Here is a 57,671-nt window from a genome sequence, read left to right as displayed (position 1 = left end):
GACGGATCGGCTAGTCACGCAGGATGATGTCCATGGCGAGCATCAGGTTGCGCTCGTCGATGGCAAACGGGGCGGCTTCGCGCGTCTTAGGCTTGGCGCAAAACGCGATGCCCGTGCCCGCGGCCTGGATCATGGGGATGTCGTTTGCCCCGTCGCCAATAGCGACCGTGTGGGCCATGTCGACGCCGCACTCAACTGCCCAGTCCAGCAGCTGGATGAGCTTGGACTCCTTGGTCACAATGTCGGCAGCCAACTTACCGGTGAGCTTGCCGTCCACGACCTCCAGGCGGTTGGCCAGGCAAAAATCGATGCCCGCGGCGGCCGCGATTTTGTCGGCGACCTCGTGGAAGCCGCCGCTCACCACGCCGACCTTCCAGCCCTTGCTGTGTGCCGAGCGCACAAGCTCCAGCGCGCCGGGGGTAAACGTCACGCGCTCAAAGGTGCGCTCGAACACGCTGTCGTCCAAGCCGGCGAGCAGCCCCACGCGCTCTTCGAGCGCCTGCTTAAAGTCCAGCTCGCCGCGCATGGCGCGTTCGGTGATCTGTGCCACCTGTTCGCCTACGCCGGCCTCTTCGCCCAACAGGTCGATGACCTCCTGGTTGATGAGCGTGGAGTCGATATCCATAACGATGAGGCGTGCAGTCATGACGGGCCTTTCCAAGTGCTGTTTTATTGGGGCATATTGTCGCACGTGACGAGCGCGGGCGGGTGCCGCGGTGCGTCAATTGTTTCGTCTCCGTCAAGTCTTTGGGCAAGAGCTACTTTTTCGCGGCACATCGACGCGGGTGCGATAAGATAGAACGCCATGTCTGGCTGCGCGGTTTACGCAGGCTGGGCAAATCTGTACGACGCCGCCCGGAACGACACGGGGCGGCACAGATCCATAAAGGAGGATCACTGGTATGAGCCAGACCCGTCCCATCGATGAGCATTCCATGCACACCCGTACCTGCGGCGAGCTTCGCTTCGAGAACGTGGGCGAAGAGGTCACCCTCACCGGTTGGGTGAGCCGTCGCCGCGACCACGGCGGCCTTATCTTCTGCGACCTTCGCGACCGCGAGGGCATCACGCAGCTCACCTTCGACCCCGAGCACTCCGACGGTGACGCCTTTAAGATCGCCGAGACCATGCGTCCCGAGTGGCCCATCAAGATCCACGGCGTCGTGCGCGCCCGTGGCGAGGAGACCACCAACACCAAGCTCGCGACCGGCGAGATCGAGGTCCTGACCGACCACGCCGAGGTGCTCAACACATCCGTCACCCCGCCGTTCCAGATCGAGGACGGCATCGAGACCAGCGAGGACACCCGTCTGCGCTATCGCTATCTGGACCTCCGTCGTCCCGAGATGATGGCCAACCTCAAGCTGCGCTCCGACTTTACCTTTGCCATTCGCGAGGCGCTGCACAACCGTGAGTTCATGGAGGTCGAGACGCCCTCCCTGTTTAAGTCCACGCCCGAGGGCGCCCGCGACTTCATCGTTCCCAGCCGTATTCAGCCGGGTAACTTCTACGCCCTGCCGCAGTCCCCGCAGCTCCTGAAGCAGCTGCTCATGGTCGGTGGCGTCGAGCGCTACTACCAGGTTGCCAAGTGCTTCCGCGACGAGGACCTGCGTGCCGACCGTCAGCCCGAGTTCACCCAGGTCGATATCGAGATGTCCTTCGTGGACCAGAACGACGTTATGAGCGCGCTCGAAGAGGTCCTGGCCGATGCCTTCGGCCGCATGGGCGTCGAGATGCCCACGCCGCTACGTCGCATGAACTACTGGGAGGCCATGGACACCTATGGCTCCGACAAGCCCGATACCCGCTATGGCATGCACCTGGTCGACCTGACCGACATCTTTGCCAACTCCAAGTTCAAGGTCTTTGCGACTGCCGCGAACGAGGAGGGCTCTGTCGTCAAGGCCATTAACGCCAAGGGCGCCGGTGCCTGGGCACGTGCCAAGATCGATAAGCTCGCCGGCGTGGCTTCCACGTTTGGCGCCAAGGGCCTGGCATGGATCGCTTTCCGCGAGGACGGCTCCATCAACAGCCCCATCGTCAAGTTCTTCTCGGACGAGGAGATGGCCGCTCTGCGCGAGCGCATGGACGTCGAGCCCGGCGACCTTGTGATGTTCGCCGCCGGCCCGCGTCTGCTCTCTGACGAGATCCTGGGCGGCATGCGTTCCCACATGGCCAACGCACTCGAGATCAAGCGCGAGGGCCACGACTTCCTGTGGGTCGTCAACTTCCCGCTGTTCCATTGGGACGAGGATCGCAAGGCCTATGCCGCCGAGCACCAGCCCTTTACCCTGCCGACCGAGACCGACATCGCCAAGATCGAGGCCGATCCGCTGGCAGCCGGTTCGTGCACCTACGACTTTGTCATGGACGGCTTTGAGGCCGGCGGCGGCGGTATGCGTATCCACAACGCCGAGATGCAGATGTCCATGCTCAAGCTCCTGGGCTTTACCGAGGAGCGCGCCGAGTCTCAGTTTGGCTTCCTCATGGAGGCCCTCAAGTTTGGTGCGCCCCCGATGGGCGGTTTCGCTCTGGGCCTGGACCGCGTGTGCATGCTGCTCACCGGTTCCGACTCCATCCGCGACGTCATGGCGTTCCCCAAGACGGCCAGCGGCTCCGACCTTATGTCGGGCGCCCCGAGTGCCGTTAGCGGCGCCCAGCTCAAGGACGTCAGCCTGCGCCTGATGTAGGCGAGCGGCTACATATTGCCCGCAACGAGGGAAGGACGTGTGCCTTCCCTCGTTTTTTATACGCCGAGATTGTGAGGGCATGGGGTGACCGGGCGTCGCGGAAAGTGCGTCCCGGAATCTGCGTCCAGAACGGGTCGCGCTTTCCCAAAGGGGACCCTCTGGGAAAGCGCGACCCAGAATTCGGCAAAATAATGGGGCACAGTTTCCGGTTGAGCTGTCTAACGGAAACTGTGCCCCAGAATGAGCGCTCAAAACGGGACAGGCTTTCCGCAACAACTGTCTGGCGGAAAGCCTGTCCCAGTTTCTTATAGCGAGTCTCTCTGGACCAGCTGCATGTGCATGACGGTGGTGGTTGGCTCGGCGCCCTTGATCATGTCGAGCGCAATGTTGGCGGCCATGTGGCCTTCTTCGCGCAGGGGCTGGCGGACGGTTGTGAGCGCGGGGACGCAGCGCGTCGCAATCTCGTGATCGTCGAAGCCGACGACAGAAACGTCAGCCGGAACGGATAGGCCTGCCTCGTTGAGTGCGGTGATGACGCCAGCCGCGATACGGTCCGACCCGCAGAGCACGCCATCGAAAGCAATCTCGCGCGCGAGGATCTGGTGCATGGCCTGATAGCCGTCTCCGCTGTTCCAGCCGGTATAGATAACGTTTGCGTCTGGGAGGTCTTCGCCCAAGACGGCGCGGTAGCCGCGCAGGCGGTCGACAACAGCGGGGTTGTCTTGCGGTCCCAACACGGCGACGATATCTTTGCGCCCGCGATCCTTCATGGCGAGTGCCGCAAAATGTCCGCCCTCTTCGTCGTCGGAGTAGACCGTCGAGAACACATCGCGATAGGGGTGGCCCTCAAGCTGGCCGCACAACACGGTGGGTACGCCCAGCTCGCGCAGCACCTCGAGCAGCTCGCTGCCCTTGTAGGGGGAGACGTCGATCACGGCGTCGAACGAGCGGCGCTCAAAGTGCTCGCGTGCGCGGTTGCGCTCATGCGTAGAAGACGCCTGCAAGATAACGGGCAGATAGGACGACTCCGACAGTTCCTCGGTAATGCCGCTCAAAAACTCGCTATAGGTGGGGTCGCTGAAGAGTTCACTCAGGGGCTCGGTCACGAGCACGGCGATGATTTCCGTGCGCCCGACAGCGAGCGCTCGGCCACGAGCGTTGGGGACAAAATTGACTTCCTTGGCCGCCGCGCGGACGCGCTTTTTGGTTTCCTCGCTAATGCGGGGCGAATCGTTGAGAGCGCGCGATGCCGTGGAGCGCGACACGCCGGCAGCTGCGGCAACCTCGGCAAGCGTAGGTGCGGTGCGAACTGGTTGGGTCATGGCGTCTCCTGGAAAATGCGGTCGATGTTGTCACTGATACGGGCTGGTGCGGATACAGCTTACTATAGTGCGTCTGAACAGCGTTCATGATATCCGGTGACCGGCGTCGTTTTGCAACCAAGCCGCAATCGAATACACCTCGTATGGGGGGAGATATCTGCGGGCGTGGCGGTTGCCTACGAGCTTAAGAACGATGTCTTGTGCTGTGTTTCGATACTCAGGGTGACATAAGTGTCGCGGTTGTACAACCGGTTGCACCGTTAACCCGGTCAAATCGACCGTTCAGCGGACAACCGGTTGCACAGCTTTTTGCATCGCCCGTAAGATAAGGACAACCGGTTGCACAAGAATCACTACGATGACGAAGGAGCATCACCATGGACGCCATTAACGATTGGGAAAACCAAGCGCTCACCCACAGGAACCGCCTGGCACCCCATGCGTACTTTATGGGCTACGAGACCGCCGATCTCGCTGCAACGTACAGCCGTGAGCTGTCGCGCGGGTTTGTCCAGCTGTCCGGCTCGTGGCAGTTCCGCCTCTTTGAGGGCCCCGCTGCCGTCTCCAACGAGGAACTCTCCACGTACAAGCCCGAGTGGGATCACGTGGAGGTTCCGCACCTGTGGCAGGTGGACGGCTATGGCAACCTTGCCTACACCGACGAGGGTTTCCCGTTCCCGGTGGACCAGCCGTTCGTTCCCTCCGACGACCCCACGGGCGTCTACCAGCGCATCGTCAACCTTCCCGCCGTTCCTGCCGGCGCTCGCGAGATCATTCGCTTTGACGGCATCGAGAGCTATGGCGAGCTGTACGTCAACGGCCAGTTTATCGGCATGACCAAGGGCTCGCGCCTGTCCGCCGAGTTCGACGTGACCGACGCGCTCGTCGAGGGTGACAACCTGTTTGCGGTCAAGGTTCTGCAGTACAGCGATGGTAGCTACATCGAGGACCAGGATATGTGGTGGGCCTCGGGCATCTTCCGCGACGTGTACCTTATGCAGCGTCCCGCCGCGCATCTGGTAGACTTTAGGTTCCGCACGCACCGCGAGGGCGATACCGCTCTGATCACGCTCGATACGGTGGCCGAGGGCGCTTCCCGCATCGTGTTTACGCTCAGCGATGGCGAGAACGTGGTGGCTACGGGTGAGTGCGTCGACGGCCATGCCGAATGCAACGTGACCGATGCCCACTTCTGGAACCCCGAGGACCCCTTCCTCTATGACCTTACGTTTGAGGTCTACGACGGCGACGAGGTCAGCGAGTACGTTCCGCATCGCCAGGGTCTTGCCGAGGTGACGGTCGAGGGCAATCATATCTACCTCAACGGCACTTACTTTAAGATGCATGGCGTCAACCGCCACGATCACGACGATCACAAGGGCCGCGCCGTGGGCCTCGATCGCATGCGCCGCGACCTGGAGCTCATGAAGCAGCACAACATCAACGCGGTGCGCACGTCCCACTACGCCAACGACCCGCGCTTCTACGAGCTGTGCGATGAGTATGGCATCATGCTGGTCGCCGAGACCGATATGGAGAGCCACGGCTTCGAGAATATCGGCAATATCGCCCTGGTCACCGACGACCCGGCATGGGAGCCGGCCTACGTCGACCGTATTGAGCGCCTGGTGATGCAGGAGCGCAACCACGCCTGCATCATTATGTGGTCGATGGGCAACGAGAGCGGCTATGGCTGCAACATCCGTGCAATGTATGCCAAGGCTCACGAGCTCGATGGTCGTCCGGTCCATTACGAGGAGGACCGCAACGCCGATACCGTTGATGTCATTTCCACGATGTACTCCCGTGTTTCGCAGATGAACGACTTTGGCGAGCATCCGTTCCCCAAGCCGCGCATCAACTGCGAGTACGGTCACTCCATGGGCAACGGTCCCGGGGGCCTGTCCGAGTACCAGGAGGTCTTCGATCGCTGGGATTGCATCCAGGGCCAGTTTATTTGGGAATGGTGCGACCACGGTCTGGCTGCTGTGACCGAGGACGGCGTTGCCTACGATATGTATGGTGGCGACAACGGCGATTACCCCAACAACAGCAACTTCTGCATCGATGGCATGGTGTTCCCTTGGCAGCAGCCGAGCCCGGGCCTCACTGAGTATGGCCAGGTCATCTGCCCGGTTCGCATGGCCTACGATGCCGAGGCAGGCGAGCTGACCGTCACCAACAAGCGTTGGTTCACCACCCTCGAGGATGTCTGCCTGTCGGCGGAGACCCTGGTGGACGGCGATGTAGTGTGCCGCAAGACGCTCGTGCCCGGTGCGGTTGCCCCCGGTGAGTCCGTCCAGCTTCCGCTGGTGATTCACGAGGCCGCGGTAGGCGAGACCCTGCTGACCGTGCACGCCTACACCATGGCGGCTCACGCCTGGTGCGAGCCGATGTTCCAGCTGGGCGCAAGCCAGTTTTCCATCGCAAACCATCCGGCGCCGGCCATCGCGCCCCCCACTCGTCCTGAGCTTACGGTCGAGGAGACCGAGCAGGAGATTCGCATTCACTCCCTCAACGGCGAGCTGACCTTCAGCAAGGTAAGCGGCACCGTGAGCGAGTGGAAGGCATCCGGCCGCGACGTCATGGCCTCCGGTCCCCAGGTTGGTTTTTGGCATCCGCTCGTCGACAACCACGCCCAGGAGTACGACTCCCTGTGGAAGGACAACTTCATCGATGTAATGCAGACGTCCACCCGCAAGGTTTCTTGGAAGCAGGACGGCAATGCGGTCGTCGTTACCGTGAGCCAGCGCATTGCTCCTCCCGTCCGTGCGTTCGGCATGCGCGTCGAGCTTGTCTACACCGTGCTTCCGAGCGGTCGCGTCGACCTCAAGGTTTCCGGCGAGCCTTACGGCGACTATTCGGACATTATCCCGCGCATCGGCATCTCCTTCGAGGTCCCCGGTTGCGATCGTGCCGTCGAGTGGTATGGCCACGGCCCGGGCGAGAACTATCCGGACTCGCTGCGCGCCAACCCGGTCGGCCATTACCGCACTACGGTCGACGACATGTTCACGCCGTATGTCATGCCCCAGGATTGCGCTAACCGCGAGGGCACCCGTTGGGTCGCCCTGCGCTCCAGCCACGGTGACGGCGTGTTGGTGACTCGTCCGACCGACGCCGCTTCCAACCCGTTCTCGTTCTCGGCATGGCCCTATAGCTGCGAGGCCATCGATAACGCCAAGCATGTCTACGATCTCGTCCCAGGCGACACGGTTACGGTCAACATCAACGACCAGCTGCTCGGCCTTGGCTCGAACTCTTGGGGTTCCGAGGTGCTCGATTCCTATCGCACCCGTTTTGAGAGCTTCAGCTTTGAGGTGTCCCTGCGACCGCTGACGTCTGCCGATCTGGCTCAGGCGCTGGCACCCATTAAGGAGGCATAAGCCATGCATGTCTTTAACTCGCGCGCCGATTTCGACGCTCAGATGAAGTCCGTCAAGAAGTGGATGCGCACCGGCCAGGCGCTCGATGGTGTTGCCGACCTGCAGCACGATGTGGCGTACTCTATCGGCGACTCGCTGGTGTATTGGTGGGTGAACGCCCACGAGGCGGCTACTGCCGATTTGGTCGGTCACCGTCGCTACCATGCCGTGCTCGCCCCGCTCGATGGCGATCTGACCGTCGAGGTGGCTTCCAAGGCCGATCTTACCTGCACGCGCGCCTACAGCGATATCGACGATCGCGAACGCTTTGAGGGCACGGGGGAGACCGTGACGATTCCCGCCGGCGGCGTTGCCGTCATCGAAATTGACGAGGCTTACCGTGTTATCGCCGAGGCTTCGGATCCCCGCGTCGTGGTGCTGCACGTGACGGTTGAAGGATATTCCTTCCCCAACAAGTAGTATTCGTCCGCCTGGACGTTTGCTTCGCGCCGTTAAGGGGGATGGCTTTGTTGACTCCCTTTTCCCCATTCCCCTTAGCAGGTGCACCGTCCGTGTTTGCACTTGCAGCTCGGACGGGTTTAGATGACATTTAATAGATGATTGGGAGGGCTTATGAGCTCTGAAAAACGAGGAACGATTGGTTCGTTCGCTCTGCTGGGCATGACGGTCGCCGCCGTGTTCGGTATCAAGAACATCATCAACAACAACGCGGCTATCGGCTTGGCAGCCGCGCCGTCGTTCTTCTTCGCCACGCTTTTGTACTTTGTCCCCTATACCCTGGTTACCGCCGAGTTCGTCGGCCTCAACAAGGACTCCGAGTCTGGCGTGTACGCATGGGTTAAGACCTCGATGGGTGGTCGCTGGGCGTTCCTGACGGCATTTAGCTACTGGTTCGTTAACCTGTTCTTCTTTGCGTCCGTCCTGCCCAATGTCATCATCTACGCGAGCTACGTGTTCTTTGGTGCCAATGCCGAGCTTTCGCAGCTGTGGATCACCATTATCGAGATCGTCGTCTTTGCTATCGCCACGTGGGTTTCGACCAAGGGCGCTAAGTGGATCGGCTCCATTTCCTCCTTCGGTTCGACCGCGGCTCTCGGCCTGACCGCCGTGTTCATCCTGCTGTCTCTGGCTGCTGCTTTTGGCGGCGTCGAGTTCGCTACGGCTCCCACGCCCGCTAACATGGCTCCCGACACGAGCAACTTCGCAACTACGTGGGGCTTCTTCGGTACGCTTGCCTGGATCATCCAGGGCGTTGGTGGCGCTGAGTCCGTCGGCGTGTTCCTCAACGACCTCAAGGGCGGCGTCAGGGCCTTCGTGCGCACTGTCGTTATCGCCGGCCTGACCATCGGCCTTCTGTATGCAGGCGCTTCGCTGCTGGTTAACCTGTTCATTCCCGAGGGCAGCGTTGCCATCTCCACCGGCATCTTCGACGTATTCGGCGCTGTCTTTGCCCACTTTGGCATTCCCATGGAAGTGTCCACGCGCGTCATCGGCCTGATCCTTCTTGCCGCAACGCTGGGCTCCCTCATGATGTGGACCTCGGCTCCCATCAAGGTTTTCTTCACCGAGATCCCCAAGGGCGTCTTTGGTAGCAAGATCGTCGAGCTCAACGAGCACGGCATTCCTGCCCGCGCTGCCTGGCTGCAGTTCGCCATCGTCGTCCCCATCCTGATCATCCCGGCCCTGGGCTCCGGCAACCTCGACGACCTGCTCATGATCGTCACCAACATGACGGCTGCCACCGCTCTGCTCCCGCCGCTGCTGATCCTGCTTGCCTACTTTATGCTGCGCAAGAACTTCGACGCTGCTCCCCGTGACTTCCGCATGGGATCGCGCAGCTTTGGCCTGGTCGTTGCCGCATTCCTGCTTGTGGTCTTCTGCTTCGTGCTTATCTGCGGCACCATTCCGCTCGATCAGCCGCTGTGGCTGACGCTGGTCTACAACGTTGGCGGTGTGGTTGTCTTCCTGGGCCTTGCCGTGATGTGGTACAACCGCTATATCAACCGTCTGCGCGAGACCGATCCCGAGGCTGCCGAGAGCGAGCTGCGTCCCTCCGTCCTCGACATGATGGAGTAGCGGCTAGGATTAATCTACGGCTGTGGAATAAATCGATTCCCTTTCCTAAGGAGGGGCCTTACGAGGCCCCTCCTTTTGTGTTTTGGAGCATGGATTTTGGGCCCTGTGGACAAAAATGCCAAATATGAGTACTGTTGCAAAATAAGTGCCATATCTATCGGCCGGTTTTGAGCAAAAATGGACTCAAAATCAATTTATCTAACCCCCTTTAAAGGGCGTTTGACGGGTAGCGCACAGAGATGTGGTGTAAGAGGCGGGGCATGCCCCGCCTCCGCCCTTTCTTGAAAGGGAGGGGACACCGCCTAGAATTCGTCGTTGGAGTAGTGAAGGTGACGAATGGAAGGAAAGGCGATGCCCCAAGAAGAGAGTGTACTGCGCCTCGGCCGCGACGAGGCCCTCGAGGCGGCGAGGCTTTGGCAGGAGTGCGGCGACGCGCGCGAGTTCGCGTGCAGGGTGCTGGGCGGCGTGATGAACGCGCTGATGGACTCCGAGGCCCAGCAGATGTGCGGTGCGGGCCGCAACGAGCGCGGCGGCGGCAGGGAGAACAGCCGCAACGGCTACCGCCCCAGGTCGCTCAGGACCGCCGTGGGCGACGTGGAGCTCGAGATACCCAAGCTCAGGCACGGCACCTACTACCCCGAGGGCATGCTCGCGCGATGGTCGCGCGTCGACACCTCGGTGGCCGCCATCGTGCAGGAGATGTACGTGTGCGGCGTGTCCACCCGCAAGGTCGAGCGCGTGGCGTCCAGGCTGGGCATATCCTCGCTGTCGAGCTCGGAGGTCTCGAGCCTCTGCTCCGGCCTCGACGCCGAGGTGGCGGAGTTCCGCCGCCGCGACCTTTCGGCCACGCCGTGCTGCTACCTGTGGCTCGACGCCACCTACATGAGCTGCAGGGTCGGCTCGTCGGTCGTCTCGCAGGGCGTCGTGACCGCGATCGGGCTGGGCGCCGACGGGCGCAAGCACTTCCTGGGCTGCGACGTGGTCGACACCGAGAGCGAGGACTCCTGGGCGGCGTTCCTCGGCGGGCTGCGCGAGCGCGGGCTGGCCGGAGTTCGCCTCGTGGTCTCCGACAGCCACGCCGGGCTCGCGGCCGCCGTCTCGCGCCTGTTCCAGGGCTGCGCCTGGCAGCGCTGCGTGACGCACCTGCAGCGCAACCTCCAGAGCGCCTGCTCGGGCAGGCCCGAGGACTCCAAGGCGGCCGTCAGGGACCTCGTGCACGCCGCGGTCTACCAGGACGACCCCGACCTCGCGCGCTGCGTGTGGGCCGAGGCGGCGCCCTGGGTGGCGTCGGTGTCCGCCAGGGCCGGCGAGGTCTTCGAGCGGGCCGAGGACTCCGCGCTGGCGTTCACGGCCTTCCCCAGGGCGCACTGGCCCAAGCTCCGCACCAACAACGTCCAGGAGCGCGCCAACCGCGAGATCAAGCGCCGCTACAGGGTCGTGCGGTCCTTCCCCTCGAGGGAGTCGATGCTGCGCCTGACGTGCGCGAGCCTCATGGAGACCGAGGGGCAGTGGTCCCAGCAGCGCGTGTTCTCCGAGGCCTCGGCCGCCGAGGGATTCGCCGAGCCCGCGGACAGGCCGGCCCCGACAGAGGGGAGGCGCCGCGCGCTCGGGCGGCGCGCCAGGGAGATAGTGGACGAGATAGTCGAGAGGCGCGGCCTCAAGAAGGAGTAACATCGGGACTTGCAGCGACGGACCTCAGGACGCTCTTACACCACGTCTGCGCGCGCCACCGTTTGACGGCTTTCAACCTCTTCGAATCGCTCAAAGTAGGCAATTTGCTCTCGATTTTGCTGCTACTAAATTGGTGACAGTACTCATATTTGCCACTTTTTGACCACGGGGTATCCAGAGGGGCTCTCGACAAGCATCTAACGCTACAATAACTACCACGTGGCTGGGTTTGCCGGCCGAATGTGCGATGCCGCGGGAGGGGACATGGTCGAGTTTACAAAGACGATTAAAGATCCGTTGGGATTACATGCCCGCCCGGTTGCGCTGCTCTATGACATCATTGCCAAGCACCGTAGTGACGTGTCAGTCAGTATCGGCGACCGCCACACGGATGGCCGCGATGTCATGGGGCTCATGGCCCTCTATGGTGAGTGCGGCGAAAACGTCGTCTTTCGTGTTTCGGGCGTGGATGAGGCCTCCTGCGTCACATCGATCAGAAATCTCTCGCTCTAGGCATGATAGGGCGTGGTAAAGGATGGTCCTTTGCCGCGCCCTTTTGTTTCGTATAGGAAACTTTTTCGAAAAACTGAACAGGACCCTTTCCAAAAAGTTAACCACGTGCTAGTTTACTATAGCGAACATAGACGTGGCTAACTTTTAACGCGTCGATGTTGAGGACGAACTGACGTTAGGAGCCACTCATGTCTTGCGGACCGCAGATGCCGGCCATGCCGCTTTCGATGGTAAAAGCGGGCGAAACCGTGCGCGTGTCGCGTGTAAAGGGCAATGAGGACATGAAACACCACCTCAAAGACCTCGGCTTTGTCGAGGGCAACGAAATCCACGTGGTGAGCTCGAGTGGCGCCAATATCATCGTCACGGTGCTGGGCGCACGCTTTGGCATCGATTCCAAGGTTGCCATGCACATCATGACCGTTGGTTAGTCCGCAGCATTTCATAAAAACCGAAAGGGGGACAAGAGGATGAAGACGTTGGGTGACGTTAAGGTGGGCGAGAGCTCTACCATCGTCAAGCTTCACGGTGAGGGTGCGCTTCGCCGCCACCTTATGGACCTGGGGCTCATCAAGGGCACTTCGTTCAAGGTCGTGAAGGTTGCACCGCTCGGTGATCCGGTCGAGATCAACGTGCGCGGCTACGAGCTTTCCATCCGCAAGGAGGAGGCGGCTGTCGTCGAGGTCCAGTAAGGGCTCGCGGCGTATATTTCTGCAGATAAAGTTAGGTTTTTCTAACTTAATGCAGCACTTTGAAGCACATTATCCAGCCCGTGCGGAGAAAGCAGCGCGGGCACATAAGGAAGAAGGATTGAATGGCGGATTCTCAGATCCATGTCGCACTGGCGGGTAACCCCAACTGCGGCAAGACCACGCTTTTCAACCTGATCACCGGCGCCAACGGCTACGTTGGCAACTGGCCCGGCGTCACGGTTGAGAAAAAGGAGGCCAAGCTCCTAAGCGACAAGAACGTTACCATCACGGACCTCCCTGGTATCTACTCGCTTTCCCCCTACAGCCCCGAGGAGCAATGCTCGCGCGATTATCTCATGAGCGGCGAGCCCGATGTGGTCGTCCAGGTTGTCGATGCCACCAACCTCGAGCGCAACCTGTACCTGGCGCTTCAGGTTATCGAGACCGGCCTGCCCGTAGTCGTTGCCCTCAACATGGCCGACTTGGTCGAGAAGAACGGCGACAAGATCGACACGGACAAGCTCTCCAAGAAGCTCGGTTGCCCGGTCATGATGATCTCGGCCCTTAAGAACAAGGGTATCAAGGAGCTTTTCGAGCAGGTTAAGAAGTCCGCTGCTTCCAAGGGCCAGGTGCCGGAGCACAAGTTCGATTCCTCCATCGAGGACGTTCTAACGCACATCGAGAATAACCTTCCGGCGAGCGTTCCCGCTAACAAGCGTCGCTATTACGCCGTCAAGCTGTTCGAGCGTGATGCAGACGCCTGCAAGCTCATCAACCTCACCAAGGAGAAGGCCGCTCGCGTGGAGGAGCTGGTCGCCCAGTGCGAGCAGGACTGCGACGACGATGCCGAGTCCATCATCACCGGTGAGCGCTATGGCGTCATCGCGCACATCATCGATGAGTGCCTCACCAAGGCCCCGGCCAAGATGAGCACCTCCGAGAAGATCGACCGTGTGGTTACCAACCGTATCCTGGGCCTGCCGATCTTTGTGGTCATCATGTTCTGCGTGTACTACATCGCCGTTTCCACCCTGGGCGGAACGGTGACCGACTTCACCAACGATCAGCTCTTTGGCACCGACGGTTGGTATGTGCTCGGTCAGGGCCGCGATGCTTACGATGAGGCTGTCGAGGCCGCGGGTGACGACGCCGACTCGGTCGACCCGGCACAGTACGGCCCCTATGTCCCGGGTATCACCACCATGGTGCACGACGCCCTCGTGGCGGGTGGCACCGAGGACGGTGGCCTGGTCGATTCGCTGGTCTGCGACGGTATCGTTGGCGGCCTGGGCGCCATCTTCGGCTTTGTGCCGCAGATGTTCCTGCTGTTCGTGATGCTGTCCTTCCTGGAGGACTGCGGCTACATGGCCCGCGTCGCCTTTATCATGGACCGCGTGTTCCGCCGCTTTGGCCTGTCCGGTAAGTCGTTCATCCCCATGCTCGTGTCCTCAGGCTGCGGCGTCCCCGGCGTCATGGCCACCAAGACCATCGAGAACGAGAAGGACCGCCGCATGACGGTCATGACCACCACGTTCATCCCCTGCGGCGCCAAGCTGCCGATCATCGCCCTGCTCATGGGCTCCATCATTGGCGATTCTTCCACCACGGCCGCATGGATCAGCCCGCTTTTCTACTTCCTGGGCGTCTTTGCCGTCATCGCCTCGGGCCTCATGCTCAAGAAGACCAAGCTCTTCGCCGGCCGTCCGACCCCGTTTGTCATGGAGCTTCCTGCCTACCACTTCCCGGCGATCCGTTCCTGGGCGCTGCACGTGTGGGAGCGCTGCTGGGCCTTTATCAAGAAGGCCGGCACGGTCATCTTTGCGTCCACCGTCGTCGTTTGGTTCCTCTCCAACTTTGGTAGCTATAACGGTTCCTTTGGCTTCCTGCCTGCGATGGACGGCATCCCCGAGGAGTTTATGGACTACTCCGTGCTTGCCATGCTGGGCAACCTGGTCGCTTGGATCTTCGCCCCGCTCGGCTTTAGCACCTGGCAGGCCACCGCGCTGACTGTCTCTGGCCTCGTCGCCAAGGAGAACGTCGTCGCCACCGCCGGCTCGCTGCTGTCCGTCGCCGACGCGGGCGAGACCGACCCGAGCCTGTGGACCGCGTTTGCCGGCATGTTCCCCACCATGGGCGCTTGCGTTGCCTTCGGCGCCTTCAACCTGCTGTGCGCTCCGTGCTTTGCCGCCATTGGCACCATCCGCAACCAGATGGATTCCGGCAAGTGGACTGCGATCGCCATCGGTTACGAGTGCGCCTTCGCTTGGGTGATCGGCCTGTTCATCAACCAGTTCTACAACCTGCTTGTTCTGGGCCAGTTTGGCTTCTGGACGGTTGTGGCTATCGTGCTGCTGGTTGCGATGCTCTTCCAGATCTTCCGTCCCATGCCCAAGCATGCATGGACCGACGAGGACGAGACCAACGCTGCTTCCGCCGCAGTTTCCGCTTAAGTCCGAATAAGGATTAGCCCCTTTCCATGAGCCCGGGTGTCCCAGCGACACTCGGGCTTTTTGGTGCAATGGGGTCAGGTTTGCTTGCACCAATCTTAGGAGATGTGGCGTTTCCGCAGATAAAACCGACCAAAATAAACCTGTCCCTATTTGGTAGGTGGAGAATGGGGTAAAGTAAGTGATGGTTAACTAGAGGAGGCTTGCTATGGCACCTATCGATATTGTTGTACTGGCTGTTATCGGTATTGCGTTTGTCGCCGTGTGCGTGCGCATCTACCGCAAGGGCACCTGCGCCGACTGCGCTCAGGGTGGCGTTTGCACGGGGCATTGCTCCAACAAAAAGACGTGCGCCGCACTTAAGGGCGTGGACAAAATCGCCGAAGACTTGGGCCGCGGAATCAAGTAAGGCCCAGACATCTAAGCGCCTCGCGAGCATCCGTTCGCGGGGCGCTTTGTGCATTTGAGGGAGAGCACGGCGAGTCGAAGAGTATTTTTGGGGTATCGTTAAATCAGTTGCGGTGAAATACGGACTGTTTTGGCTGTCAAAGGCCTTATCTACTCCGTATTCCACCGCAACTTTTTGTGGAGTGGGCTAGAGACGCTGCATGCGGTACCCGACACCCATGTGCGTCTGAATCATCTTGGGGTGAGAGGGGTCTGCCTCGATCTTCTTGCGCAGGGTGCGCATGAACACGCGCAGGCTCGCCAGATCGCTGTCCCAGCTCGTGCCCCATATCTCGTGGGTGATGAAGGTGTGGGTGAGCACCTTGTCGACGTTTTTCGCCAGAAGGACGAGCAATTTGTACTCGGTTGGGGTGAGCGAGAGCTCGCGTCCGTCTTTCGTCGCGTATCCCGCGGCGTAGTCGATATGCAGCGGACCGTTGTCAAACGTGCTCGCTTCTGTCGACTCGCTCGACGCCATCGAGGAGCGCCTCAAATTCGCACGGACGCGCGCGAGCAACTCATCCACAGAAAAGGGCTTGGTGAGGTAGTCGTCTGCCCCTGCGTCAAGTGCTGCAATCTTGTCGGAATCTTCGGTGCGCGCTGAAATGACGATAATGGGGACTGCCGACCAGCTTCGGATCTTCGTGATGACCTCGATACCGTCAATGTCGGGAAGGCCGAGGTCGAGCATGATGAGGCTGGGGCCGTGCGACACCGCATCCATGATGGCGGCCTGGCCGTTGCAAACCTTGCTCACGACATAGCCGTGGAGGTCAAGCGCGGTCGAAACGAGGTTTTGAACGGTCAGGTCATCTTCGACCAGGAGGATGCGTGGCTTAGCGGCATTATTCATGAATCTCGATCTCCTCAGCGGGCAGGGTAAAACGGAAGACGGCCCCATGGGGGTGGTTGTCGCGAACTTCGATGACGCCGCCATGCGCCTCCACGATGGAGCGGCAGAGCGACAGCCCAAGGCCGATGCTTCGACGCGAATCCACGGGCCGCGTATTGCCTGAGGTAAAGAAGCGCTCAAAGATATGAGGCTTGTCGCAGTCTGCCACACCCGGCCCATCGTCTGCGACGTCCACCACGACGAACGCGCCCTCGCGACGTGCGCTGACGGTGACAGTCGAGTCCTCGGGCGTGTATTTGAAGGCGTTCATGATGAGATTCGTAAGCACCTGCATGATGAGATGGACGTCGACGCGTACCAGCAGGATGTCGTCAGTGTGCTCGATGGTGACGGCATGTCCATGCGATGCTTGGGCGACATGGCTGAGGGCGGCCTCGATGACCTCGTCGATGAGCTCGGATGTGAGGTTGAGGCGAATGGTGCCGTCCTCGACGCGTGTGATGGCGAGGAGGTTCTCCACGGTATCGATAAGCCAGAGGGAGTCATCGTAGATGGCATCGGCAAGATCGCAGCGTTGTTCGAGGCTGAGCCTCTCGTCGCTCTTCCGAAGGATTGCCGCAGATCCGGATATAGCCGTGAGGGGTGTTCTCAAATCGTGGCCGATGGAGCGCAAAAGGTTGGCGCGCAGCTGCTCGTTTTTCGCCAAGACCGCAGCCTCTTCGCGCTCTTGCGCCGCTCGGTCGCTTTCGAGCGCCAAGGCGCATTCACCTACGATAGATAGGACGATCGAATGCTCGAAGGCTTCGATCTCGCGCCCCTCCAGGGCGATACCGATGACACCGAATACCTTGTCGCCGGTGCGAACCGCGAGGTAGAGACAGCGCGCCTCAGGCAGGGTCCGCGTGCTTGCGCCCGCGCGCTTGTTGTTGGTGTAGGTCCAGGTTGCAACGGCGCGCTCGTAGTCGGTGAGCAGCGACGCGGATCGGTTTTCGGTGCCAGCGGACTCATAGAGCGCCTTGTCGAGCGTGCCGTGTTCGGCGGGGTAGAAGACCACGTCGAGTTTTAGCAGTTTGACGAGTTGGTTCATGGCGACGCGGGCGCACTCCTCCGCGCTATGGGCTTGCTGCAAGAGCTGGTTCGTTTCGAGGAGTACGCGCGTTTTGAATGCGTTCTCGGCGGATGTACGGGCGTTGTCGGCGATGCGCGCAGTTAACTCGCCGGCGACCATAGCGGTAGCGAACATGATGCCGAACGTGACCAGATAGCTTCGGTCGTAGCTGGCGAGCGAAAACAGAGGCGTGACGAAGCAGAAGTTGTAAAGCACTACAGAGAGCACGCTCGATACGATTGTGCAGATACGTCCCGTCGTGGTGACGGCGGTCAGCAGGGCCGTGAGGATATAGAGGGATATGATGCTGGAATCGGCAAATCCCAGATGGCGGAAAGCCGTGCCGATCGCCGTGGCGGCAAGAGAGAGGGCCAGCGTGCGAAGCACGTTTCGGCTGCTGGGCGGCTGCAGGGCGAGCGCATGGCGGCGTCCTTTGGGTCGGGAGGGCGGAGTCGACTGGTCTGGAATGATGTAAATGTCGAGATTCGGGGCGAATGTTATGAGCTGTTCTACGAGAGATTTGCGGCCGAAGAGGGCCTGACGGACGCTGCTGTGCTCGCCCGTGCGCCCCATGACGATCTTCGAAATACCCGACAGGCGCGCGAACTCGGAGATCTGAAACGCGACGTCGTCGCCATAGACGGTTTCCATATGTGCTCCGAGCTGCTCGGCTAGGGCGATATTGGCTGCAAGCTTGGCGCGCTCATCATCGCTCATGGCTTGCGTGCGCGGGCTCTCTACGAACAGGGCGACGAGCTCGCTGCGAAACGCTTTCGCCATGCGTGCGGCGGCACGGACGATGCGGGGATTGGTCGGCGCCGGGGAGACACAGACTAAGATACGCTCCCTGGTGTAGTAGTCACGGTTTCCCAGCACGCGTGCGGCGTCTGTGAGGTGACCGGTGCGATCGGCGCAGCGGCGCAGCGCGATTTCTCGGAGTGCGGTGAGGTTCTCGACGGTAAAAAAATGCTGTTGCGCTCGGTCGGCTTGTGCGGGACGGTAGACGAGGCCGGCGCGAAGGCGCTCAAGTAGGTCTTCGGGCTCTATGTCGACGAGCTCGACCTGGTCGGCATCATCGAAGATACGGTCGGGGATTCGTTCGCTCACGACAACGCCGGTGATGGATGCAACCATGTCGTTTAGGCTCTCGATATGCTGAACGTTCACGGTCGTATAGACGTCGATGCCCGCATGTAGAAGTTCCTCGACGTCTTGATAGCGTTTGTCGTGGCGAGACCCCGGCGCATTCGTATGGGCGAGCTCGTCGACAAGGATGAGCTGAGGGGCGCGCTCGATAGCCGCATCTAGATCGAACTCGCTGAGCGCAATGCCGTTGTGCTCGATGAGTTTACAGGGCACGTTCTCAAGCCCTTGTGCAAGATGGGCAGTTGCCGGACGTTCGTGCGGCTCGATGTATCCCGCGACGACGTCGACACCTCGCCGCTTGGCGGCGTGGGCGGCTTGAAGCATCGCATAGGTTTTGCCTGTGCCAGCAGCGTAGCCAAAGAAAATCTTGAGGTGTCCCCGGCTGGTTCGAGTGTCATCGGCGACCTCGTCTTTCTCAATTGCCTTGAGGATGAGGTCTGGATTGACGCGAGTGTCCGATGCGTCGCGCTGCATAGCGTAGCCTTTCTGAAGCGTTGTCCATGCGTGCATACGCGGTGAAGACACCACTGTATGCTCGCGAGGTCGAGTATAGGCGCACTGCAGCTGCAATAGTGCTTTCTACCTGCATCTTTACGGCATCTTAAGGACGTGAGCCCCGGCCCTCACGCCTCTTTAATCCCTAGAAGCGTTTACTGTCCCCAGACGCTTGCGAGGGCAGGCGTCCGAGACATCGGACCGCGTGTGAAAGGGGCGGTAAATGGACATCCTCATTCCCATCATCGGAGTCGTCTGCATTGGACTTCTTATCTATTACATCTACATTCTGATGAGGAGTGATTCGTAAACTATGGACGCTGCGATTCAGTACATCTTGTACTTTGCCGTACTCGTCGTCCTGGCCGTTCCGCTCGGTCGGTTCATGGCCCATATCATGGATGGTGAGCATACGTTCCTGTCGCCTGTGATTGCTCCTGTGGAGCGTGGCGTCTATCGTCTGCTTCGCATCGACGCGGCAGAACAGATGGGGTGTAGGCGCTATCTGGCGAGCGTGCTGGTCTTTTCGGGGATCGGCCTCGTGACTCTTGTGGCACTCCAGGCGCTTCAGTCCTTCTTGCCAGGCAATCCCCAGCACCTGCCGGGTGTGTCATGGGACCTGTCGTTCAATACGGCTGCTTCCTTCATAACCAACACCAACTGGCAGTCCTACTCCGGTGAGACCACCCTGTCCTACCTTGTGCAGTTCATGGGTCTCACTGTGCAGAACTTCGTTTCCGCTGGCACCGGTATCGCGGTCATGTTCGCGCTGATCCGCGGCTTCCGTCAGGTCAAGGAGCAGGGTCTGGGTTCCTTCTGGGTCGACCTCACCCGCACCGTCCTGTATGTGCTCATCCCGCTGAACCTCGTGTTCGGCATCTGCCTGGCTGCCGGTGGCGTCATCTCCAACTTCCAGCCAGCTCAGAAGGCTGAGCTCGTAGAACCCGTCGCTGTTCAGCCTAATGCAGACGGCGGCTGGAGCGTCATCGACGGCGCCCAGATTGAGGGCGACACGGTCAAGGTCGACGGCAAGGTTGTCGAGGGCGCGCGCGTGGTCACCGAGCAGTTCCTGCCCCAGGGTCCCGCAGCTCCTCAGGTCGCCATCAAGCAGTCCGGCACCAACGGCGGCGGCTTCTTCGGCGTGAACTCCGCCCATCCGTATGAGAACCCCAGTGCCTTCACCAACATCATCGAGATGACCAGCCTGCTGCTGATCCCGGCCGCCTGTTGCTTCGCCTTCGGTATCGGCGTCAAGAACACCAAGCAGGGCAAGGCCATCTTTGCCGCCATGTTCATCCTGCTGGTGATCTTCACCGGCATCATCGCCGTCAACGAGCATGCGAGCACCCCGCAGCTGGCCGATGGCGGAGCGGTCAATATCGAGATGACCGACGGCCAGGCCGGCGGCAACATGGAGGGCAAGGAGAGCCGTTTCGGTATCGCCTCCTCTTCTACCTGGTCCGCTTTCACGACGGCTGCTTCCAACGGCTCGGTTAACTCCATGCACGACTCCTACACCCCGCTGGGCGGTTTTGTCCAGATGCTCCAGATTGCTCTGGGCGAGGTCGTCTTCGGCGGCGTGGGCTGCGGCCTGTACGGCATGATCGGCTTCGCCATCCTCACAGTGTTCATCGCCGGCCTCATGGTCGGACGCACGCCTGAGTTCCTGGGCAAGAAGATCGAGCCGGGCGAGATGCGCTGGGCAGTTGTCCTGTGCTTGGCAACTCCGTTTGCCATTCTGGTGTGCTCGGCCATCGCCTGCATGGTGCCCGGTCTTGCCGACCAGCTCAACAATGGTGGCGCGCACGGCTTCTCCGAGGCGCTGTATGCCTTCACCTCATGCGGCGGCAACAACGGCTCGGCGTTTGCAGGCATGAACTGCAACATTCCCTGGATCAACGTCATGCTCGGCCTCGAGATGCTGTTCGCCCGCTTCATGCCCATCATCGGTACGCTGGCTATCGCCGGCTCGCTGGCCAAGAAGGGCAAGGTCGCCGAGAGCGCCGGTACCCTGTCTACCACCAACGGCATGTTCGTATTCCTGCTCGTGTTCATCGTTCTGCTGATCGGTGCCCTGAGCTTCTTCCCGGCCCTGGCGCTTGGCCCCGTTGCCGAGTTCTTCCAGATGATTGCGTAAAGGAGGGCGCAGATTTATGACTATGCAAAAAGACATGATGGGCCGCGCGGTCCGCGACTCGTTTGCCAAGCTGGATCCTCGCGTCCAGATTCAAAACCCGGTCATGTTCCTGGTGTGGCTTTCCGCCGTCATGACCTCCGTCCTGGCCGTCGCTTCCATTTTCGGTGTGCAGGACGCGGGTGTGCCCACCTACTATGTGGTCGCCATCGCGGTCATCCTGTGGCTTACCGACCTGTTCTCGAACTTCGCCGAGGCGCTTGCCGAGGGCCGCGGTAAGGCCCAGGCCGATTCCCTGCGTGCGGCCAAGAAGGATGTCGAGGCCCATCGCATCGAGTCCGTTGAGGACAAGGAGCACTTCACCGTCGTTCCCGGCACCGAGCTCACGCGCGGCGACCTGGTGATCGTACGCGCCGGCGAGCAGATTCCCGGCGACGGCGACGTCATCGAGGGCGCTGCTTCCGTTGACGAGTCCGCCATCACCGGCGAGTCCGCCCCCGTGGTCCGCGAGGCCGGCGGCGACCGCTCTGCCGTTACCGGCGGTACCACGGTGCTGTCCGACTGGATCATCGTCAAGATCTCCAGTGAGCCCGGCCAGAGCTTCCTGGACAAAATGATCGCGATGGTCGAGGGTGCCGCGCGCAAGAAGACCCCTAACGAGATCGCTCTGGAGATCTTCCTGGTGGCCCTCTCCATCGTCTTTATCCTGGTCACGCTGGCCCTGTATTGTTACTCCTGCTTCTCGGTCGGTCTTAACGACATGGACAACCCCACGGCCGTGACCACGCTCGTGGCGCTGCTCGTGTGCCTGGCTCCTACTACCATCGGCGCCCTTCTTTCCGCCATCGGCATCGCCGGCATGAGCCGTCTGAACGAGGCCAACGTGCTGGCCATGTCCGGCCGCGCCATCGAGGCCGCCGGCGACGTCGACATCCTCATGCTCGACAAGACCGGCACCATCACCCTGGGTAACCGCCAAGCCGCCGAGTTCATCCCGGTCGACGGCATCGATCCCGCGGAGCTGGCCGATGCCGCCCAGCTTTCCTCGCTGGCCGACGAGACCCCCGAAGGCCGTTCCATCGTCGTGCTCGCCAAGGAGCAGTTCGGTCTGCGCGGCCGCACACTCGAGGATAAGGGTATGGAGTTCATCCCCTTCACCGCGGCGACCCGCATGTCCGGTGTGAACTACGAGGGCAATGAGATCCGCAAGGGCGCTGCCGATTCCGTGCGCACCTATGTGGAGGCAGCCGGCGGCGTGTTCTCCCAGGAGTGCGACGAGGCCGTCGAGCGCATCGCCAAGGCCGGCGGCACCCCGCTGGTCGTGACCAAGAACTGCCGCGTGCTGGGCGTTGTGTACCTCAAGGACATCATCAAGTCCGGCGTTAAGGAGAAGTTCGCCGACCTGCGCAAGATGGGCATCAAGACCATCATGGTGACGGGCGACAACCCGCTCACCGCCGCGGCAATCGCCGCCGAGGCCGGCGTTGACGACTTCCTGGCCGAGGCCACCCCTGAGGGCAAGCTCGAGAAGATCCGCGAGTTCCAGCGTGAGGGCCACCTGGTCGCCATGACCGGCGACGGCACCAACGACGCGCCGGCGCTGGCGCAGGCGGATGTCGCCGTGGCCATGAACACGGGCACCCAGGCTGCCAAGGAGGCCGGCAATATGGTCGACCTCGACTCCAGCCCCACCAAGCTCATCGAGGTCGTGCGTATCGGCAAGCAGCTGCTCATGACCCGCGGTTCGCTCACGACCTTCTCGGTCGCCAACGACATGGCGAAGTACTTCGCTATCATCCCGGCCCTGTTCTCGCCGATCTACCCGGGCCTTGGCGCGCTCAACATCCTCGGTCTGGCAAGCCCGCTGTCCGCGGTTCTTTCGGCCATCATCTATAACGCGCTCGTTATCGTCGCGCTGATCCCGGCCGCGCTGAAGGGCGTTAAGTACCGCGAGGTGCCGTCCGGACAGCTGCTGATCCACAACCTGCTCGTGTGGGGTCTGGGCGGCATCGTTGCCCCGTTCGTATTCATCAAGCTCATCGACATGCTGCTCGCGTTCTGCGGCATTATGTAAGTGGAGGTTTGTATGTTCAAAGGTGTTGCATCGCGCGCACTGGGCGTGTTCGCGCTGTTTACCGTTGTCTGCGGCCTGGGCTATACGCTCGTCGTGACCGGCATCGCCCAGGTTGCGTTCCCGTATCAGGCGAACGGTTCGCTCATCAAGGTCGACGACAAGATCGTGGGCTCCGAGCTGATCGGCCAGAACTTCGAGGATGAGGACCACATGTGGGGCCGCATCCAGAACATGTCAATTGTCGAAGGCGAAGACGGCGAGCTCATGGCGTACGGTGCCCCGTCCAACCTGTCCCCGGCGAGTGAGGAGTACCGGCAGCTTGTGGACGCGCGCGTCGAGAAGATTCGCGCCGCCAACCCCGATGCCGATATGGACGCCGTACCCGTCGACCTGGTGACGTGTTCGGGGTCCGGCCTCGACCCGGAGATCTCTCCGGATGCCGCCGAGTACCAGGTCCCGCGCCTTGCCAAGGCCACGGGCAAAAGTGAGGACGAGGTGCGCGACATCATCGCCGCGTGCACCAAGGGCCGTTTCCTCGGCGTGTTCGGCGAGCCCACGGTCAACGTGCTCAAGGTGAACCTTATGCTGGACGGCGCGCTGTAGGTGAGGGAGTGGCGGATGAGGGCATGACTGACTATCTGAGCCCTCAATTCCACCCCGCCCATCAGTTGCGGTGAAATACGGACTGTTTTGGCTGTTAAAAGCCTCATCTACTCCGTATTCCACCGCAACTTTTTTTGAGGGTCGGGATTGAAGGTGGGGAGTGCGAGCGAGCGCGAATGCGGCGGGTACTGATACGATAGGGGTGTCTGCAAGTGCCGCCGAGCGGCTTAAACGAAAGGAAGCCTGTATGGAGTCATCCGCCTACCCGATGCTCTTTAGCCCGATCAAGGTCGGTACGACCGAGGTCAAGAACCGCGTCTTTATGCCGCCGGTATCCACGAACCTGGCCGATCATGGCTATGTGACCGACGACTTGGTCGATCATTATCGTGCCCGTGCCAAGGGCGGCGTTGGCCTCATCATTACCGAGGTCGTGACGGTCGAGCCCACCTATACCTATCTGCCGGGTGACATGTGCTGCTACGACGACACGTTTATCCCCGGTTGGGAAAAGCTCGCCGCGGCCGTCCACGAGTACGGCTGCAAGATCATGCCGCAGCTCTTCCACCCCGCCTACATGGCCTTTAACATTCCGGGCACGCCGCGCCTGATCGCTCCGTCCTTCGTGGGACCGTCCTATGCCCGCGAGGCACCGCGTCCTATCACGGTCGATGAGATTCACGAGCTCACGCATCAGTTTGGCGACGCAGCCGTGCGTATGCAGAAGGCTGGCGTCGATGGCGTCGAGGTCCATGCGGCGCACGCCCACGGCATGCTCGGCGGCTTTTTGACCCCGCTCTACAACAAGCGTACCGATGAGTACGGCGGCTCGCTCGACGCTCGCATGCGCTTCCTGCTCGAGGTCATTGCCGAGATTCGCGAGCGCTGCGGCAAGGACTTTATCATCGACGTCCGCATCTCGGGCGATGAGTACACCGATGGCGGCCTGACCCTCAACGACATGGTCTACGTTTCACGTCGCCTGGAGAAGGCCGGCGTCGACATGATTCACGTGTCGGGCGGTACCACCATCAAGCGCGGCTCCGCGATTCCCGCCGCCGGTACGCAGCAGGCCTCGCACGCCGCCTGCTCGCGCGAGATTAAGAAGCACGTCAACATTCCTGTCGCCACGGTCGGTCGCATCAACGAGGCCTGGATTGCCGAGGAGCTGATCGAGGACGGCGCCGCCGACATCTGCATGATGGGCCGCGCCAATCTGTGCGATGCCGAGTTCTGCAACAAGGCCGCTGCCGGCAACGCCGACGACATCCGCCCCTGCATTGGCTGCCTGCGCTGCCTGAACGGCATTATGTTTGGCAAGCGCATCTCCTGCACTGTCAACCCGGACGTGGAGCGCGACGAGGCTGGCTACGAGCCTGCCGCCGAGGCTAAGAACGTGCTGGTTGTGGGTGCCGGTCCTGCGGGCATGGAGGCAGCCTACATTGCCGCCAAGCGCGGCCACAACGTGGTGCTCGTGGATAAGCAGGACGAGCCGGGCGGCGAGATGCGCATCGCGGCTGTTCCGCCGGCAAAGCAGGAACTCACCCGCGTGATCAAGTACCAGTATCGCCGTCTTGCTGAGGCGGGCGTGAAGTGCGTATTTGGCACCGAGCTTTCGGCCGAGGACATTCAGCGCGACTACGCAGGTTACGAGGTTGTCCTGGCTTATGGCGCCGAGCCCATCGCTCCGGCCTTCATGCAGGGCTTTAAGCAAGTTATGACAGCTGACGACCTGCTGGGTGGCAAGGCTTTCCCGGGCAAGAAGATCGTCATCGTGGGCGGCGGCACCGTCGGTTGCGAGACGGCCGATTACCTGGCCCCGCTGGTCAACGACCTCTCGCCGGCCAATCGCGATGTCACCGTTATCGAGATGACCAAGACGCTCGCCGCCAACGAGGGCGGCGCCGGTCGCGCGGTGCTCATCACGCGCATGCTCTCCAAGGGCGTTCACGTGCTGACCGAGGCCAAGGTGACCGAGATCACCGAGGACACCATCAGTTACGAGAAGGACGGCGAGGTCCGCACCATCACCGGTGCCGATACGCTGGTGCTTGCCATGGGCTATCGTCCCAATACCAAGCTGGCCGACGACCTTGCCGCTGCTGGCGTTGCTGCCCATGTACTGGGCGATGCCCAGAAGTGCGGCAACATCCGCGACGCCATCGGCGACGGCTACAAGATTGCCTGCGAGCTCTAGTCAACCCCTTGGTGCGTGGGGGACAGGTTGGTTTGCACCAAGTTGGTGCATGTAAACCTGACCCCATTGACGAGGTTGCCGCCATCCCAGGGCGGCTTCATGGAGTAGCGTCCGTACGCATCGAATTTCTTCTCTCATAGATGTGCGGCACAAAGAGCCCCGAGTTCATACGAGCTCGGGGCTCTTTTCGTTTGGATTGCAGACGTATTGACAGACGAAAACAGTCTGCGTCCGGTATTGAGCCATACGAAAGCGAAATTATGCGTCTTAATTCCGTACGCAAATCAAGACGAAAACCGTTTGCGTCTTCTATAAATCAGTACGCAAACGGTTTTCGTCTTATAATACGGTTATGAATGGTACGAAACGAGGGGGTTGTGCATATGGTTGTTAGAGAGAGCCCTACAGTCGAATACAAGGAAAGCGTTACGCCGACGTTTCTTAAAACGGTGAGCGCCTATGCAAACTACGGGACGGGCAAGATTGAGTTTGGCGTTGATGACGAGGGTGTGGCTGTCGGCCTTGCGGATCCGGTTGCAGAATGCCTGCGCATCGAGAACATGATTAACGACAGTCTTGATCCCGCACCCCGTTATTCGCTTGAGCCCGATGAGAAACACGGGATCGTAATCCTTACGGTTTATGAGGGGCAGGACAAACCCTATCGAAGCAAGGGAAAGGCCTACAGACGAAACGATTCGGCAACGGTGGAGGTCGACCGGTTTGAGTATGGCAGGCTGACGCTCGAAGGCAGCAACGTAACGTTCGACGCGCTCACGTCGGCTCGCCAGGACTTGAGCTTTCATACGCTCGAGCATAAGTGTGTTGAACACCTCGGCATTTCCGAGCTAACGTCGGATATCTTGCGTACGCTCCGCTTGCTCGGCAAGGATGGCTATACCAATGCCGCGGCGATTTTAGCGGATAAGAATGATTTTCCGGGCATCGACTGCGTCCGTTTTGGCGATACCGAGGATGTGATCTTGGATCGCGAGACGGCGACAAATGTATCCGCACTTGAGCAGGTGGACAGGGCGGTAGCTATGTTTGCACGCTACTACCGTTATGAGCGTATCGAAGGGATGGAGCGCGTCCAAACCGATCGAATTCCTCTCGAGGCGTTTCGCGAAGCTGTCGCAAACGCTTTGGTGCATCGGACGTGGGACGTTCGAGCGAACGTTCAAATTGCCCTGTACGATGATCGTGTCGTTGTGACCTCCCCCGGATCGCTGCCCGCCGGTTTGACGACGGAACAATACCTGTATGGGCAGATATCCGTGCTCAGAAACCCCATCGTTGCAGAGGCCTTTTTAAAGCTGGATTACATCGAGAAATTTGGTACGGGAATCGCGCGCATTAGACGCGCCTATCGCGATTCGATCAATCAACCAATTTTTGATGTTCGCGGCGGCATGGTGGCCGTCACATTGCCCGTTACCGATGCCTTTGAAGGGTCCGAGGAAGAGGTCCGGGTTCTCAAGGCCTTGTCGGGCGGGCGAATTATGTCGCGAAGCGAGATTGAAAAACAGACGGGGCTGAGCCGCATGCGGACGTTGGCGGCACTCGAATCTCTGCTTGAACGGAATGCAATCGTAAGGCAGGGAACCGGGCGGGCCACGAAATACGAGCGCTCATAGGGGACCAAAAGAGCCCCGACCCAAAAAGACTGATTGGGAGCTGGGGCGTGTCGATGCGATAGTATTACGTGGTGAAATTCGACAAACCGTGAGCTTCATCCGAGGGCTTTATGGAACAACACCAGCATAATCAGAGCCTGCAAGATCAGGCATACACCGCATTGCGCTCCAAGATCATCTATGCCGAGCTCAGGCCCGGCACGCGTCTTTCGGCGATTGGTCTGGAAAAGGAGACGGGAATCGGGCGCACGCCCATTCGCGAGTCCTTTGTGCGCCTGCGTGAGCAGGAGCTGGTGGAAACGCGTCCCAAAAGCGGCACCTATGTCTCAAAAATCAGCATGGAGCGCGCCGAGAACGCCTGTTTCTTGCGCGAAAAACTCGAGAGAAGCGTGCTCATTAAATGCTGCTCTGCCGCCACACCCGAGCAGAAGTGTCGGCTCGAGCAGATTCTTGCCGAGTCCGAGTCGCTCGACCATAGCGAGACGCGTCGTTTCTTTGACCTGGACAACCTGTTCCATGAGACGTGTTTTGAGATTGCCGGTCGTCACATGTTGTGGGATTGGATGAAGAGCATCAACACACATTTTGAGCGATACAACTGGTTGCGTATGGTGTCGCAGGACCTGGATTGGGAGCCGATTCGTCGGCAGCATCGCCGGATTCTCGAGGCCATTAAGAGGGGCGATACCGACACGGCGAGCTATCTGGCAGAGACGCACTTGCACCTGATGCCCGAAGAGCAGGGCCCGGTTATCGCCTTGCATCCCGACTACTTTGAGCTGCCTAAAGACTCGTCTATCTAGCCCATCATCGCATCTGCTCGAGACGCAAAAACGATGCGGCTCACCTACAGCGTTTTGCAACCGAGATTTTTAAAAAAGCCTAAAATGGCTCAGACCGCCGACAATTGGGAAACGGGGTGCGCTATGGCGCAGATGAGAATTAAGGACATTGCCGCCGAGGCGAGCGTGAGCCCAGCCACGGTCTCGCGCTATCTCAACAACCGCCCCGGGCAAATGACCGAGGAAACCCGTGCTCGCATCGCGGCGGTTATCGAGCGCACCGGCTATCGCCCGCGTGCCGCCGCGCGCAATCTGCGCAGCTCGCGCACCAACCTCATCGGCGTGATCTTGGCCGACATCGCCAACCCGTTCTCCAGCGCTATGCTCGAAGGGCTTTCCGCCAGTGCCGCCGCGCGCGGCTGCTCGCTTATGACGGCCATTAGCGGCAACGACCCCGCCAAGGAGGCAGAGTCGCTCACCAGACTTATCGATGCCAGCGTGGACGGCCTGGTCGTCAACACGTGCGGAGGCAATGACGAGGCGATCGCCGCGGCAGCGGGACGACTGCCCGTTGTACTGCTCGACCGCGATGTTGCCGACGGCGGCATCGATCTGGTGACGTCCAACAACCGCGAGCTGGTCGCCGGCTTGGTAGACGCCTTGGTTGCCGCTGGCAGCGAGCGCCTGTGCCTGCTCATCGAGGCAAGCGACGACAGCCCCGTCCATCGCGAGCGCGCCGAGGCCTTTGTCGACGAGCTTTCGCACCGCGGCCTTGCCGGCGAGGTTATCACCTTGGCCGATGGCGGTACCACGGGCGTCGGCTGCTTGGATGAGACCATCCGCGGCTATGCAGGCAAAAAGCTCGGCCTTATCGCCGTTAACGGCCTGGTTTTCCTGCGTCTGACCGAGGCGCTAGCACAGCTGGGGCCCTCGTTGCCGGCTGGCCTCAAGATCGCGACGTTTGACGACTACCCCTGGAACCATGTGCTCTTTGGCGGCGTGACCACGGCCGCGCAGGACACCCTCACCATTGCCGAGCGTGTGGTCGAGCGCCTGTCCGAGCGCATCGATGTTGTTACCACCACCGTGGGCGAGGCCGCAAAGCTCGCCCCTAAGCGCATCGAGATCCCCGGCCACATCGAACACCGCGCCTCGACTTCGCGCTAGCCGCTCGTTCGCAACCGCCTGTTCGCACACGTTTTTTGAGCGCTTGATACGCTTTAACCCTGCGGAAACATTTTTCTGCGATAGTATCTGCGATATAGACCAGTCGAAACCCGCCCGAAAGAAAGGGGAGCGACATGAACCAGCAGAACATCGATTACGTACTCCGCTCCGTAGAGCAGCGTGACATCCGCTTTGTGCGTCTGTGGTTTGTCGACATTCTCGGCCGCCTCAAGAACTTTGCCATTAGCCCCGAGGACCTCGAGGTCGCTTTTGAGGAGGGTATTGGCTTTGACGGCTCCGCCATCGAGGGCTTTGCCACGCCCGAGGAAGCCGACATGCTCGCATTCCCCGATGCTTCGACCTTCCAGATCCTGCCGTGGCGCCCGAGCCACAACGGCGTCGCCCGCGTGTTCTGCGACGTGTGCACCCCCGACCGCAAGCCGTTTGCCGGCGATCCGCGCGATGCCCTGCGCCGCATGTTCCGCAAGGCCGAGAAAGCTGGCTATCTGCTCAACGTGGGTGCCGAGCTGGAGTATTACTACTTCCCCGACGAGCACACCCCCGAGCCGCTCGACAACGTGGGCTACTTCGATCTTTCGGTGAGCGATGCCGCTCGCGACCTGCGTCGTAACACGGTCCTCACGCTCGAGAAGATGTCCGTGCCCGTGGAGTACACCTTCCACGCCGCCGGCCGCTCGCAGCACGGCATGAGCCTGCGCCACGCCGAGGCCCTGAGCATGTCCGACGCCATCACCACGGCCAAGCTCATCATTAAGCAGCAAGCCTACGAGAGCGGTTGCCACGCCTCCTTTATGCCCAAGCCGTTGGCGGGCGAGGACGGCAGCGCCATGTTTTTGCATCAGTCGCTGTTCGACCACGACGGTAACAACGTCTTTTGGGGCGAGGACGACGAGAAGTACCACCTCTCCGATATCGCCAAGCACTACATGGCCGGCATCCTGGCGCACGCGCGCGAGATCAGCGCCATCACCAACCCCACGGTCAACTCCTACAAGCGCATTACTACCGGCGGCGACTCCGTGCCGCAGTACGCCACGTGGGGCCTGCGCAACCGCGCGAGTATGGTCCGCATCCCGGTCTACAAGCCCGGCAAGCAGCTGTCCACGCGCATCGAGCTTCGTAGCCCCGACCCCATGGCCAACCCGTACCTGGTCAACGCCGTCACGCTGGCGGCTGGTCTCGACGGCATCGAGCGCAAGCTGGAACTCCCGCCCGAGGCCACGGCCGAGACGCTCAAGCTTACCGACCGTCAGATGGTCGAGGCCGGCTACACGCCGCTGCCGCGCTCGCTCAAAGAGGCGCTCGACGTGTTTGAGGACTCGCAGTTTATGAAGGATGCCCTCGGCGAGCATATCCATAGCTTCTTCCTCAAAAAGAAGCGCGACGAGTGGCATAAGTTTGAGTCTACGATCACCGAGTGGGAGATCAAGCACTACCTGGCGAACTCCTAATCGCGCTGGCTTGTTCCAGTACGATTGAGCTCATTTCTTTGGAGGCCGATATGTCCGAAAAGAGTGCCCTGTTCATGGCGCGCACGACGCGCTTCCACGAGTTTGCCCGCAGCTTGACGACCACCCTGGGTGTCGAGGTGAGCCTGGCTACTCCCGATTCGCCGACTGCAGCGCACGACTTTGACCTGCTGATCCTCGATTCCGATGGCATTCGCAGTGACCGCATCGATCAGATTGCCAAGTGGCTTGACGATCGCGGCGGCGTCCCCATGTTGGTGATCGTCGACGATGAGGCGCTCGGCACCCTGCGCCTGCCCAATCACGCGCATGCCGACTTTGTGTGCCCCACGGCGACGCCCAACGAGCTCAAGGCTCGCGCGCAGCGCTTGATGGGCGAGGAGGAAACCGTTACCGCCGACGATGTGCTCAACATCGATAACCTCGAGATCAACCTGGCCACCTACCAGGTGACGCTCGACGATGAGCCCATCGACCTGACGCTGATGGAGTACTCGCTGCTGAGCTTTTTGGCGACGCACCCCAACCGCGCCTACAGCCGCGAGGTGCTGCTGCACCGCGTGTGGGGCTTTGAGTACTGCGGCGGCACGCGCACCGTCGACGTGCACATCCGACGCATCCGCTCCAAGGTGGGCCCGCAGATCGCAGCACACATCACCACCGTCCGCGGCGTGGGCTATCTATTTAAGGACTAGATTTCCACCACAAAGGGGACAGGCACCTTTGTGGTGGTTTTGCCGTAGGCCGGGTCCTTTCGGGCCTGCAACAGAACTTAAGCCTTCCTAAAAGATTGCGTTCTCATACACGTTCGCCCGCATATTGGGGTACAACTCAACGTGAACAATGATGGCCCGCCACATGTTTGGCGGGCCTTTGGTTATTAGACGAAAGGATCGCAGCCATGAGCGAGAACGATTCCCAGCGTCCTCAGGATGCGGGCAACGCTGGCGAGACCCAGCAGCAGCCGCGTGTGCAGGTGGAGTCGACGCCTGCCGGCAGTAACATTCCCTACGTGCAGGCTTACGATACACAGACCGGCAAGCCGCTGGGCAGCCAGCAGGTTGTAAACAAGCACACAGTGGTCAAGACTAAGACCAAAAAGCTGCCGATCTTTATTACGGCACTCGCCGGCTGTGCCTGCGGCGCCCTGTTGGTCATCGCACTCATTATGAGTGGCACGCTCGATATCGGCGGCGGCAGGAACGCCGTGACGGCGGGTGCTTCGGGTTCATCGACGCAAAAGATCACCATCGACTCCGAGGACACCACGCTGGCCGAGGCCGTCTCTGCCAAGGCCCTGCCCTCCGTTGTTTCCATCACCGCTACTTCGAGCGGTAGCCAGAATGGCTCGCTTTCGCAGTCTGCCGACGAGTCGGATGGTTCGGGCAGCGTCGGTTCGGGCGTTGTGCTCGATACCGAGGGCCACATCCTCACCAACAACCACGTGGTTGATGGCTATGATCAGTACGTGGTGACCATGGATGACGGCACCACCTACGAGGCCGAGTTCGTGGGCAACGATGCCTCGAGCGACCTGGCCGTCATCAAGCTCAAGGATGCAGACGCCTCCAAGCTTACGCCGATCGAGATCGGCGATTCCTCCAAGCTCAACGTGGGCGAGTGGGTCATGGCGATCGGCTCGCCGTTCGGCAACGAGCAGTCTGTCTCCACGGGTATCGTGTCGGCGCTGTATCGCTCCACGGCCATGAGCTCTACCAGCGGTAACACTATCTACGCCAACATGATCCAGACCGATGCCGCCATCAACCCGGGCAACTCCGGCGGCGCGCTCGTCAACGACAATGGCGAGCTGGTGGGTATCAACTCGCTCATCGAGAGCTACTCGGGCTCCAGCTCGGGCGTGGGTTTTGCCATTCCGGTTAACTACGCCAAGAACATTGCCGACCAGATCATCGACGGCAAGACGCCGGTGCATCCATACATGGGCGCTACGCTTTCGAGCGTCAATGCGCTCAACGCCCGCACCAACAAGCTGAGCACAGACAGCGGCGCGTATGTGGCGAGCGTCGTTGAGGACGGTCCTGCCGCTAAGGCCGGCATTCAGGAGGGCGACGTCATCACTAAGCTGGGCGACGACGAGATCACGAGCGCCGATGGCCTGATCATCGCGCTGCGCAGCCACGAGGTGGGCGAGAAGGTCGAGATCACGCTCATGCGCGGTAAGGACGAGAAGAAGGTCACGGTTGAGTTGGGCTCTGACGAGGAGCTGCAGAGCCAGCAGCAGGACGACAGCGCGACTGACACCGGCAACGGCGGCATCACCGACGAGCAGTTGCGCCAGTACCTGGAGGAGCTGTTGGGCCAGCAGGGCCAGGGTCAAGGCTACGGTCAGGGTTTCTAACGATCCGTTTCGCACATATCGAGGCCAGAGGGGCTGTCCCATCAACGTGGGACAGCCCCTCTTTTCTTATTGATCCGTTGGGGACGGAGGAAAACGGATCATTTAGAGTTGATAAGAGCATGGTTGGATCGCGCGATCCACCCCGGTCTAGCGGCTGCCGATTCGGTGCGGTTTGAGACCGCTATTCGGCCCCGTTGCGACCGGTGGTACTCTTGTATCCGTTTGAAATCGAGCGAAGGAGTGCCGCTATGGAGCAATCGAGCCTGTTTGGTGACGGCGTGGACATCGATACCGAAACGCCCACGACCGCGGAAGCCACCGCACCGACCGACGCCCGTGCCCAGGCGGCAGCGCGCGCGGCCGAGCTGCGCCATGAGCTCGATTACCACGCCTATCGCTACTATATGCTCGATGCGCCTGAGATCACGGACGCCGCCTTTGACAAAATGCTCGTTGAGCTGCAGGAAATCGAGGCGACCTATCCCGACCTGGTGACGTCCGACAGCTATACCCAGCGCGTGGGCGGCTACGTGAGCGAGCAGTTTACGCCGGTCACGCATATGGCGCGCATGTATTCCATGGACGATGCCATGGATCTGGACGAACTCGACGCATGGCTCCAGCGCGCCGAGGATGCGCTCGGTGCTGGCAGCGTCACCTATACCTGCGAGCTTAAGATCGACGGCCTGGGCGTGGCACTTACCTACCAAAACGGCACCTTCGTACGCGCGGCCACACGTGGCGATGGCACCACGGGCGAGGACGTGTCGCTCAACGTCCGTACCATCAAGGATGTGCCCATGCACCTGTCCGAGCCGGCGCTCGCCCACATGGGCGCCGACCGCGAGCGCGCCATCGAGGTGCGCGGCGAGGTCTACATGCCTAAGGGCAGCTTTGTTCGTCTGAATGAAGAGGCCGATGCCGAGGGGCGCGACCCCTTCGCCAACCCGCGCAACGCTGCCGCCGGCAGCCTGCGTCAGAAGGATCCCAAGGTCACGGCGCGCCGCGACCTAGCCACCTTTATCTACGCCATCGCCGATACCGATCCGCTGCACGTTCACAGCCAGCGCGAATTTCTCGACTGGCTGCGCAACGCCGGCTTTAGCGTCAACCCCAACGTGGCTCGTTGCGCCACGCCGGCCGAGGTTCACGAGTTCTGTGCCCAGGCCCTCGAGCACCGCGGCGATCTCGATTACGACATCGACGGCGTGGTCGTAAAGGTGGACAGCTTCCAGCAGCAACTCGACCTGGGCTTTACCGCCCGCGCGCCGCGCTGGGCCATTGCCTTTAAGTTTCCGCCCGAGGAAAAGCAGACCATCCTACGCGAAATCCGTATCCAGGTGGGTCGCACCGGTGTGCTCACGCCGGTCGCCGAGTTCGACCCGGTGACAGTCGCCGGCTCCACCATCGCGCGCGCCACGCTGCACAACATCGACGAGATCCGTCGCAAAAACGTGCGCGAGGGCGACACCATCATCGTGCACAAGGCGGGCGACGTGATTCCCGAGGTCGTGGGCCCGGTGCTCGACAAGCGTCCGGCCGATTCGGTCGACTGGCGTATGCCCGAGGTTTGCCCCGTGTGCGGCAGCCCCGTGGTCCACGAGGATGGCGAGGTGGCCTACCGCTGCGTGTCCATCGACTGCCCCGCGCAGCTCAAGGAGCGCCTGCTCCACTGGGTGAGCCGCGGCTGCATGGACGTCGACGGCCTGGGCGACGAGATCGTCGACAAGATGATCGCCGCCGGCCTGATCCACGATGTCGCGGACTTCTACCAGCTCACGGTCGACGACATCGCAGGCCTGGACACGGGGCGCACCTATGCTAGCTCCAACAGCAAAAAAGGCGTCAAGAAGGGCGATCCCATCCCGGTGGGCCTCAAGACGGCCGAGAAAATCATCGCCGAGCTCAACAAGTCCAAGAGCCAGCCGCTCGGTCGCGTGCTGTTTGCCCTGGGTATCCGCCACGTGGGCAAGAGCGTGGGCGAGGTCATCGCTGAGCGATTCCTGTCGATTGACAAGCTCATTTTGGCGAGCGAAGAGGACATCGCCGAGTGCGAGGGCATCGGTCCCAAGATTGCGGCGAGCGTCAAGCAGTTCCTGGCCGTGCCCGAGAACCTTGCCGTGCTGGAACGTCTGCGTCAGGCGGGCCTTTCGCTCGAGGTCGACTTGGGCGCTGCGCACGCGCAAGCCGCAGCCGACGCTGGCGTGGCGGGCGAGCTCGCCGACGCACAGCCACTCGCGGGTCTGACCTTCGTGCTGACAGGCACGCTCGTCAACCGCACCCGCGACGAGGCGGGCGCGGCGCTCAAGGTGCTTGGTGCCAAGGTCTCGGGCAGTGTTTCAAAGAAGACGAGCTATCTGGTCGCCGGCCCCAAAGCGGGCTCCAAGCTCACCAAGGCCGAGCAGCTGGGTGTGCCCGTGCTGGACGAGGATGCACTCGAGCAGATCTTGGCTACTGGTGAGGTGCCCCAGGCTTAGGACATCGATAATCAAATTAGAAAACCTCCCGGAAAGGTTGATACTTTCCGGGAGGTTTTTATTTGGGCGTGGTGGCGGGCAGCATGATCTGCGTCATGTAGGTTGCTGAGGGTGACCCTGCGGAGCGGTGTCGTTCCGGAGCGATAGAAGATTCATACAAAGCAAAGGGGCCCCGCAGTGAGGTTCCACAACGGGGCTGCCCCATTGTGATGAGTTTTATACACTTTAACATTAACATTAACGTGTATACTTAGCAGTGAAGATATATGTTGAGAGGAGCAGTTATGGTTACCGTCGCGTTTTCGGAACTGCGCCAAAACCTTACGCAGGTGGCCGAAAAGGTTGCCAATGAGGGCGAGGAGGTTGTGGTCTTCAAGCGGAGCAAGCCGTTGTTCAAGATCGTGCCGCTCGACTATCAAAGCCCGGTTGCAGTGGAATATGACGCTGCCCAGGAGCGCGGGGGTGCAAAGCCGACGTGCGGCTCGGACAAGCCCAAGCGCGACGTGGGTACGATGTGGCATCCCAAGATCACCTGGAAGGAGATCCGTGAGATGCTCGCGGAGAATGAGGACTACCAGGAGTATCTCGATATCGTAGCCAAAATGCCAAAAGGAACGCCGCTCGATACGATGACGGTTGAAGATGAAAAGCGCGTCGCGAGGGAGCGCTACCTATGAGGGCATTTCTCGATACCAATTTTCTGCTCGATTGCGTGCTTCCGGGCCGGCCGGAGCACGCAGCGGCGCAAACGATCAAGGGGCTCGTCGACGTGGGGCTTATCGAGGGCGTTGTTTCGGCCTGCTCTCTCAAGGACGCGTACTACATTCTCACCAAACAGGCCGGCGAGGCGCGCGCCCGCGAGGTGGTGCGCGACTGCCTTAAGAGCTACTCGGTAGAGCCTCTCGACCAAGAAGCTTGTTTTACCTCCGCCTATTCCGATGAGCCGGACTTTGAGGACGGCTGTATCCGTGCGATGGCCGAGCGTGCCGGCGTGGACTTTATCATCACGCGTGACCGCGCCGCTTTTGTGCGCTCGACCATCAAGACCTTCTCGCCTGCAGAGTTCATCCGTGCGTTTCCGATTCCGGAGGAGTAAAACCGCCATATCGGGGATTGTCCCCGGCGTTTGGCGAGCTTGTTGGGAGGCTCCTGGTCCAGTGACTGTTACAAAAAACGGCTATAGCAAATTTGTTGTACTTCGATCTGAAGACTATGACTTCATGGTTCAGGAACAGGCTAAGGCTCGTCTGATGGCTCGTATAGCTGTGGCCGAGAAGGAGCGTGCTGCTGGCATGGCGCGTGATGCCTTTGAGGCTCTCGATGACCTTGAGGCAAAATATGGCCTATAACGTCAAGATTCTGCCTTCAGCCGAACGTTTTCTGGGCAGTTCTTATTTGGACGGGGCAACCGGCACCGTGATCTGCGTCACACAGGTCGCGGGGTCGTCGCTGATGATGTCGTCGATGAGGGCGATTTCGCGTTGCCCCGCTACGCCACCAGCTTGTCAAAAGCCCCGCGCCGGTTGAGCACGGTAAACGCGACAACACAGATGACTGCCGACAAAATCGACCCACACGGCGAGGCGATGCCCATGGGAAACAACGTATCGGAATAGGCGTTCGACAGCAGCCACGCGCCCGGCACGCGAATGAGCGCCACGGCCAGCACGTTGTGCGCAAAGCCGATGTAGCTCTTGCCGTATGCAGCGAAAAAGCCGCTAAAGCAAATGTGGATGCCGGCAAAGATTGCATCGAAAATGTAGCTGCGCATATAGCCGGTGCCGGCAGCGACCACCGCGGCGTCCTTGGCAAAAAAGCCGATAAACGCCGGCGCCACCAGCCACATCAGCACCGTGATCAGACAGCCGTACACCACCGAGATCGTCATGGCGTCCTTGAGCACCTGACGCGCGCGGTCGCCCTTGCCCGCACCGGCATTTTGCGCCGTGAGCGCGCTGACGGTGGCACCCATGGAACTCGGCACAATGAACAAAAAGCTGATCATCTTCTCGACCAGGCCCACGGCGGCGGCGTCGACGAGCCCTCGGTGGTTGGCGATGACGGTGATAAACATAAACGCCACCTGGATGCAGCCGTCCTGCACGGCCACGGGCACGCCAATCTTAAGAATGCTGCCGAGCACCTCGGGCTGGGGGCGCAGGTCGCTGCGCTTTACGTGGATGTTCGTGCGGCGGCTCTTGAGCCACACGAGCGCGAGGGCAACGCTGGCCGTCTGGGCGGTCACCGTACCGAGCGCCGCGCCCACGGGGCCGAGCCCCATGTGGCCGATAAACAGAAAATCGAGCGCGATGTTGATGATGCATGCCACGCCGATCACGTACATAGGCGAGCGCGAATCGCCCAGCCCGCGAAAGATGGCCGAAAGAATGTTGTACGCGGCGATAAAGGGAATGCCGATAAAGCAGATACGCAGGTAGGCGGCAGTGCCTTCGACGGCTTCGGCGGGAGTGCCAATGAGCGCCACGATCTGCGGGCAAAGCGCGAGCAGGACAGCGGCCAGTACCACCGAGACACCCATAAAGAGCGTGATGGTATTGCCGATGGCGGTCTCGGCGCGGTCAAACCGGCGCGAGCCCACGGCGTGGCCGACGATGACCGTCGTTCCCATGGCCAGGCCCACGAGCGTCACGGTAATGATGTAAAGCGTCTGCGCGCCATTGCCCACGGCGGTGATGCCGGCAGCGCCGCTAAACTGCCCCATCATGTACAGATCGGCCATGCCGTAGAGCATCTGCAAAAAGTACGAGAGCATATAGGGCAGGGCAAAGACCGCGATGGTCTTAAGGACATTGCCGCGTGTGAGGTCGTGTTCCATGGGCGGGGCTTTCTGGCTGGGTTTGTTTACGTACCAGTGTAGTGAAAACCCTACAACGATTGTAGAGTCAAGGTTTGTGTTGACGCCGAAGCGAAAAAGTCTCGCGCACCATTATTCCGAGTGAATATGGACACACGTCACGAGAACTCGCCGCCGTCGCTAACCTTGCAGAAAACGATTTCGGAATACTTGACACCATTATTCGGCGCGCAATAATACGTGCGTTTGCGAACAACGTTTGATGGGGGTTGAACCTGCGTGCGCAATCTCAAAATACTGTTTTCCTATCTAGGGGCATACCGTCGCGATGCCATCCTCGGCGTGTTCTTTGTGTCGGTCGAGACGGTGCTCGAGCTGTTTATCCCGGTCATCATGGCCAACATCATCGATGTGGGCGTGCCTGCGGGTGATATCAACTACATGCTGCTGCAGGGCGCGTACATGTTGGTGTGCGCTGCGCTTTCGCTGGTACTGGGCTTGGGTTATGCCCGCACGTCCGCCCGCGTTGCCTCGGGCCTAGGCGCTAACCTGCGCGAGGCCGAGTACAAAAAGATTCAGACGCTCGCTTTTGGTAACCTGGACAACTACGACGCCAGCTCGCTCGTCACCCGCATGACCACGGACATCACCGTTATCCAAAATGCTGTGGGCAACGGCTTTCGCCCTATGGTGCGCGGCCCGGTGACGCTTATCGTCGGCCTTATCTACGCGCTGATGCTGTCGCGCCCGCTCGCCACCGTCTTTGCGATCATCTTGCCCGTGCTGGCAATCGTACTGGGCGTCATCACCTATCGCGTCAGTCCGCTCTACCGCCAACTCCAGACCTCGATGGACCACCTCAACGGCGTGGTACAGGAGGACCTCACCGCCGTGCGTGCCGTCAAGGCCTACGTTCGTACCGAGCACGAGGAGGCCAAGTTCGACGCAGTCAATACCGAGCTTGCGCGCACTGCGACAAAGACCTTTGGCAGCGCGGTGCTCAACCTGCCGGTGTTTCAGCTGTCGATGTACGTGGCTGCGCTCTCCATCCTGTGGATTGGCGGCCGCATGATCATCGAAGGTCGCTTGGGCGTGGGCTCGCTCACGGGCTTTATGAGTTACGTGCTGCTGATCATGAACTCGCTCATGATGATTTCCAACGTGTTTTTGCTGCTCACACGCGCTCTCACGAGCGTGGGCCGTATCGCAGAGGTGCTCGATGAAGAGCCCTTTATCGCCAATCTTGCGGGGGACCTCGCGACTGCGGCGCCAACGGACGGCAGTATCGAGTTTCGCGACGTGTCGTTTAAATACCGCGCGGATGCTGCCGAGGATGTGCTCGAGCATATCGACCTTCGCATCGAGAGCGGCTCGACGGTGGGCATCCTCGGCGGCACGGGCTCGGGCAAGAGTTCGCTTGTGCAGCTGATTGCGCACCTGTACGACGCCACTGAGGGCACCGTGCTTGTGGGCGGACACGACGTGCGCGACTACGACCTCGCGACCTTACGCGATGCCGTGGGCATTGTGCTGCAAAAGAATGTACTGTTCACGGGCACCGTGCGCGAGAACCTGCAGTGGGGTAATCCGCAGGCGTCGGACGATGAGCTCCTCGCGGCTTGCCGCGCGGCGTGCGTGGACGAGTTCCTTGATCGCATCGGCGGACTCGACGGCGAGTTGGGCCAAGGCGGCGCCGGTGTCTCGGGTGGCCAGAAGCAGCGCCTGTGCATCGCACGCACACTGCTCAAGCATCCGCGCGTGCTCATTTTTGATGACTCCACCAGCGCGGTCGATATGGCGACCGACGCTAAGATTCGCGAGCACATCGCTCGGATTCCCAATACGACCGTGCTCATCATCGCCCAGCGCATCGCGAGCGTCATGGATGCCGATCGCATTGTGGTGTTGGATGACGGTCGTGTCCACGGCGTGGGCACGCACGAGGAACTGCTGGCGGGCGACAACATCTACCAGGAGGTTTACGCCTCGCAGATGGAGTTTGCGGGGAACGTGGACGCCGGCGCCGGCGGCGACGATGGCTGCGCGAATGATCCGTTTTCCTCCGTTCCCAGCGGATTGCCCTTGGAAGGGGGTGAGCGCCATGCCTAAGACCGCAGCCCAAGCACGCCCGGCCGACCTCAAGCGCACGGTGCGCCGCCTGCTCTCCTACATGGGGCATGCCAAGTTCTCGTTGCTCGCGGTGGGCGTGCTCGCCTCCGTCGCCGCCATCGCGAGCCTCGTCGGCACCTACATGGTGCGCCCCATCGTTAACGGTTTGGCCACGGGCGGGGATGAACTGCTCGCCAAGCAGGTCATCCTGACGGCGATCATCTACGCCGCGGGCGTGCTTTCGGCCCTGGGCTACTCGCAGATTATGGTGCGCGCGGCCCAACACGTGGTGTCCGATATTCGCCGCGACCTGTTCGCGCACATCCAGACGCTGCCGCTCAGTTATTTTGACAGCACGCGCTCGGGCGACATCATGAGTTTTTTCACCAACGACGTCGACACCGTCTCCGAGGCGCTTAACAACAGCTTTGCCAACGTGATTCAGGCCGCCATTCAGGTTGTGGGCACCACGGCTATGCTCATCATCCTTAACTGGCAGCTCACGATTATCACACTCGTGTGCGATGCGGCCATTGTGCTGTATGCGCGCTACTCGGGCGCGCGCTCTAAGCGTTTCTTTGCTGCCCAGCAGGCATCGCTTGGCGACCTGGACGGATATATCGAAGAGATGGTCTCGGGCCAAAAGGTCATCAAGGTCTTTAACCGCGAGGCAGCGAATGTCGCCGGCTTCACCTGCCGCAACGACGAGCTTCGCCGCACCGGCACCGCCGCCGTGAGCTACGCCAACTCCATGGTGCCCATGACCGTCGTGATTGGCTACGTCAACTATGCCATCGTCGCGGTGGCGGGCGGCATGCTCTGCATCAAGGGGCTCGCCGACGTGGGCGCGCTCGCGAGCTACCTGGTCTTTGTGCGCCAGGCGGCCATGCCCATCAACCAGTTTACGCAGCTCGGCAACTTCTTGCTCAACGCGTTGGCCGGTGCCGAGCGCCTGTTTGCGGCTATGGACCTTAAGCCCGAGGTGGACGAGGGCTGCGTGGAACTGGTGCAGACGGGCGACGCCGCGTGGGCGTGGAAGATTCCCGAGGGCCAGGGCGTGGGCGCGTATGGGCATCTGCATGACGTGGCAGCCGTTGATGAGTCGGGCCGCGCGGTGGCCGCCGACGGCACCGAGCTCACGTGCGGCTTGGTCCCGCTTGCCGGCGACGTGCGCTTCCATGCCGTGGATTTTTCCTACGTGCCGGGCACCCGTGTGCTCACGGATCTCAACCTGTTTGCCAAGCCGGGGCAAAAGATCGCGTTTGTGGGCTCGACGGGCGCCGGAAAGACGACCATCACCAACCTCATCAACCGCTTCTACGAGGTCGATGACGGCGAGATCACGTACGACGGCATCGACGTCAAGCACATTGCCAAGGCCAGCCTGCGCGGGTCGCTCGGCATTGTGCTGCAGGACACGCACCTGTTTAGCGGCACCATTGCGCAGAACATCCGCTTTGGCAAGCTCGACGCGACCGACGAGGAGGTGCGCGCCGCTGCCGAGGCCGCCTGCGCCGACTCGTTTATCCGCCGCCTGCCGCGGGGCTACGACACACCGGTCACGGCCGACGGCGCCAACCTGTCGCAGGGTCAGCGTCAGCTGCTCGCCATCGCGCGCGTGGCCGTCGCCGATCCGCCGGTGCTCATCCTGGACGAGGCCACGAGTTCCATCGACACGCGTACCGAAAAGCTCATCGAGCGCGGTATGGACCGCATCATGCGCGGTCGCACCACGTTTATGATCGCGCACCGCCTGTCCACCGTCCGCGACGCCGACGCCATCATGGTCCTCGAACACGGCCGCATCATCGAGCGCGGCACGCACGAAGAGCTGCTCGCCCAGCACGGCGAGTACTGGCAGCTGGCGCATGGCTTAAAAGAGCTGGATTAACCCGTTCGAGCACGATGCTTTGATCCCTCCGTGCCCCTCACCTCAAACCATCACAACATTCGACGGTTTTTGCCAAAATCAGGAAAAGCATCGAATGTTGTGATGGTTTTTCTGCCACTCGACCGGGTGGAATCGCTTTCTTGAGCGCGAAGGTGTGCGGACCCGTGGGCAGGGGAATAAGGTTGGTTATCCGACTCCATTGGAGGGCTCATGGACCTGCCGATCGTCCTGTCCCATAAGACTGCCTGGCTGTACCACAACGTGGCGCGCCCGTCCGAGCCGCTCTCGCGAGCAAGCAGCCTATACGATGAGGACTCGCTTGCTAGCGAGGCGGAGCCGACTGCGGGCCTGCCCAAATTGGGGCTCGATGCCAAAGGGCTGAGGGCTTCAACGGCAGTTGGGATCGTTGCCGATTATCTGGTCTCGCTTGGTATTCCACGAGAAGAGCTCGATCATATCGATACGCTCGTCAACTTCGATTTTGAGCGCTCGACGCCGGCTGGATTTAGGTGCCATGTGTTTGGGGCGCCGGTACCTTCAGGCCATCTTATCGAGGTGGCAGAGGGCCTTCTGGTGGTTGATGAGGCCATGTGCTTTGTCCAGGCGGGTTCGTGGTTGAGCGAGCCCGAGCAGTTGGAATATGGCTACGAAATCTGTGCCCGATACCATTTGAATCATCTGTCGACAGGCGATTATATCGAGATAGGGCAGAGGTATACCGTTGCCGACTTGATTGCTTATTGCAATGAGAACCGATCTCGTCAGGGGGCTATACGCGCGGCCGCCGTGCTCAAGCGCGTGCACGATGGCGCGCGGTCGCCCATGGAGACGGCCACCGCAATCATGGTCGTAGCAAAACGTTCCCAGGGCGGGCTGGGATACACCAAGATCGAGCTCAACCATCGGGTCGATGTTCCCAACGAGTTCAAGTATCTCGCAAAGTCCGGGTATTTCGAGATCGACGTATATGCGCCTGCGAGCGGTACGGGGATCGAATACAACGGCTCGGACCATCTTGATAAACAGCGCAGCGCGTCGGATGCGGAGCGTATGACCGTGCTGAGCGCGCTGGGCTTTAGGATGATCGTCCTCACCGGGACTCAGTTTGCCCACCAGCTGCAATTGCACCGGGCGATGAACGCCATCGCGCTCGCTATGGGTCTCAAGTGCGACCGAAGCGAAGCGTTCCAAAAGCGGCAGAACGACCTGCGAGAATTCGTGATTCGGCACTGGGACGGCGGCCTTTAGGGGCGCCTTGGCCCTTCTACGGGGTGCCGTGGGCAGGCAGACCATCACAACATTCGACGTTTTTCGCCAAAAACGGGAAAAGCATCGAATGTTGTGATGGTTTGTATGCTGAGGATGGGCTTGGGAAGTCCGTCTTGCTCGAAGCGACCTGTCCTGTCGTACGGGTGTCGGCATGATTCTCCCGTGGGGTATTATGTTTTCTGAAGAATAAAACGCCGCGTGAGGGGAGGGCTGCGTGGACGGGCACGTGCAACATGACGGCTTTGGCCGCGATATCAACTACCTGCGCATTGCCGTTACCGACAAGTGCAATTTCCGCTGCATCTATTGCATGCCGGCCGATGGCGTGGCGCCCCGCGCGCATGACGAGCTGCTCAGCGCCGAGGAAATCGCCCGCTTTGTGCGCTTGGTAGCGGGGGAGGGCATTCGCCGCGTACGCCTGACGGGCGGCGAGCCGCTGGTCAGCCGCCGTATCATCCCGCTTATTCGCGACATCCGCGCGATTCCGCAGATCGAGGACATCTCGCTCACCACCAACGGCGCCCTGCTGCCCAAGCTAGCGCCGCAGCTCAAGGACGCGGGGCTTAACCGCGTCAACATCTCGCTCGATACGCTCGACCCTACGCTCTTTGGAAAGATCACGCGCTTGGGTCGGCTCGAGCAGACCATGGCTGGCATCGACGCGGCACTGGCTTGGGGCTTTGAGCCCGTTAAGGTCAACTGCGTTGTGGTGCGTCGGCTCAACCAGGATGTGGCGGCCCTTGCGCGGCTCACGCTTGACCGCCCCATCCACCTGCGCTTTATCGAATATATGCCCATCGGCGACGAGCACACGAGCTCGCATTGCGCTGTGGACCCGCATGTGCCCGCGCTCAATCCCGAACTGTGGGACGCGAGCGATACCGTGCCGAGCGACGAGCTGCGGGCGCGCATCAATGACGGGGCCGCCGCGACGGGACTGGGCGAGCTCGAGCCGCTCGACATCAACGACGCCCCTGCCGGCGCGGGCCCTGCGCGCTACTGGCACTTTCCGGGCGCGGCGGGAACGGTCGGTTTCATCAGCGCCATGTCCAACCATTTTTGCGCGAACTGCAACCGTCTGCGCCTGACGGCCGATGGCAACGTGCGTCCGTGCCTGTTCAGCGATGCCGAGTATTCGGTGCGCGACGCCCTGCGCCGTGGTGATGATATGCAGGTACTTTCGATTTGGCGCGATGCCGTGGCCCACAAACCGCAGGAACACGCGATAATTGAGGGCACGCAACGATTTATGTCCCAAATCGGAGGATGATCATATGGCCAAGAGCAGGTACGCCGATGCCACCAAGGCCGCTCGCAGGGCCGCGATGTCTGCCCGCAAAGTCACGGCTGCGGCCAGCGATGCCGTTGCAGGCGCGCAGCCGTCTGCCAGTGCTGCCATCGAGCCCGCCCGCGACGCCCGTCGCGACGAGCTGACGCACGTGGACGCTAAGGGCGAGGTGCGCATGGTCGACGTGTCCGACAAGGCCGAGACCCATCGCATAGCCATCGCCGAGGGCACCATCCTCATGCATCCCGAGACGCAGGCTATGGTGCTGCGGGATCGCGCCAAAAAGGGCGACGTGCTTGCTTGCGCGCGTGTGGCGGGCATCATGGCCATCAAACGCACGAGCGACATCATCCCCATGTGCCATCCGTTGCTCATTACCAAGAGCAAGTGCGACATTGCGCCCATCGCTCCGGCGGGGACGCCTGTCGATGACGTGCCCGAGGGCTGGGCGCCGGCGCGCGCGGACGGGCAGGTCGGCTTTCACGTGCTGGTTACGGCCGGCGTGACGGGCAAGACGGGTATCGAGATGGAGGCCCTGACCGGCGCGAGCGCCGCGTGCCTGACCATCTACGACATGTGCAAGGCGGTCGATCGCGGTATGGAGATCGTCGACGTGCGCCTGCTGCACAAGGAGGGCGGCCGCTCGGGCGTGTGGGATCGTGCAGAGCGTCAGACCGCTGCTGCTGAGGCCGTGGCCGCTGACGGTGTTGCACCCGCGAGCGCACCCGTCGCCGTCGCACCCGCAGCTCCGACACCGGCCGTCCCCGCGATCGCGTTTATCGGCTACCAAAACTCGGGCAAGACCACGCTCGTCGAGAAGGTTATCGCCGAGCTCACCCGCCGCGGCCTGCGCGTGGGTTCGCTCAAGCATCATGGGCATCACGGCTTTGATATCGATGTACCCGCTAAGGATACGTGGCGCCATCACCAGGCCGGATCCAAGCACGTGGGCCTCATCTGCGCCACGCGCTGGGCGGAGTACGCCGACACGCGCGAGGAGGACGAGATGCCCGCGCGCGAGCTGCTGTCGCGCTACAACGATGTCGACGTGGTGATCATCGAGGGCTACAAGACCGAGGGCTTCGACAACATCGTGGTCGCGCGCTCCGGTGTCGACCGTCTGCGCGGCAAGAGCTCGCTCGACCTGGTCGACGGTCACACGCTGGCCCTTGCCTGCAACGAAGCCCTGGCGCGTCAGGCCTTCGATGCCGGCTTCGCGACCCGAGCCATCAACATCAACGACGCCCGAGCCATCTGCGACCTGATTCAAGACCACCTTCAGGCTTGACGCTGCGCCGGCCCCAAGCACCCCATCTCGCCCCTCAAGCCGTCGCTCGCGTACCAAAGTACGCGTCGCTCCTCTTTCGGGGCGACCTGGGGCACTTGGAACCGGCTCGCTGCGCTGCCATAACATGCCAAATAGGGACAGGTTTATTTTGGCAGGTTTTATCTGGGCAAACGTCATTTCCACCACAAAGGGGCCAGGCACCTTTGTGGTGGATTTTGCTTTGCAGTAAAAACCATCACAACATTCGATGAAAATCGCGATTTTGCCGAAAAACGTCGAATGTTGTGATGGTTTGCGCCCCGGGCCAGGCCATCCTGCGAGTCCGGCCACCACAAAGGGGCCAGGCACCTTTGTGGTGGTTTTTGCTTTAGTAGATGTGTGGGACATGTCTTACAATCTACCAAGTAGTTCATGACGGGCGAAAAACGGAGAGAAGGGTCCTGATGCGTCCTTAATGTTTCATGCGGATAGATTGATTTGACAGACGGTGGCGAATGCCCGCCGTCCGCATTCGTACGAAACAAGGAGTCTCCATGCTCGCCTCTCTTTTCTCAAAGCCTCAACCTTCGCTGTCCGTGCAGGCCAAACGCCTGGTGGCGATGCGCTTTCTCATCTACACCGGTTTTCAGACCAGCTACTTCATCGGCGTCATCGGAACGCTCACCTATGCAGACGATGCCTCGGTCGTGGCGACATTGCTGGCCGTCCTGTTTATGAACGTATTCGTGATCTTGGGATCCTTTGCGGGTGGCGCGGCGCTTGACGCCTGGGGCCCGCGCCGTCATTTCTTGCTGAGCATCGTGGGCACGTTGGCAACCGGCGCGGCGATCCTCGTTTTTGGCAGCGCGACCGGCATCGTCCTGCTCGGCGCGGTGCTCCTGGGCTTTGTGATGGGATTCGCCCAGCCCATCGCCACATCCTATCCGGCCTATCTCACCGACGATCCTGTCGAGCTCAAAGACATCAACTCCGCCATCGCCATGTTCTCCAACGTGAGCATTATCGTCGGCCCCACACTGGGCGGCTTTGTCGCGGCGGCTGCGTCGTCGCGCGCGGTGTTCGTGCTCATGATGATCTTTACAGTGTTGGCGCTCGTCGCTGGTTGGGGCTTTAGGCCGCAGACCAGCCATGTCGCCGGGGATGCGGATGCCGATTCGGCAGAGGAAGGGGAGCGTGCGGGACAAAGTCCCGATCCCAACGCATCTTCCCGCGCTACCTTCGCAGCCAGCATCAAGACGGTCTTCACCAACAGCGTCCTCGCCCTGCTGTTCTGCATTATTTTCCTTTCAAACTTTGGCTACGGTGCCTTCGATCCGCTGGAGTCGTTCTTCTACCGCGATGTCCTGCACGTCGGTGTCGAATGGATGGGTTGGCTCTCGTCGGCCAGCGGTGTGGGCGCGGTGCTGGGCGCCGTGGCCGCGCTCCGCTTGCCGCCGCACCTGGTCAACCTAAAAACGCTGCTCGTGGCGCTTATGTCCGTGGGTCTGGGAAGCCTGCTCTACGTGGGAACGCCGTACGTGGGCGTGGCCCTCGTCGGCCAGATTGCCCTGGGCGTGGCCTGGGGCGTCGTCAATCCGCTCCACAACACGATCGTGCAAACGACGGCTCCGCTCGAGCAGCTCGGTCGCGTCAACTCGGTCATGGGCTTTGGCAACATGTTCGCCGGCGTGGCCCCGCTGGCGATTGCCCCGTGGCTAGCAGCAACATTTGGCGTGCAACAGACACTCGTAGGCGCGGGCCTGGTCGTAACGGCAGTTCCCGCAGCGCTGCTGCTGTTTGGACGCGGGCATCTGGATCGTGCTGCAGAGCGGTAAAACCGTCACAACATTCGATGAAAATCGCGATTTTGCCGAAAAACGTCGAATGTTGTGATGGATTGCGCTGAGACCCGAGCACCACAAGCCACCACAAAGGGGACAGGCACCTTTGTGGTGGTTTTTGCTCCTGCGTGCCGTGCTCGCGCCTTGGTATACCATGTACTCCATTTCCAATCGCTTCCCACACCGCCACACTACCCAGAAAGGGCCCCATGGACGCCACCTTCGGCCACATCAAAGCCGTGTTCTGCGATATCGACGGCACGCTGCTCACAAGCGAGCACACGGTGTCCCCGCGCACCGTGGTCGCGATCCGCGCCCTGCGCGAGCGCGGCGTGCTCTTTGGCCTGTGCACCGGGCGCGACGCCCACGCGACCGAGGCTATGTACGAGCTCTGGGGCATCGACGGCCTGGTAGACGTGATGGTGGGCTGTGGCGGCGCCGAGGTCATCGACCGCGCGCACGGCATCAACGAGCTGAGCTACCCGCTGCCGGGCGAAACCATCGCGCGCATCTGCAAGCACATGGCGGACCTTCCGGCAACGCCCGTTTGCCCCCGAGACGGCGTGTTCTACGTTCCCGAGACCAATGCATGCGTCGAGCATCTATCGCGTGTCGACGGCGTGCCCTATAAGGTGGTCGATTTTGCCGAGTTCTTGCGCGAGCCGCAGCCCAAGGTGATGTTTACCATGGCGCCCGAGGTGATGCCGCAGGTCATCGAGCGCGCATCGACGTTCGCCGATGACACCGTTAAGGCGGCCGCCCTGCAAACCACGCAGCGCCTCTACGAGTTCATGGATCCGCGCGTGTCCAAGACGCGCGGCCTTGTGCGCGTGGCGGAGCTCAACGACATGGAGCTCCAGAACATCTGCGTGTTTGGCGATGCCGACAACGACCCCTGCATGGTGGCCGACGCCGGCGTGGGCGTGGCCATGGCAAACGGCAGCGATGCCACCCGCGCCGCTGCGGACTTTGTAACCGCCAGCAACGACGAAGACGGCATCGCGATCTTTATCGAGGAGCATCTGCTGTAGCGCTGGGGGAGAATCACCGCAAAGGGGACAGGCACCTTTGTGGTGGTTCGATCAGGCGTCCCGGCAACCGATTGCCGGGACGCTTTTTTGTCCCGTGGCGAATCGATGCGGTGAACAAACGACCACTCACAGCCAAATATCGACCGTTCACAGATTGAGTGGGTTAAAACAAAATGTTGTGCAAATAACAACAGAGTGTTATTTACCTCTATTTGCCAACAATTCTACCTGTGGTTTTCTAAAACTGAAAAATCGAATAACACTGCATAAGTTGAACAAATGTCAAGAAATAAGACTCTGAGAAAAGAAATTGATTGAAATGGGCTTTTCGTTGTTTAAACATTGAGTAATAATATGCATATTGAGCGCGAGCAATTATAGGTTGTGCGCCCAAGGTTAATTTGTGAAAGAGCAAGATCGCAGTCTCTTGGGGGGGAGGCATCGATGGCGGCAAATTCGGATAAATCTAAGCAGAACAATAAAGCGGCACATCGTGTACTAGCAGGTGTTTTGTGCGGAGCTTCCGTTTTGAGCCTGGTGCTGTCGCTCGTTATGCCCCCGATCTCGCAGGCCATCGCCAACGACGCCCAGACAGTTTCTGCCGAGGAAACTGTAATGGGGGGGGGGTTCCTCAAGTGAGTCCGCTGCTGTAGGTAACACCAGCGAGGATGCCGAAAACCAGAATAGCGACGAGACCGATGGCGGCGAGTCTGGCTCTTCAAATAGTGTTGAGCAGGCTCAGAGTGCGAATGCGGCTTCAGCGGGAGCGACGGCCACCGTGAAGCCGGGAATTTACGTTCCCACGTCTATCGGTATCGGTACGAATATCAATGTCTCAACCCCTGATCCCGGCGTGGCCACCTACGTCGGCCGCGACATGTACATCGGTGGCAAGCCGAGCGATAAGCCGAGCGACGGCACTATCGATCTTGATGCGGACAACGCCCCCACCGGCTCATATGCCGCTGAGGCGGAGGGCCTTACCGTGGTCCGTGGCAAGCTTGCCATGAATCCACTCAAAGAGAGCTGGCCCTATAATAATAGTGGCGGCGCTGGTTTCCGCTTTGGCACCGTTGGTTTTGGTTCCCAGTTCCGTCCTGTCTACGGCAGCACCGTGCTTGCGGTCGCCGGAATCGACAGTGCGATCACCAAAATGAGCGTTGGTTACAACGGCAACTTGCCGGGGGCGACTACCGTTGGCGCTTGGAACAAAGGCGCTTGGGTCGGACAGCAGAGACCTTTTGAGGGCGCGACTCCTTCCGGCTTTGCCTACACCGCGCAAATCGCAGGCCCCATCACATACTGGCGCGATAGCGACTATAAACGCCAGTCTGTGGTGACAATGCAGGGTAATTGGTACGAGGGCTTGTCTGCTCTGGAAAGCACCCTGTTCAATAAAGCTGTTGATTTGACTAATGTCAACGGTAACGATTATTCGAGCTATAACGGTACAAATGGATACCTCTCGAAGCTATCGAAACAGCTCGACTCGTTTGAAGATACCGGCGAGGTGGATGTCAACGGCTTTGCAGAGCCTAATAGCAACTACGTCATCAACAAGTACAATAACGACGGAACAAGCTATACACTCAAATTCGATGGTAGCGACGATGGTAGCGGCAAGTCTGTTTCCGGTGCGCTCGATACCGGAATCCCGAGCAATAAGATTCGCAACACCGAGCGACTCATCACCTTTACCGGCGATGGAACTTCTATGCAACAGGTCTTCACCATCGCCGGTTCCGAGCTCTCCAACTGGAAGAATGGCGTCTACTACCGCGGCGTCGACTTTAAGTTCACCAATATCCCCGAAGGCGCATCCATTGTCGTGAACGTTACAGGTACTAATCCTGTCGAGTTCCACAACGGCTGGCGCTTCTGGTGGGGAGATACAGAAATATCTCGCGGTTACGAGAGTCAGTACGCCAAGAAAGACCTTGACGCGAAATACTCGCTGGCTTCCCAGTCCATCATGTGGAACTTTGTCGATACGCAAAGCCTTACCATTCGGGGCGGCATCGCGGGAGAGGACCGCGCGGACTGGGGATACGGTGGCGCAACTACCGGTGCCAAGTGGACTGACGACGATCCTGCGGCGGCTATGATCGGATCGATTCTCGTTCCCAACGGAAGTTTCGACGACCATGTTACTACCAACGGCCGCGTTTATGTGGGCGTCGATTTCTCAATGAACAGCCCGAAGGTTGCCGCAGCATTTGGTGAGGGTAACTCGGCTTCCGTCATCGACATGGACCAGGAGCGTCACAACTTCCCGTGGTCTGGTTCGTATACACCGGACGGCTCTGCCATTGCGTGGAGCAAGGTCGACGCTGCGGACGCCAAACCGCTCGCGGGTTCCGAGTGGGCCATCTACGCGACCGAGAACGATGCGCAGAACAATGAGAACCGTATCGTCTCCATTGTGGATAACGGCACGAATGACTCCGATCCTACCGTTGGTACCATTCAGTTCAACTACCTGAACCAGAAGGCCAATATTGGCAACCCTGATGACAAGGACTACTTCACGTACTACATTCGTGAGACTAAGGCGCCGGAGGGCTACGAGCTTTCCAATACGATCTATACCTCGAAGATGTTCCACACGGGCGATGAGCTCAACCTTGTGGGCAACGTGGACACCAACGGCAACGAGATTTCCAGTCCGAAGAGAGCCATCGCCAACACCAAGACCACTGGTACAGTGTCTTGGACCAAGGTTGAGGACGGAGATGAGAAGCACGATCCGTTGCCTGGTTCCGAGTGGAAGCTTGCGAAACTGGGTGCCGATGGCTCGACCGAAGTGAAGTCCTGGACCGTGAGCGACCGGTCGAAGTTGAGCGACACCACGTGGGCCAATACCGACGCCACGGATGGCAAGTTCAAGCTTGAGGGCTTGCTGCCGGGCACGTACACGCTTGCTGAGACCCAGGCTCCGTTTGGCTACGAGAAGAACCCGACGGATTTTCGGTTCACGGTGAACACGGACGGTTCCGTCACGTGGGACAAGGACAAAAAGCCGTCTATCGACAAGAGCGGCAACGCGTACATCTCCGATACTCTCACCACCACGTCCGTGGAGATCCCGGTGACCAAATCGGTTCGAAACATGGATTGGCCGAAGGTCGACAAAGTCAACTATGTGCCGTTCGAGTTCAGCATTGAGGCTACGGGGGGAAATAGGGATAGCGCACCCATGCCCGATCCGAAGACTATTTCCGCCGCTCCCGCAGGCTCCACCAAGGTCAACGACATCGTGGCGAAATTTGGGGAGATCACGTTCTCCAAAGATCACCTCGCCACGGTCGATGCTTCAAACCCGACGGGGGAGAAGACCTACACCTACACGCTGAAGGAGGTCGCGCCCGCCACCGGTGCCGTCAATAAGCTCCGCTACTCCAAGGCCGAGTACCAGGTTGCCGTCACGGTGACGGCCGTCATGGTCGATGGTAAGTACACCGGCCTCACCACCTCCACCACGGTCACGCAGGTGAAGGACGACATGGGCAATACCGTGAGTAACACCATCGGCGAGGACGTCGCGCCCGACGCCATTCCCGCCTCCACCTTCACCAACGTGAAAGTCCTCACGGACCTCCCGCTCACCGGCACGGGATGGACCGAGAACTCCATGCTCCTCGTGGGCACCGGTCTCATGCTTCTGAGCGGCATCGCTGCGGGAGCGTATTGGTTCGCTACAAAGCGCCGCCAGGACGACCCGTCCGATGGCGCTGGTAGATAGATGTTTATGAATGTCGGGCTCATTTCTGAAAGGGGAATCATGAACCGATTCGTACAAAAGCTGATCGCCGGTGCTGCTGCCGTAGCGATCGCCGTAACCGGCCTGTTGGGCGGCGCGCCCGTGGCCAAGGCTGCGGATCCTGCACAGCCGACGGACGGCACCATCACTATCATCAACAACGATTCCGCTACGTATGACCATACGTTCGAGGGCTGGAGGCTCGCCACCCTGAAGAACGTTACCGTTACCGGTACGGGTGAGAATGCCTCTATCAACTTCGAGATCGATACCACTGACGAATTCGTTAACGTTATTGTCGAAGTCATGAGTGAGATGACCGTGGACGGCAAAAACGTTAAGACCGAGTACGAAGCTGACGCTAACTACAACGGTAGCGTGACTGGTACCGAGGCAAACCCCATGGGCTACCTTATCGACAAGGTGTTTAAGACTGGTGGGAATGCTACTGTCGAAAACACTGAGACGCTGTGGAAGAACAGTTCCACTGCTCTCCGTGAATTCGCGACTAAGCTTTCCGCAAAGACCCTGACTTCCTCCGTGGCTGACAATCACAAGACGGATTTCAAGAGCGGTAATGCGACGACCGGCGCGAATGAGTGCAAGCAGGGTTTCTGGTTCCTGATGGACACGACCGCCGATCCGAAGGGCACCGTTAACGCAAATGCTATTGAGTCTCAGTCCATCCCGATGCTGCTTGCTACCAAGCTCGTTAACCCGACTGATCAGGATGCTCCTGACTACGCTGGCGCTACTGCGAACCTGGGCACCGTGACCCTTAAGGCCAACGAACCTTCCATCAACAAGGAGATCACCAAGGTCAACAAGGCTGATGCCGATTCCAAGACCAAGATGAACGCTCGTATCGGCGACACGATCACCTATACCCTTACCACCACGATTCCGGACTACACCGGCTACGTCGACGGCTCCCGCGTGCTGCAGCTTATCGATACCGCTGCTCACGGCCTGAAGGACGTTACGGTTACCAAGGTTAAGGTTGGCGACACCGAGCTTAATGAGGATGCTGACGCCGATAACAACGGCTACGTCCTGAAGCAGGACAAGAATCGGATCGATCCCTTGGACAACTGCAATAAGGCTGACGCTACTGTCACCACGGTTGACCTTGCTCACTACGTTAACACGAACGACAACATTGCCTCTGGCGCTACGGTTACCGTTACCTTGACCGCTGTTGTCGACTCCGATGCCGTTATTGCTGGCGTTGGTAACCCCAACACCGTTGAGCTTGCGTACTCTCGTACCCCGAGCGGCGAAAAGCACCAGGTTCCTGGCCCCACCGTTCGCGTGTACACCTATGACTTCAGCATCTATAAGACCAACATGGCCGGTGACACCGCGCTCTCTGGTGCTCAATTCGCCATTGCCCGCGTGGACAGCAATGCTGAGACCTTCATGACGCAGGACGCTGTGACCAAGGCCTGGAAGAATCTCACTACTGCCAAGCCCGCTGCCGATGCGGACGGGGGCGTGTTCACTACCAGCGCTGACGGCAAGATCGCCATGTCTGGTCTCCCTGCTGGCGAGTACCACGTCTACGAGATTAAGGCTCCTGATGGCTACACCAGCATCGGCCTTCCCGATTTCAAGTTCACCATCACCCCGACGTTTGATACCGCCGGCACGACGGTAACGTCCGTGGCGTACGAGAAGACGACCAATACCGACGGCAATCGCGTCTCCTTCGGTACGGGCGAAACCGCTTCTATGGCTCAGATCAAGAACGCCAAGAATCTCACCGAGCTGCCTATGACCGGTGACCTGGGCATCAAGGTCTTCGTTACTGTGGGTGTGCTGCTCATGGCTGCTGGCGCCGCCTTCGCCCTGAGTGCACGAATGCGCGCTTAATTCCCTAGCTTGATGACGCGGCGAGCGGGCGATCGTCGTCTCCTATCAGCGCCTGCGCGTCGCGTTCTCATCTTCCCTTTCGCCGCACCCCGTCGCGCTTGGACCCGCGGCGGGGTCGGTGCTTTGACCGCGCCCTCGCACCCACACCCCCGGAGGTGAACCACATGGAGGCAATCAAGCCCGTATCGACGATGCGCACGCCGAGCGGCGGTTCGAACCCGGCTTCCCCCAGCCGGCGTAAACCGCCCCTCGTCCTGCGCCTGCTTTCCCTTCTGTGCTTTGCCGCTGGCTTTGTTATCGTGGCCACGCCCCTCGTCCTGCGCGCTATTTCCCAGGCTGAGCAAACGGCCGCAGTTACCGCAGCCCAAAACACCGTGGATGGCTGGCCCTATCCGCAGGCGGAGGAGGCCCTCGCGGCCGCACACGCCTACAACGAGCAGCTGGCCGCCGGCGGTCAGGACGTCATCGGCGAGGTTGTGGACCCGTTCGGTAGCACCTCCGGCGCCTCCACCGCCTCTGGCTCTGAGGATTCCATCGCCTCGCAAGACACCACCTACCAGGGGCTTCTTAACGCGGGATCGGGCCTTATGTGCTCGGTGCGCATTCCTAAGATCGACGTGAACCTGCCCGTGTACCACGGCACCTCCACCGAGGTACTCGCCGCGGGCGCCGGCCACCTGTATGGAACGTCGCTTCCCGTGGGTGGCGCGAACACGCACGCCGTGCTTACCGGCCACCGCGGCGTGCCGGGCTCGCTCCTGTTCACGCGTCTGGACGAGCTGCAGGTTGGCGACTCGTTTTACATCGAGGTGATGGGCGAGGAGCTGGGTTACAAGATCGACCGCATAGACGTGATTACGCCCGACGACGATTCCAAGTTGCGCGTGACCGCCGGCGAGGACCGCGTGACGCTCATGACCTGCACGCCCTACGGCGTGAACTCGCACCGCCTGCTGGTATCGGGTGTGCGTGCAAGCATTCCGGATGAGGTTCCCGTGCCCGAGGAGGCGCAGGGCATCAACACCACCGCGGTGGCGCTGGGCGTTTTGGGCGCGCTGCTGGCGATTGTTGTGGGTCTCGTTGTGGCCGGGCACGTGCGCAAGAAGCGGCGCGCCGCGCAGCGTGCCGCCGTTGCCGCCGCGGTGACGTTGGACGCCGACGCGGCTGCTGGCGATGGCGGAAACGGGTGGACCGCGGGAGCCTCCAGGTTTGCGGCCCCCTTCGCCTCCTCTGCTTCAGCCTCCTCGGCTTCCCCCGATTCCGATGCTGATTCTCCCGAGTATCGCGGGCGACACCTGCGCTAGCGCCCGCGTCGGTGCTCAATATCGCTCGAAGTGTAGCGCCTTCGCTCGCTTCCTGGTCATTTGCCAGAACCGCGGCGCGATCCCGAACATGCCGTACGACGCGATGGTCGAGCTTCCTGCCTACATCGGCAAGAACGGCCCCGAGGTCATCTCGCGCGACAACATCCCGCTGTTCCAGCAGGGCCTCATGATGCAGCAACTCAACTCCGAGAAGCTCGTGGTCGAGGCGTGCATCGAGGGTTCGTATGAGAAGGCGCTCAAGGCGTTCACGCTCAACAAGACGGTCCCGTCCATGACGGTGGCCAAGGAGATTCTCGACGACATGATCGAGGCCAACAAGGATTTCTGGCCTGTGCTTAAGTAACGAGACCTTCGACGACGGCCCGACTGCGAACGGTTCGCAGCGGCCTTTGAGGTTCATAGGCTCCCCCTGGGGTACATCCCAGGGGGAGCCTCTCAGAAGCGCCCGAGGGGCGCTTTTTGTGTATATGGAGACAAAAGGGATATGCAGTCTTTATATACGGCCTCCTTTTAGGAGGGTCGATTTCTCCGGTTGATTTCCAATCTCAGCTGAACACATTGAGCGGATAGGCCGTTTCCGCAGTTAGCCGAAAGCCCCCGGGGTCCCTCCCGGGCCCCGGGGCGGCATTTTCCCAGTTGAAGGAACGGTGGAGATGTGTTTCGGTGGGTCCGGTGGCCATACTCCGCTCTCCGCCCGGCACCTCTTCCAAGGGAACCGACGAGGGCGCCGGCGCCCAGTATGTCTAAGAGAACGGTTCTTTGGGCAATACTGCTTATGATTTTACGACTGATGATAAGGGCGAAATCAGCGTCAAGGGCCTCGATGCTGGCGCCTACACGGTCGAGGAGACCCATACGCTCCCCGGCTATAACACCGTGCCCAAATTCACGTTCACCATTACTGCCACGGGTCTTAATCAGAACGAGGGCGAGAATACGTTGACGGTGACCACATCCAAGAATGGCTCTGGTCTCGTCACCAATTCCTCTTCTGGTGGCGGCACCGTTACCCTTACCGTCAAGAACAAGAAAGGCTCCGGCCTCCCGCTGACCGGTCTTAACGGCGTGACCTTCACTTGGATCGCTGGCAGCGCAGTGCTGTGCATCGGCGTGGCACACCTCATCCGCAGCCGTAAGCAGGCTGAGGAGTCCGAGCACGAGTAACGCTCGCTCACCCATCACTTTGGCAGGTGGGATGTGATGGCCATGAGACTTGCGGACACTTTTCTCGTCCATCTACGCTCTTGCTTTGCCATTCTCTTTTCGGGGCAACGCAGCCAGGCTCCATTGCTCGATGGATCAAGCGTATGAATATCGAACAGATGTTTGCAATTATTGCGTTTACCAGCTGCGGGTGCATACGCTCGCAGTAAAATGGCCTTGCGACGCATCCCGTGCGCGGGCGGCCGACGACTCGATCGGAGGTCCCCAAAT

General features: G+C 60.6%; 42 protein-coding genes. 37 read left to right on the top strand and 5 right to left on the bottom strand.

Features of this window, described 5'->3' with window-relative positions; translation table 11 throughout:
• Window positions 1-10 precede the first annotated feature (10 nt).
• Window positions 11-646, bottom strand: coding sequence for a phosphoserine phosphatase SerB (gene serB, locus ABHR63_RS02505; protein ID WP_346964884.1), 636 nt, complete (start codon window positions 644-646; stop codon window positions 11-13).
• Window positions 647-902: 256 nt separating this feature from the next.
• Between serB and aspS the strand changes: the two genes are divergently transcribed.
• Window positions 903-2,690 (top strand): aspartate--tRNA ligase, encoded by a 1,788-nt coding sequence (aspS, locus tag ABHR63_RS02500; RefSeq protein ID WP_117583379.1) that lies wholly within the window; start codon window positions 903-905, stop codon window positions 2,688-2,690.
• Between the two features lie 305 nt (window positions 2,691-2,995).
• Here the strand turns inward: aspS and ABHR63_RS02495 are convergent, their stop codons facing one another.
• Window positions 2,996-4,012: a LacI family DNA-binding transcriptional regulator gene (locus tag ABHR63_RS02495; protein WP_346964883.1), complete on the bottom strand. Its 1,017-nt coding sequence runs from the start codon at window positions 4,010-4,012 to the stop codon at window positions 2,996-2,998.
• A 377-nt stretch (window positions 4,013-4,389) separates the two neighbouring features.
• Here ABHR63_RS02495 and ABHR63_RS02490 point away from each other — a divergent pair, with 377 nt between their 5' ends.
• The 9 genes from ABHR63_RS02490 (at window position 4,390) to ABHR63_RS02450 (ending at window position 15,206) form a co-directional block, all read left to right on the top strand.
• Window positions 4,390-7,398: a glycoside hydrolase family 2 TIM barrel-domain containing protein gene (locus ABHR63_RS02490; protein WP_346964882.1), complete on the top strand. Its 3,009-nt coding sequence runs from the start codon at window positions 4,390-4,392 to the stop codon at window positions 7,396-7,398.
• 3 nt (window positions 7,399-7,401) lie between these two features.
• Window positions 7,402-7,857, top strand: a complete 456-nt coding sequence (locus ABHR63_RS02485; protein ID WP_346964881.1) for a NanQ anomerase/TabA/YiaL family protein — start codon at window positions 7,402-7,404, stop codon at window positions 7,855-7,857.
• Window positions 7,858-8,010: 153 nt separating this feature from the next.
• Window positions 8,011-9,474 carry an amino acid permease gene (locus tag ABHR63_RS02480; protein WP_346964880.1) on the top strand — a complete coding sequence of 488 codons (1,464 nt, stop codon included), beginning with the start codon at window positions 8,011-8,013 and terminating at the stop codon, window positions 9,472-9,474.
• Between the two features lie 351 nt (window positions 9,475-9,825).
• Window positions 9,826-11,145, top strand: a complete 1,320-nt coding sequence (locus ABHR63_RS02475; RefSeq protein ID WP_346965865.1) for an IS256 family transposase — start codon at window positions 9,826-9,828, stop codon at window positions 11,143-11,145.
• Between the two features lie 264 nt (window positions 11,146-11,409).
• Window positions 11,410-11,658 carry an HPr family phosphocarrier protein gene (locus ABHR63_RS02470; RefSeq protein ID WP_195362300.1) on the top strand — a complete coding sequence of 83 codons (249 nt, stop codon included), beginning with the start codon at window positions 11,410-11,412 and terminating at the stop codon, window positions 11,656-11,658.
• A 188-nt stretch (window positions 11,659-11,846) separates the two neighbouring features.
• Window positions 11,847-12,089 carry a FeoA family protein gene (locus ABHR63_RS02465; protein WP_022094360.1) on the top strand — a complete coding sequence of 81 codons (243 nt, stop codon included), beginning with the start codon at window positions 11,847-11,849 and terminating at the stop codon, window positions 12,087-12,089.
• Between the two features lie 39 nt (window positions 12,090-12,128).
• The gene (locus tag ABHR63_RS02460) at window positions 12,129-12,350 is read left to right on the top strand and encodes a FeoA family protein (protein ID WP_006234774.1); all 222 of its coding nucleotides are present in this window, start codon (window positions 12,129-12,131) and stop codon (window positions 12,348-12,350) included.
• A 122-nt stretch (window positions 12,351-12,472) separates the two neighbouring features.
• Window positions 12,473-14,800, top strand: a complete 2,328-nt coding sequence (gene feoB / locus ABHR63_RS02455; RefSeq protein ID WP_346964878.1) for a ferrous iron transporter B — start codon at window positions 12,473-12,475, stop codon at window positions 14,798-14,800.
• A gap of 205 nt (window positions 14,801-15,005) precedes the next feature.
• Complete coding sequence (locus tag ABHR63_RS02450; RefSeq protein ID WP_035136858.1) at window positions 15,006-15,206, top strand: hypothetical protein; 201 nt, start codon at window positions 15,006-15,008, stop codon at window positions 15,204-15,206.
• A 186-nt stretch (window positions 15,207-15,392) separates the two neighbouring features.
• On the opposite strand, the gene ABHR63_RS02445 is transcribed toward ABHR63_RS02450, so the two are convergent.
• Window positions 15,393-16,097, bottom strand: a complete 705-nt coding sequence (locus ABHR63_RS02445) for a response regulator (protein ID WP_161145096.1) — start codon at window positions 16,095-16,097, stop codon at window positions 15,393-15,395.
• Window positions 16,090-18,825 carry a sensor histidine kinase gene (locus ABHR63_RS02440; protein WP_161145095.1) on the bottom strand — a complete coding sequence of 912 codons (2,736 nt, stop codon included), beginning with the start codon at window positions 18,823-18,825 and terminating at the stop codon, window positions 16,090-16,092. Before ABHR63_RS02440 ends, ABHR63_RS02445 begins: the two co-directional genes overlap by 8 nt.
• Before the next feature lie 334 nt (window positions 18,826-19,159).
• On the opposite strand from ABHR63_RS02440, the gene kdpA reads away from it, so the two are divergent.
• The 14 genes from kdpA (at window position 19,160) to ABHR63_RS02370 (ending at window position 37,118) form a co-directional block, all read left to right on the top strand.
• Window positions 19,160-20,983 (top strand): potassium-transporting ATPase subunit KdpA, encoded by a 1,824-nt coding sequence (gene kdpA / locus ABHR63_RS02435; RefSeq protein WP_161145094.1) that lies wholly within the window; start codon window positions 19,160-19,162, stop codon window positions 20,981-20,983.
• A gap of 16 nt (window positions 20,984-20,999) precedes the next feature.
• Entirely contained in the window at window positions 21,000-23,054 is a 2,055-nt protein-coding gene (gene kdpB / locus ABHR63_RS02430; protein ID WP_161145093.1) for a potassium-transporting ATPase subunit KdpB, read from the top strand.
• Between the two features lie 12 nt (window positions 23,055-23,066).
• Entirely contained in the window at window positions 23,067-23,657 is a 591-nt protein-coding gene (gene kdpC / locus ABHR63_RS02425) for a potassium-transporting ATPase subunit KdpC (protein ID WP_161145092.1), read from the top strand.
• Between the two features lie 247 nt (window positions 23,658-23,904).
• The gene (locus ABHR63_RS02420) at window positions 23,905-25,854 is read left to right on the top strand and encodes an FAD-dependent oxidoreductase (RefSeq protein WP_346964877.1); all 1,950 of its coding nucleotides are present in this window, start codon (window positions 23,905-23,907) and stop codon (window positions 25,852-25,854) included.
• A 383-nt stretch (window positions 25,855-26,237) separates the two neighbouring features.
• Window positions 26,238-27,491 carry an ATP-binding protein gene (locus ABHR63_RS02415; protein WP_346964876.1) on the top strand — a complete coding sequence of 418 codons (1,254 nt, stop codon included), beginning with the start codon at window positions 26,238-26,240 and terminating at the stop codon, window positions 27,489-27,491.
• Window positions 27,492-27,601: 110 nt separating this feature from the next.
• Window positions 27,602-28,294: a GntR family transcriptional regulator gene (locus ABHR63_RS02410; protein ID WP_346964875.1), complete on the top strand. Its 693-nt coding sequence runs from the start codon at window positions 27,602-27,604 to the stop codon at window positions 28,292-28,294.
• 123 nt (window positions 28,295-28,417) lie between these two features.
• A complete protein-coding gene (locus ABHR63_RS02405; protein ID WP_346964874.1) occupies window positions 28,418-29,440 on the top strand; it encodes a LacI family DNA-binding transcriptional regulator in 1,023 nt (340 codons plus the stop codon).
• 134 nt (window positions 29,441-29,574) lie between these two features.
• Window positions 29,575-30,912, top strand: coding sequence for a glutamine synthetase family protein (locus tag ABHR63_RS02400; protein WP_152067386.1), 1,338 nt, complete (start codon window positions 29,575-29,577; stop codon window positions 30,910-30,912).
• Between the two features lie 50 nt (window positions 30,913-30,962).
• Complete coding sequence (locus ABHR63_RS02395) at window positions 30,963-31,625, top strand: response regulator transcription factor (RefSeq protein WP_022095077.1); 663 nt, start codon at window positions 30,963-30,965, stop codon at window positions 31,623-31,625.
• Window positions 31,626-31,831: 206 nt separating this feature from the next.
• Window positions 31,832-33,292 carry a S1C family serine protease gene (locus ABHR63_RS02390; RefSeq protein WP_346964873.1) on the top strand — a complete coding sequence of 487 codons (1,461 nt, stop codon included), beginning with the start codon at window positions 31,832-31,834 and terminating at the stop codon, window positions 33,290-33,292.
• A gap of 248 nt (window positions 33,293-33,540) precedes the next feature.
• Window positions 33,541-35,769, top strand: a complete 2,229-nt coding sequence (gene ligA, locus ABHR63_RS02385) for an NAD-dependent DNA ligase LigA (RefSeq protein WP_346964872.1) — start codon at window positions 33,541-33,543, stop codon at window positions 35,767-35,769.
• Window positions 35,770-36,053: 284 nt separating this feature from the next.
• Complete coding sequence (locus ABHR63_RS02380; RefSeq protein ID WP_195246044.1) at window positions 36,054-36,446, top strand: type II toxin-antitoxin system Phd/YefM family antitoxin; 393 nt, start codon at window positions 36,054-36,056, stop codon at window positions 36,444-36,446.
• Complete coding sequence (locus tag ABHR63_RS02375; RefSeq protein WP_117745689.1) at window positions 36,443-36,865, top strand: PIN domain-containing protein; 423 nt, start codon at window positions 36,443-36,445, stop codon at window positions 36,863-36,865. The genes ABHR63_RS02380 and ABHR63_RS02375 overlap by 4 nt, the downstream gene beginning before the upstream one ends.
• A gap of 124 nt (window positions 36,866-36,989) precedes the next feature.
• Window positions 36,990-37,118 (top strand): hypothetical protein, encoded by a 129-nt coding sequence (locus ABHR63_RS02370; RefSeq protein WP_346964871.1) that lies wholly within the window; start codon window positions 36,990-36,992, stop codon window positions 37,116-37,118.
• 140 nt (window positions 37,119-37,258) lie between these two features.
• Here the strand turns inward: ABHR63_RS02370 and ABHR63_RS02365 are convergent, their stop codons facing one another.
• The gene (locus ABHR63_RS02365) at window positions 37,259-38,605 is read right to left on the bottom strand and encodes an MATE family efflux transporter (RefSeq protein WP_346964870.1); all 1,347 of its coding nucleotides are present in this window, start codon (window positions 38,603-38,605) and stop codon (window positions 37,259-37,261) included.
• 258 nt (window positions 38,606-38,863) lie between these two features.
• Between ABHR63_RS02365 and ABHR63_RS02360 the strand changes: the two genes are divergently transcribed.
• From ABHR63_RS02360 to ABHR63_RS02300, 13 genes are all read left to right on the top strand, one after another.
• Window positions 38,864-40,693, top strand: coding sequence for an ABC transporter ATP-binding protein (locus tag ABHR63_RS02360; protein ID WP_346964869.1), 1,830 nt, complete (start codon window positions 38,864-38,866; stop codon window positions 40,691-40,693).
• Entirely contained in the window at window positions 40,686-42,584 is a 1,899-nt protein-coding gene (locus tag ABHR63_RS02355) for an ABC transporter ATP-binding protein (protein WP_346964868.1), read from the top strand. The genes ABHR63_RS02360 and ABHR63_RS02355 overlap by 8 nt, the downstream gene beginning before the upstream one ends.
• A gap of 210 nt (window positions 42,585-42,794) precedes the next feature.
• On the top strand, window positions 42,795-43,832 hold the full coding sequence (locus ABHR63_RS02350) for a hypothetical protein (protein ID WP_346964867.1): 1,038 nt from the start codon (window positions 42,795-42,797) through the stop codon (window positions 43,830-43,832).
• 235 nt (window positions 43,833-44,067) lie between these two features.
• Window positions 44,068-45,123, top strand: a complete 1,056-nt coding sequence (moaA, locus tag ABHR63_RS02345) for a GTP 3',8-cyclase MoaA (protein WP_346964866.1) — start codon at window positions 44,068-44,070, stop codon at window positions 45,121-45,123.
• Window positions 45,124-45,127: 4 nt separating this feature from the next.
• A complete protein-coding gene (mobB, locus tag ABHR63_RS02340) occupies window positions 45,128-46,429 on the top strand; it encodes a molybdopterin-guanine dinucleotide biosynthesis protein B (RefSeq protein WP_346964865.1) in 1,302 nt (433 codons plus the stop codon).
• A 533-nt stretch (window positions 46,430-46,962) separates the two neighbouring features.
• A complete protein-coding gene (locus ABHR63_RS02335; RefSeq protein WP_346964864.1) occupies window positions 46,963-48,243 on the top strand; it encodes an MFS transporter in 1,281 nt (426 codons plus the stop codon).
• Between the two features lie 215 nt (window positions 48,244-48,458).
• Window positions 48,459-49,280: an HAD family hydrolase gene (locus ABHR63_RS02330; protein ID WP_346964863.1), complete on the top strand. Its 822-nt coding sequence runs from the start codon at window positions 48,459-48,461 to the stop codon at window positions 49,278-49,280.
• Window positions 49,281-49,724: 444 nt separating this feature from the next.
• Window positions 49,725-49,919: a hypothetical protein gene (locus tag ABHR63_RS02325; protein WP_346965864.1), complete on the top strand. Its 195-nt coding sequence runs from the start codon at window positions 49,725-49,727 to the stop codon at window positions 49,917-49,919.
• Between the two features lie 139 nt (window positions 49,920-50,058).
• Window positions 50,059-53,022, top strand: a complete 2,964-nt coding sequence (locus ABHR63_RS02320) for a SpaA isopeptide-forming pilin-related protein (RefSeq protein WP_346965863.1) — start codon at window positions 50,059-50,061, stop codon at window positions 53,020-53,022.
• 39 nt (window positions 53,023-53,061) lie between these two features.
• Entirely contained in the window at window positions 53,062-54,912 is a 1,851-nt protein-coding gene (locus ABHR63_RS02315) for a SpaA isopeptide-forming pilin-related protein (RefSeq protein WP_346964860.1), read from the top strand.
• Between the two features lie 164 nt (window positions 54,913-55,076).
• The gene (locus tag ABHR63_RS02310) at window positions 55,077-56,216 is read left to right on the top strand and encodes a class C sortase (RefSeq protein WP_346964859.1); all 1,140 of its coding nucleotides are present in this window, start codon (window positions 55,077-55,079) and stop codon (window positions 56,214-56,216) included.
• Window positions 56,176-56,580: a family 4 glycosyl hydrolase gene (locus ABHR63_RS02305; RefSeq protein ID WP_346964858.1), complete on the top strand. Its 405-nt coding sequence runs from the start codon at window positions 56,176-56,178 to the stop codon at window positions 56,578-56,580. The genes ABHR63_RS02310 and ABHR63_RS02305 overlap by 41 nt, the downstream gene beginning before the upstream one ends.
• Window positions 56,581-56,996: 416 nt before the next feature.
• A complete protein-coding gene (locus ABHR63_RS02300; RefSeq protein WP_346964857.1) occupies window positions 56,997-57,401 on the top strand; it encodes a prealbumin-like fold domain-containing protein in 405 nt (134 codons plus the stop codon).
• The last annotated feature ends 270 nt before the right edge of the window (window positions 57,402-57,671 follow it).

Origin of the sequence: Collinsella aerofaciens, assembly GCF_039752775.1 — a bacterium.
GTDB classification, from domain to species: domain Bacteria; phylum Actinomycetota; class Coriobacteriia; order Coriobacteriales; family Coriobacteriaceae; genus Collinsella; species Collinsella aerofaciens_R.
The sequence above is the reverse complement of the archived record's forward strand: the minus strand, read 5'-3'. Positions and strand labels throughout refer to the sequence as shown.

Coding starts and splice junctions, on each gene's coding strand:
- serB (WP_346964884.1), bottom strand. CDS start 646: ATGACTGCACGCCTCATCGTTATGGATATCGACTCCACGCTCATCAAC.
- aspS (WP_117583379.1), top strand. CDS start 903: ATGAGCCAGACCCGTCCCATCGATGAGCATTCCATGCACACCCGTACC.
- ABHR63_RS02495 (WP_346964883.1), bottom strand. CDS start 4,012: ATGACCCAACCAGTTCGCACCGCACCTACGCTTGCCGAGGTTGCCGCA.
- ABHR63_RS02490 (WP_346964882.1), top strand. CDS start 4,390: ATGGACGCCATTAACGATTGGGAAAACCAAGCGCTCACCCACAGGAAC.
- ABHR63_RS02485 (WP_346964881.1), top strand. CDS start 7,402: ATGCATGTCTTTAACTCGCGCGCCGATTTCGACGCTCAGATGAAGTCC.
- ABHR63_RS02480 (WP_346964880.1), top strand. CDS start 8,011: ATGAGCTCTGAAAAACGAGGAACGATTGGTTCGTTCGCTCTGCTGGGC.
- ABHR63_RS02475 (WP_346965865.1), top strand. CDS start 9,826: ATGCCCCAAGAAGAGAGTGTACTGCGCCTCGGCCGCGACGAGGCCCTC.
- ABHR63_RS02470 (WP_195362300.1), top strand. CDS start 11,410: ATGGTCGAGTTTACAAAGACGATTAAAGATCCGTTGGGATTACATGCC.
- ABHR63_RS02465 (WP_022094360.1), top strand. CDS start 11,847: ATGTCTTGCGGACCGCAGATGCCGGCCATGCCGCTTTCGATGGTAAAA.
- ABHR63_RS02460 (WP_006234774.1), top strand. CDS start 12,129: ATGAAGACGTTGGGTGACGTTAAGGTGGGCGAGAGCTCTACCATCGTC.
- feoB (WP_346964878.1), top strand. CDS start 12,473: ATGGCGGATTCTCAGATCCATGTCGCACTGGCGGGTAACCCCAACTGC.
- ABHR63_RS02450 (WP_035136858.1), top strand. CDS start 15,006: ATGGCACCTATCGATATTGTTGTACTGGCTGTTATCGGTATTGCGTTT.
- ABHR63_RS02445 (WP_161145096.1), bottom strand. CDS start 16,097: ATGAATAATGCCGCTAAGCCACGCATCCTCCTGGTCGAAGATGACCTG.
- ABHR63_RS02440 (WP_161145095.1), bottom strand. CDS start 18,825: ATGCAGCGCGACGCATCGGACACTCGCGTCAATCCAGACCTCATCCTC.
- kdpA (WP_161145094.1), top strand. CDS start 19,160: ATGGACGCTGCGATTCAGTACATCTTGTACTTTGCCGTACTCGTCGTC.
- kdpB (WP_161145093.1), top strand. CDS start 21,000: ATGACTATGCAAAAAGACATGATGGGCCGCGCGGTCCGCGACTCGTTT.
- kdpC (WP_161145092.1), top strand. CDS start 23,067: ATGTTCAAAGGTGTTGCATCGCGCGCACTGGGCGTGTTCGCGCTGTTT.
- ABHR63_RS02420 (WP_346964877.1), top strand. CDS start 23,905: ATGGAGTCATCCGCCTACCCGATGCTCTTTAGCCCGATCAAGGTCGGT.
- ABHR63_RS02415 (WP_346964876.1), top strand. CDS start 26,238: ATGGTTGTTAGAGAGAGCCCTACAGTCGAATACAAGGAAAGCGTTACG.
- ABHR63_RS02410 (WP_346964875.1), top strand. CDS start 27,602: ATGGAACAACACCAGCATAATCAGAGCCTGCAAGATCAGGCATACACC.
- ABHR63_RS02405 (WP_346964874.1), top strand. CDS start 28,418: ATGGCGCAGATGAGAATTAAGGACATTGCCGCCGAGGCGAGCGTGAGC.
- ABHR63_RS02400 (WP_152067386.1), top strand. CDS start 29,575: ATGAACCAGCAGAACATCGATTACGTACTCCGCTCCGTAGAGCAGCGT.
- ABHR63_RS02395 (WP_022095077.1), top strand. CDS start 30,963: ATGTCCGAAAAGAGTGCCCTGTTCATGGCGCGCACGACGCGCTTCCAC.
- ABHR63_RS02390 (WP_346964873.1), top strand. CDS start 31,832: ATGAGCGAGAACGATTCCCAGCGTCCTCAGGATGCGGGCAACGCTGGC.
- ligA (WP_346964872.1), top strand. CDS start 33,541: ATGGAGCAATCGAGCCTGTTTGGTGACGGCGTGGACATCGATACCGAA.
- ABHR63_RS02380 (WP_195246044.1), top strand. CDS start 36,054: ATGGTTACCGTCGCGTTTTCGGAACTGCGCCAAAACCTTACGCAGGTG.
- ABHR63_RS02375 (WP_117745689.1), top strand. CDS start 36,443: ATGAGGGCATTTCTCGATACCAATTTTCTGCTCGATTGCGTGCTTCCG.
- ABHR63_RS02370 (WP_346964871.1), top strand. CDS start 36,990: ATGGTTCAGGAACAGGCTAAGGCTCGTCTGATGGCTCGTATAGCTGTG.
- ABHR63_RS02365 (WP_346964870.1), bottom strand. CDS start 38,605: ATGGAACACGACCTCACACGCGGCAATGTCCTTAAGACCATCGCGGTC.
- ABHR63_RS02355 (WP_346964868.1), top strand. CDS start 40,686: ATGCCTAAGACCGCAGCCCAAGCACGCCCGGCCGACCTCAAGCGCACG.
- ABHR63_RS02350 (WP_346964867.1), top strand. CDS start 42,795: ATGGACCTGCCGATCGTCCTGTCCCATAAGACTGCCTGGCTGTACCAC.
- mobB (WP_346964865.1), top strand. CDS start 45,128: ATGGCCAAGAGCAGGTACGCCGATGCCACCAAGGCCGCTCGCAGGGCC.
- ABHR63_RS02335 (WP_346964864.1), top strand. CDS start 46,963: ATGCTCGCCTCTCTTTTCTCAAAGCCTCAACCTTCGCTGTCCGTGCAG.
- ABHR63_RS02330 (WP_346964863.1), top strand. CDS start 48,459: ATGGACGCCACCTTCGGCCACATCAAAGCCGTGTTCTGCGATATCGAC.
- ABHR63_RS02325 (WP_346965864.1), top strand. CDS start 49,725: ATGGCGGCAAATTCGGATAAATCTAAGCAGAACAATAAAGCGGCACAT.
- ABHR63_RS02315 (WP_346964860.1), top strand. CDS start 53,062: ATGAACCGATTCGTACAAAAGCTGATCGCCGGTGCTGCTGCCGTAGCG.
- ABHR63_RS02310 (WP_346964859.1), top strand. CDS start 55,077: ATGGAGGCAATCAAGCCCGTATCGACGATGCGCACGCCGAGCGGCGGT.
- ABHR63_RS02305 (WP_346964858.1), top strand. CDS start 56,176: ATGCTGATTCTCCCGAGTATCGCGGGCGACACCTGCGCTAGCGCCCGC.